Annotated in this window: 56 protein-coding genes and 9 tRNA genes; 58 read left to right on the forward strand and 7 right to left on the reverse strand. The window is 45.0% G+C overall.

Annotation, left to right across the window (positions count from 1 at the left end):
* Positions 1-273: hypothetical protein (locus BMW43_RS14115; RefSeq protein ID WP_091748857.1), on the reverse strand; the 273-nt coding region annotated here is incomplete at its 3' end.
* 117 nt (positions 274-390) lie between these two features.
* A complete protein-coding gene (locus BMW43_RS14120; RefSeq protein WP_091748860.1) occupies positions 391-1,548 on the reverse strand; it encodes an acyltransferase in 1,158 nt (385 codons plus the stop codon).
* A gap of 457 nt (positions 1,549-2,005) precedes the next feature.
* Between BMW43_RS14120 and BMW43_RS14125 the strand changes: the two genes are divergently transcribed.
* The 14 genes from BMW43_RS14125 to bcp all read left to right on the forward strand — a co-directional run bounded on the left by BMW43_RS14125 (position 2,006) and on the right by bcp (position 15,123).
* Positions 2,006-2,209, forward strand: coding sequence for a TOBE domain-containing protein (locus tag BMW43_RS14125; RefSeq protein ID WP_091748863.1), 204 nt, complete (start codon positions 2,006-2,008; stop codon positions 2,207-2,209).
* Positions 2,210-2,418: 209 nt separating this feature from the next.
* Positions 2,419-3,237 carry a nitrogenase iron protein gene (gene nifH / locus BMW43_RS14130; protein ID WP_091748866.1) on the forward strand — a complete coding sequence of 273 codons (819 nt, stop codon included), beginning with the start codon at positions 2,419-2,421 and terminating at the stop codon, positions 3,235-3,237.
* Positions 3,238-3,275: 38 nt separating this feature from the next.
* A complete protein-coding gene (locus tag BMW43_RS14135; RefSeq protein WP_091748869.1) occupies positions 3,276-3,602 on the forward strand; it encodes a P-II family nitrogen regulator in 327 nt (108 codons plus the stop codon).
* A gap of 12 nt (positions 3,603-3,614) precedes the next feature.
* Positions 3,615-4,025, forward strand: coding sequence for a P-II family nitrogen regulator (locus BMW43_RS14140; RefSeq protein ID WP_091748872.1), 411 nt, complete (start codon positions 3,615-3,617; stop codon positions 4,023-4,025).
* A gap of 23 nt (positions 4,026-4,048) precedes the next feature.
* Positions 4,049-5,662 (forward strand): nitrogenase molybdenum-iron protein alpha chain, encoded by a 1,614-nt coding sequence (nifD, locus tag BMW43_RS14145; protein ID WP_091748875.1) that lies wholly within the window; start codon positions 4,049-4,051, stop codon positions 5,660-5,662.
* A gap of 1 nt (position 5,663) precedes the next feature.
* Positions 5,664-7,052: a nitrogenase molybdenum-iron protein subunit beta gene (gene nifK / locus BMW43_RS14150; RefSeq protein ID WP_091748878.1), complete on the forward strand. Its 1,389-nt coding sequence runs from the start codon at positions 5,664-5,666 to the stop codon at positions 7,050-7,052.
* Between the two features lie 85 nt (positions 7,053-7,137).
* On the forward strand, positions 7,138-8,484 hold the full coding sequence (gene nifE / locus BMW43_RS14155) for a nitrogenase iron-molybdenum cofactor biosynthesis protein NifE (protein WP_091748881.1): 1,347 nt from the start codon (positions 7,138-7,140) through the stop codon (positions 8,482-8,484).
* A gap of 15 nt (positions 8,485-8,499) precedes the next feature.
* Positions 8,500-9,894: a nitrogenase component 1 gene (locus BMW43_RS14160; RefSeq protein WP_091748884.1), complete on the forward strand. Its 1,395-nt coding sequence runs from the start codon at positions 8,500-8,502 to the stop codon at positions 9,892-9,894.
* Between the two features lie 10 nt (positions 9,895-9,904).
* Positions 9,905-11,182, forward strand: coding sequence for a nitrogenase cofactor biosynthesis protein NifB (nifB, locus tag BMW43_RS14165; protein ID WP_091748887.1), 1,278 nt, complete (start codon positions 9,905-9,907; stop codon positions 11,180-11,182).
* 20 nt (positions 11,183-11,202) lie between these two features.
* Positions 11,203-11,511 carry a 2Fe-2S ferredoxin gene (locus tag BMW43_RS14170; RefSeq protein ID WP_091748890.1) on the forward strand — a complete coding sequence of 103 codons (309 nt, stop codon included), beginning with the start codon at positions 11,203-11,205 and terminating at the stop codon, positions 11,509-11,511.
* A gap of 27 nt (positions 11,512-11,538) precedes the next feature.
* The gene (locus BMW43_RS14175) at positions 11,539-12,162 is read left to right on the forward strand and encodes a Fe-only nitrogenase accessory AnfO family protein (protein WP_091748896.1); all 624 of its coding nucleotides are present in this window, start codon (positions 11,539-11,541) and stop codon (positions 12,160-12,162) included.
* 472 nt (positions 12,163-12,634) lie between these two features.
* Positions 12,635-13,738 (forward strand): homocitrate synthase/isopropylmalate synthase family protein, encoded by a 1,104-nt coding sequence (locus BMW43_RS14180; RefSeq protein ID WP_143050627.1) that lies wholly within the window; start codon positions 12,635-12,637, stop codon positions 13,736-13,738.
* A 19-nt stretch (positions 13,739-13,757) separates the two neighbouring features.
* Positions 13,758-14,639, forward strand: coding sequence for a hydroxymethylglutaryl-CoA lyase-like TIM-barrel protein (locus BMW43_RS14185; RefSeq protein WP_091748901.1), 882 nt, complete (start codon positions 13,758-13,760; stop codon positions 14,637-14,639).
* 25 nt (positions 14,640-14,664) lie between these two features.
* Positions 14,665-15,123 (forward strand): thioredoxin-dependent thiol peroxidase, encoded by a 459-nt coding sequence (bcp, locus tag BMW43_RS14190; RefSeq protein WP_091748903.1) that lies wholly within the window; start codon positions 14,665-14,667, stop codon positions 15,121-15,123.
* A 42-nt stretch (positions 15,124-15,165) separates the two neighbouring features.
* On the opposite strand, the gene BMW43_RS14195 is transcribed toward bcp, so the two are convergent.
* Positions 15,166-15,510 (reverse strand): hypothetical protein, encoded by a 345-nt coding sequence (locus BMW43_RS14195; RefSeq protein ID WP_091748906.1) that lies wholly within the window; start codon positions 15,508-15,510, stop codon positions 15,166-15,168.
* 162 nt (positions 15,511-15,672) lie between these two features.
* On the opposite strand from BMW43_RS14195, the gene BMW43_RS14200 reads away from it, so the two are divergent.
* Both BMW43_RS14200 and BMW43_RS14205 read left to right on the forward strand, forming a co-directional pair.
* Complete coding sequence (locus tag BMW43_RS14200; RefSeq protein ID WP_091748909.1) at positions 15,673-16,008, forward strand: hypothetical protein; 336 nt, start codon at positions 15,673-15,675, stop codon at positions 16,006-16,008.
* Positions 16,009-16,074: 66 nt separating this feature from the next.
* Positions 16,075-16,587: a hypothetical protein gene (locus BMW43_RS14205; RefSeq protein ID WP_245732487.1), complete on the forward strand. Its 513-nt coding sequence runs from the start codon at positions 16,075-16,077 to the stop codon at positions 16,585-16,587.
* Between the two features lie 18 nt (positions 16,588-16,605).
* On the opposite strand, the gene BMW43_RS14210 is transcribed toward BMW43_RS14205, so the two are convergent.
* Positions 16,606-17,328: a M48 family metallopeptidase gene (locus BMW43_RS14210; RefSeq protein ID WP_091748915.1), complete on the reverse strand. Its 723-nt coding sequence runs from the start codon at positions 17,326-17,328 to the stop codon at positions 16,606-16,608.
* Between the two features lie 187 nt (positions 17,329-17,515).
* Between BMW43_RS14210 and BMW43_RS14215 the strand changes: the two genes are divergently transcribed.
* Both BMW43_RS14215 and BMW43_RS14220 read left to right on the forward strand, forming a co-directional pair.
* Positions 17,516-17,791 (forward strand): hypothetical protein, encoded by a 276-nt coding sequence (locus tag BMW43_RS14215; protein WP_091748918.1) that lies wholly within the window; start codon positions 17,516-17,518, stop codon positions 17,789-17,791.
* A 190-nt stretch (positions 17,792-17,981) separates the two neighbouring features.
* Positions 17,982-19,133, forward strand: a complete 1,152-nt coding sequence (locus tag BMW43_RS14220; protein ID WP_091748921.1) for a DNA polymerase IV — start codon at positions 17,982-17,984, stop codon at positions 19,131-19,133.
* Between the two features lie 523 nt (positions 19,134-19,656).
* On the opposite strand, the gene BMW43_RS14230 is transcribed toward BMW43_RS14220, so the two are convergent.
* Together BMW43_RS14230 and BMW43_RS14235 are read right to left on the reverse strand one after the other, a co-directional pair.
* Positions 19,657-19,733: transfer RNA gene (locus tag BMW43_RS14230), tRNA-Arg, on the reverse strand.
* A 93-nt stretch (positions 19,734-19,826) separates the two neighbouring features.
* A complete protein-coding gene (locus tag BMW43_RS14235) occupies positions 19,827-20,513 on the reverse strand; it encodes a polysaccharide deacetylase family protein (protein ID WP_177173607.1) in 687 nt (228 codons plus the stop codon).
* A gap of 164 nt (positions 20,514-20,677) precedes the next feature.
* On the opposite strand from BMW43_RS14235, the gene BMW43_RS14240 reads away from it, so the two are divergent.
* The 32 genes from BMW43_RS14240 (at position 20,678) to BMW43_RS14395 (ending at position 47,520) form a co-directional block, all read left to right on the forward strand.
* A tRNA-Leu gene (locus BMW43_RS14240) sits at positions 20,678-20,765 on the forward strand.
* Positions 20,766-21,061: 296 nt separating this feature from the next.
* Positions 21,062-21,355: an ATP-dependent Clp protease proteolytic subunit gene (locus BMW43_RS14245; protein WP_218140697.1), complete on the forward strand. Its 294-nt coding sequence runs from the start codon at positions 21,062-21,064 to the stop codon at positions 21,353-21,355.
* Positions 21,356-21,559: 204 nt separating this feature from the next.
* Positions 21,560-21,635: transfer RNA gene (locus tag BMW43_RS14250), tRNA-His, on the forward strand.
* 8 nt (positions 21,636-21,643) lie between these two features.
* A tRNA-Gln gene (locus BMW43_RS14255) sits at positions 21,644-21,719 on the forward strand.
* Between the two features lie 3 nt (positions 21,720-21,722).
* Positions 21,723-21,798: transfer RNA gene (locus BMW43_RS14260), tRNA-Lys, on the forward strand.
* A gap of 17 nt (positions 21,799-21,815) precedes the next feature.
* Positions 21,816-21,898: transfer RNA gene (locus BMW43_RS14265), tRNA-Leu, on the forward strand.
* Between the two features lie 398 nt (positions 21,899-22,296).
* A complete protein-coding gene (locus BMW43_RS14270; RefSeq protein ID WP_091748931.1) occupies positions 22,297-22,929 on the forward strand; it encodes a hypothetical protein in 633 nt (210 codons plus the stop codon).
* A gap of 259 nt (positions 22,930-23,188) precedes the next feature.
* Complete coding sequence (locus BMW43_RS14275; RefSeq protein ID WP_091748935.1) at positions 23,189-23,458, forward strand: DUF2933 domain-containing protein; 270 nt, start codon at positions 23,189-23,191, stop codon at positions 23,456-23,458.
* Positions 23,459-23,509: 51 nt separating this feature from the next.
* On the forward strand, positions 23,510-23,890 hold the full coding sequence (locus BMW43_RS14280) for a hypothetical protein (RefSeq protein ID WP_091748938.1): 381 nt from the start codon (positions 23,510-23,512) through the stop codon (positions 23,888-23,890).
* 126 nt (positions 23,891-24,016) lie between these two features.
* Positions 24,017-24,802: a prolipoprotein diacylglyceryl transferase gene (gene lgt, locus BMW43_RS14285; RefSeq protein ID WP_091748942.1), complete on the forward strand. Its 786-nt coding sequence runs from the start codon at positions 24,017-24,019 to the stop codon at positions 24,800-24,802.
* A 22-nt stretch (positions 24,803-24,824) separates the two neighbouring features.
* Entirely contained in the window at positions 24,825-25,481 is a 657-nt protein-coding gene (locus BMW43_RS14290; protein ID WP_091748944.1) for a methyltransferase family protein, read from the forward strand.
* A gap of 218 nt (positions 25,482-25,699) precedes the next feature.
* Positions 25,700-25,891, forward strand: coding sequence for a hypothetical protein (locus BMW43_RS14295; RefSeq protein WP_091748948.1), 192 nt, complete (start codon positions 25,700-25,702; stop codon positions 25,889-25,891).
* A gap of 293 nt (positions 25,892-26,184) precedes the next feature.
* Entirely contained in the window at positions 26,185-26,880 is a 696-nt protein-coding gene (locus BMW43_RS14300; protein ID WP_091748951.1) for a response regulator transcription factor, read from the forward strand.
* 1 nt (position 26,881) lies between these two features.
* Positions 26,882-28,042 carry a sensor histidine kinase gene (locus tag BMW43_RS14305; protein ID WP_091748954.1) on the forward strand — a complete coding sequence of 387 codons (1,161 nt, stop codon included), beginning with the start codon at positions 26,882-26,884 and terminating at the stop codon, positions 28,040-28,042.
* Positions 28,043-28,683: 641 nt separating this feature from the next.
* Positions 28,684-29,982 (forward strand): TolC family protein, encoded by a 1,299-nt coding sequence (locus tag BMW43_RS14310; protein WP_091748956.1) that lies wholly within the window; start codon positions 28,684-28,686, stop codon positions 29,980-29,982.
* 25 nt (positions 29,983-30,007) lie between these two features.
* The gene (locus BMW43_RS14315) at positions 30,008-31,270 is read left to right on the forward strand and encodes an efflux RND transporter periplasmic adaptor subunit (RefSeq protein ID WP_091748959.1); all 1,263 of its coding nucleotides are present in this window, start codon (positions 30,008-30,010) and stop codon (positions 31,268-31,270) included.
* 11 nt (positions 31,271-31,281) lie between these two features.
* Positions 31,282-34,470, forward strand: a complete 3,189-nt coding sequence (locus BMW43_RS14320) for an efflux RND transporter permease subunit (protein ID WP_091748962.1) — start codon at positions 31,282-31,284, stop codon at positions 34,468-34,470.
* A 123-nt stretch (positions 34,471-34,593) separates the two neighbouring features.
* On the forward strand, positions 34,594-35,052 hold the full coding sequence (locus BMW43_RS14325) for a hypothetical protein (protein ID WP_091748965.1): 459 nt from the start codon (positions 34,594-34,596) through the stop codon (positions 35,050-35,052).
* A 24-nt stretch (positions 35,053-35,076) separates the two neighbouring features.
* A complete protein-coding gene (locus BMW43_RS14330) occupies positions 35,077-35,628 on the forward strand; it encodes a C40 family peptidase (RefSeq protein ID WP_091748968.1) in 552 nt (183 codons plus the stop codon).
* A 558-nt stretch (positions 35,629-36,186) separates the two neighbouring features.
* A complete protein-coding gene (locus BMW43_RS14335; RefSeq protein ID WP_091748970.1) occupies positions 36,187-36,366 on the forward strand; it encodes a hypothetical protein in 180 nt (59 codons plus the stop codon).
* 381 nt (positions 36,367-36,747) lie between these two features.
* A complete protein-coding gene (locus BMW43_RS14340) occupies positions 36,748-36,933 on the forward strand; it encodes a hypothetical protein (RefSeq protein ID WP_091748973.1) in 186 nt (61 codons plus the stop codon).
* 630 nt (positions 36,934-37,563) lie between these two features.
* A complete protein-coding gene (locus BMW43_RS14345; protein WP_439331454.1) occupies positions 37,564-38,526 on the forward strand; it encodes an aspartate carbamoyltransferase catalytic subunit in 963 nt (320 codons plus the stop codon).
* On the forward strand, positions 38,510-39,799 hold the full coding sequence (locus tag BMW43_RS14350; protein ID WP_091748976.1) for a dihydroorotase: 1,290 nt from the start codon (positions 38,510-38,512) through the stop codon (positions 39,797-39,799). Before BMW43_RS14345 ends, BMW43_RS14350 begins: the two co-directional genes overlap by 17 nt.
* Positions 39,796-40,860 (forward strand): glutamine-hydrolyzing carbamoyl-phosphate synthase small subunit, encoded by a 1,065-nt coding sequence (carA, locus tag BMW43_RS14355; RefSeq protein ID WP_091748979.1) that lies wholly within the window; start codon positions 39,796-39,798, stop codon positions 40,858-40,860. Before BMW43_RS14350 ends, carA begins: the two co-directional genes overlap by 4 nt.
* 1 nt (position 40,861) lies before the next feature.
* Entirely contained in the window at positions 40,862-44,083 is a 3,222-nt protein-coding gene (gene carB, locus BMW43_RS14360; protein WP_091748982.1) for a carbamoyl-phosphate synthase large subunit, read from the forward strand.
* Positions 44,076-44,843: a dihydroorotate dehydrogenase electron transfer subunit gene (locus tag BMW43_RS14365; RefSeq protein ID WP_091748985.1), complete on the forward strand. Its 768-nt coding sequence runs from the start codon at positions 44,076-44,078 to the stop codon at positions 44,841-44,843. Before carB ends, BMW43_RS14365 begins: the two co-directional genes overlap by 8 nt.
* A complete protein-coding gene (locus BMW43_RS14370; RefSeq protein WP_091748988.1) occupies positions 44,840-45,763 on the forward strand; it encodes a dihydroorotate dehydrogenase in 924 nt (307 codons plus the stop codon). Before BMW43_RS14365 ends, BMW43_RS14370 begins: the two co-directional genes overlap by 4 nt.
* Before the next feature lie 22 nt (positions 45,764-45,785).
* Complete coding sequence (gene pyrF / locus BMW43_RS14375; protein WP_091748991.1) at positions 45,786-46,502, forward strand: orotidine-5'-phosphate decarboxylase; 717 nt, start codon at positions 45,786-45,788, stop codon at positions 46,500-46,502.
* Position 46,503: 1 nt separating this feature from the next.
* Positions 46,504-47,076, forward strand: coding sequence for an orotate phosphoribosyltransferase (gene pyrE / locus BMW43_RS14380; protein ID WP_091748994.1), 573 nt, complete (start codon positions 46,504-46,506; stop codon positions 47,074-47,076).
* Between the two features lie 119 nt (positions 47,077-47,195).
* Positions 47,196-47,271 (forward strand) — tRNA-Asp (locus BMW43_RS14385).
* Positions 47,272-47,364: 93 nt separating this feature from the next.
* Positions 47,365-47,439: transfer RNA gene (locus BMW43_RS14390), tRNA-Gly, on the forward strand.
* Positions 47,440-47,444: 5 nt separating this feature from the next.
* Positions 47,445-47,520: transfer RNA gene (locus BMW43_RS14395), tRNA-Trp, on the forward strand.
* Between the two features lie 246 nt (positions 47,521-47,766).
* On the opposite strand, the gene BMW43_RS14400 is transcribed toward BMW43_RS14395, so the two are convergent.
* Positions 47,767-48,624 carry a CAP domain-containing protein gene (locus BMW43_RS14400; RefSeq protein ID WP_245732489.1) on the reverse strand — a complete coding sequence of 286 codons (858 nt, stop codon included), beginning with the start codon at positions 48,622-48,624 and terminating at the stop codon, positions 47,767-47,769.
* 478 nt (positions 48,625-49,102) lie between these two features.
* On the opposite strand from BMW43_RS14400, the gene BMW43_RS14410 reads away from it, so the two are divergent.
* From BMW43_RS14410 to BMW43_RS14445, 8 genes are all read left to right on the forward strand, one after another.
* On the forward strand, positions 49,103-49,849 hold the full coding sequence (locus BMW43_RS14410; RefSeq protein WP_177173608.1) for a DeoR/GlpR family DNA-binding transcription regulator: 747 nt from the start codon (positions 49,103-49,105) through the stop codon (positions 49,847-49,849).
* Positions 49,850-50,123: 274 nt separating this feature from the next.
* Positions 50,124-51,212, forward strand: a complete 1,089-nt coding sequence (locus tag BMW43_RS14415; protein ID WP_091749007.1) for a Gfo/Idh/MocA family protein — start codon at positions 50,124-50,126, stop codon at positions 51,210-51,212.
* A gap of 1 nt (position 51,213) precedes the next feature.
* Entirely contained in the window at positions 51,214-52,047 is an 834-nt protein-coding gene (locus tag BMW43_RS14420; protein ID WP_177173609.1) for a sugar phosphate isomerase/epimerase family protein, read from the forward strand.
* Positions 52,040-52,822, forward strand: coding sequence for an alpha/beta fold hydrolase (locus BMW43_RS14425; protein WP_091749013.1), 783 nt, complete (start codon positions 52,040-52,042; stop codon positions 52,820-52,822). Before BMW43_RS14420 ends, BMW43_RS14425 begins: the two co-directional genes overlap by 8 nt.
* A gap of 255 nt (positions 52,823-53,077) precedes the next feature.
* Positions 53,078-55,132 carry a PTS sugar transporter subunit IIABC gene (locus BMW43_RS14430; RefSeq protein ID WP_218140696.1) on the forward strand — a complete coding sequence of 685 codons (2,055 nt, stop codon included), beginning with the start codon at positions 53,078-53,080 and terminating at the stop codon, positions 55,130-55,132.
* Between the two features lie 139 nt (positions 55,133-55,271).
* On the forward strand, positions 55,272-55,829 hold the full coding sequence (gene hxlB / locus BMW43_RS14435) for a 6-phospho-3-hexuloisomerase (protein ID WP_091749019.1): 558 nt from the start codon (positions 55,272-55,274) through the stop codon (positions 55,827-55,829).
* Positions 55,830-55,844: 15 nt separating this feature from the next.
* Positions 55,845-56,669, forward strand: a complete 825-nt coding sequence (locus BMW43_RS14440) for a transketolase (protein WP_091749022.1) — start codon at positions 55,845-55,847, stop codon at positions 56,667-56,669.
* Positions 56,666-57,583, forward strand: coding sequence for a transketolase family protein (locus BMW43_RS14445; RefSeq protein WP_091749025.1), 918 nt, complete (start codon positions 56,666-56,668; stop codon positions 57,581-57,583). Before BMW43_RS14440 ends, BMW43_RS14445 begins: the two co-directional genes overlap by 4 nt.
* The last annotated feature ends 88 nt before the right edge of the window (positions 57,584-57,671 follow it).

A 57,671-nucleotide genomic window follows, 5' to 3' on the forward strand; every position in this document is an offset into this window, starting at 1 on the left:
TGAGAGAAAACTTCGTAGCAGCTCATTTTCCATTTGCAGACGTTTTATGGTTTGTTCCTGCGTTTTCGACTTTTCTGTAGGTCGTCCCTTGGGTAGCGGCGCCGCATGGCGAAGTTCCACCTCCTTGCGCAGACCGCACCAGCTTTGGATGGCATATCGACTGATTCCATATTGTCTGCTTAATTCGCGTATGCTAATCCCTCTACGATACCCCTGGACTACTATCTCTTTCATCTCCTGGCCATACCGTAACATCCCTTTCTTCCCTGACATGACAAAGCCTCCAGTCGTAATTCTATCCTACGACTGGAGGCTTTGTCTTTCAATGTCCGTTTTTCCTGCTCCGGTTCACAGTCGGCCAAGCTTTTTTATTTTAGAATTGACAGCCATTTAGCCGATAGCAGTTGTGGGTGCTTTTTTCACACGGGGGGAAGGGATACTGCCGGTCAGCAAGCGTCCAAGCCAGGGAAGATGAGTACTGAGCCTTTGAGTAAATAGGCTAAGCAAAAGACTAAGCAGCAAGGTAGCCAGATAAAAGAGAATAGTGGCCTTGGCCGTAAACAAATAGCCGGCATGATTCATATAGTAGGAGAGGCAGTACATGACAAAAGGATGGACCAGGTAAATGAAATAGGAATGTTTTCCTAATGAATTCAGCAGGGCGGAAATAGCTGCCGGCCAGTGCTCTTTGCTGAAAATCATGAACCAGAAGAAAGTAGAGGAAACGGTATATAAAACACCAATGGGACCTAATTGATGATTGGTGCAGACCGCTTCTTCCGGAGTGTAGCCTTTGGCGAACAGCAGGTAGTAATAGTATAGCATGATAGCTCCGAGGGTAATAGCAAAGAAAGCGGTTACGTACCGGCGCTGATAGGTCAATATCGTTTTGAATGAGTCAAAGCGGAGTGCACAGACAGCTCCCAGAATGAAAATAAAGAAATAGTGGGCAATCCAATAATTCATCCGATAATCGACCAAATCGTGAAATAGCGTACCGGTGGGAGGCGGGACCAGCAAATAGCTGGAGTAATAATTAAATAGAATTTGCAAGGCCAATGCAATTAGTAAATTGGTAAGGGGATTCTTTAAAATATAACGCAGCAGAATCCGCCATAAAGGCATCAAGGCATAAAACCATAGTAATAAGACCAGAAAGTATAGTTGGTAAGAGGCTAGGCCGAAGAATAAATATTTAAGCAGCACAGGGATTGACCACACGGCAAGGTTGTGGCTGATGACTGAAATATAAACAAGATAAAGCAGTGACCAGATCAGGTAAGGGATACCGACGGTCTTAAGTCTTTTTTTCATGAAAGCCGTATAATTTAAAGGTGCGGTCAGATCTTTTTGGTGTAAAAACAGACCGAAAGCAGAAACAAAAAAGAAAATGGGGACACTAAACCGCGAGGCAATCTCCAATAAACCGAATAGATGGATGTTGACATGAGGATTACTTAAAGAATAGGCTCCCGTGTGGATACCGATCACTCCGAGCATGGAAATGCCGCGAATATATTCAAGTGCGGGAATTCGTTGAGTGGACATATACAATACCTCCTATGCGGGCAGTCCTGTAACGATATATAATTTTAACAGATTTCTCTGTAAAATCAAAGAAGTAAAGAAATGTCTAATTTATAGCAAGAAATGCGCCACTCTTTTTGTATAATGTTACAAAAAACAGGCGATATCTTAATATTGCGAATTTTAATCAAAGTATTGTCAAGGTTTTCGATATATGTTATAGTCTAATTAAATTAAAAATGGTTCAGAAAACTAAGCAAAGTGGCTTATAAACAGAAATGTTTATAAGCCTTTTTTTGTTAGTTTATGTATAGTTCTTGCCTATTTTATAAAATCATATGCTTTATGATGAACAAGCAAAGAGGCTTGTGGATATAGTGTTGTCCACGAGCCTCTTCTGTTTTTCGGCAAGATCGGTGACATGAGCCATAAACATTCTCTTTATTCAGGATTTCAAGCAAAAAAGGAGTGGATGTCTATGAAAATTAGCGGAAGAAACAAATTGCCAGCAACGGTGAAGGAAATTATCAAAGGTTCTGTTATGGCTAAAGTGGTTATGGATTATCAGGGAGTCGAGTTAGTGGCTGCCATCACGGTTGATTCAGTTGAAGATTTGAAGCTGGTTGTTGGCGATAACGTGACCGCTTTGATTAAAGCAACTGAAATGATGGTTATTAAATAGAGCTGATTCTTTTAAGGGGGTGAGTCCTAAAGCTAAGGTGATAAAAAAGAAACCTTCATAAATATTTGCGGTATTTATGAAGGCAGAACAATCCGAGTCCATTGTGCATGGATTCAGTTACTCTTTTAAATATTATAATGCACAACATTTTCTTTTTCAAGTCGAAAGTTGAAGTGAAAAATAATCGATTGATATGGAGGTAAAGATATATGAGACAGGTAGCGATTTACGGTAAAGGCGGTATTGGTAAATCTACGACTACGCAGAATACGGTGGCTGCTTTAGCAGAGGCCGGTAAAAAGGTAATGGTTGTCGGCTGTGACCCGAAGGCTGACTCCACTCGGTTATTGCTTAACGGTTTGTGCCAAAAAACCGTTCTTGATACATTGCGTGATGAAGGCGACGATATTGAATTGGACGATATCTTAAAACCAGGGTTTAGAAGTACCATGTGTGTCGAATCAGGTGGACCCGAACCGGGCGTTGGTTGTGCCGGACGTGGGATTATTACCTCGATTAACCTGTTGGAATCGCTCGGTGCCTATACGCCTGATTTGGACTATGTGTTCTACGATGTTCTGGGGGACGTTGTTTGCGGCGGGTTTGCCATGCCGATCCGGGAAGGCAAAGCCCAGGAAATTTACATTGTTGCCTCCGGTGAACTGATGGCTCTCTATGCAGCCAACAACATTTCTAAAGGTATTCAGAAATATGCGCAAACTGGCGGTGTGCGTTTGGGCGGTATTATCTGCAACAGCCGGAAGGTTGACCGAGAACTGGATTTATTACAGGCTTTTGCTACTGAGCTGGGTTCGCAGCTTATCCATTTTGTACCCCGTGACAATGTTGTGCAAAGAGCTGAGATCAATAAAAAGACGGTTATCGACTATGATCCTAAAGAAGGTCAGGCAGATGAATACAGAAAATTAGCTACGGCCATCAATCAAAATAAAATGTTTGTTGTGCCTAAACCGATGACACAAGACCGTTTGGAAGAGTTGATGATGTCCTACGGGATTCTGGGGTAATGAAAGAAATAGCTTAATAGTAGAGGAGAAGATAATCTATGTTATTAGTTAGAGCTATCGTAAGACCGGAAAAAAAGGACGAAGTCTTGTATGAGCTTTCCACAGCCGGCTTCCATGCCGCTACGGTATTTGATGTTGTAGGTCGCGGCAAGCAAAAGGGAATTAAAGTTGGTGGTATCGTGTATGATGAAATTCCCAAGGTTATGATTATGACTGCCGTACGTGATGAGGATAGAGACGATGTGATCAGTGTCATCCTGCGAGTTGCTAAAACCGGTGAAAATGGAACTTTCGGCGATGGGAAAATATTCATATCTCCGATAGAGGAAGCCTATACGGTATCGACTGGCAAAAAAGGCTTATAGGAGGTATTGGGAATGAAAGAGATCATCGCAATTGTGCGCATGAATAAAACCAATGCGACGAAAAAAGCACTGATTGAAGCCGGTGCGGCAGGTTTCACTGCTACCAAGGTAGTTGGCCGCGGGAAAATGGTTGTGGATACCTCTACGATTGAAGATCGCAAAAGAGAATTGCTATCTATGACGAGTGAGGAAGACCGGGCAAATGCCGAAGTATTAATTGAAAGTTTTTTGAACGGTGCCCGATTGTTCCCGCGACGGATGTTTAATATCATGGCCCATGACCAAGATGTATCTAACATTGTAGAAGCAATTACGGTTGCCAATAGGACCGATAATCATGTTGGTGACGGAAAAATATTTGTCTTACCTTTAGGTGATGTTGTTCGTGTGCGTACCGGAGAAACCGGAGACGAGGCTATTTAAGTAAGGTAAAAGGGGGGAGAAGCATGGCAGTTACCGAGAAAGATTTGCAAGAACTATTTGAAAAGATGCCGAGTAAAGTGCAAAAAAACCGGCGTAAACATATTTTGATTAAAAATGGTGAAATCGAAAATCCGGAAATTGAAGCGAATACCCGTACTATTCCCGGTATTATTACCAACCGCGGCTGTGCTTATGCCGGTTGTAAGGGTGTTGTTCTAGGTCCTATTAAAGATATGGTTCATATTACCCATGGGCCGATTGGCTGTGCCTATTATACCTGGGGCACCCGCCGCAATAAAGCGAAACGGGAGGATCATATTAAAAATTTCGTTAACTACTCTTTTTCTACCGATATGCAGGAAAGTGATATTGTGTTTGGCGGGGAGAAAAAATTGACCGCTATGATTGATGAAGTGGTAGAAATTTTACAGCCTAAGGCCATTACCATTTCCGCTACCTGCCCGGTAGGGTTAATTGGTGACGATATCAATGCCGTAGCCAGAGAGGCGCAGAAACGTCATGGCATACAGGTCCTGGCTTTTAGCTGTGAAGGATATAAAGGGGTCAGTCAGTCGGCGGGACATCATATTGCCAATAACAGCTTTGTGGAGCATGTTATCGGCAAAGGTGAGCAGGAGGAAGCACCGGCAAAGTTTTCGATAAACCTCTTAGGCGAATACAACATTGGCGGCGATGGCTGGGAAGTGGAACGTATCCTTAAGGATATCGGTTATCATGTTGTGTCGGTGATGACTGGCGACGGTTCCTGGGAACAGATGCGCAATGCACATGTAGCAGAACTCAATCTGGTGCAATGCCATCGGTCCATTAACTACATTGCGGAAAAAATCGAGACTAAATATGGAACTCCCTGGCTTAAAGTTAATTTTGTAGGCATTGAGTCAACAATAAAGAGCCTTCGTGATATGGCGCTGTATTTTGATGATGCAGAACTCACTGCCAGGACGGAAGCCGTTATTGCCCGTGAAGTGGCTCGTGTACAGCCGATTATTGATCAATACGCCAAATTGTGTCAGAATAAAACCGCTTTTTGCTTTGTTGGCGGTTCGCGGGGGCATCACTTCCAAGGATTGTTCCGTGAATTAGGCATCGAAACCATCTTGGCCGGTTATGAATTCGCTCACCGTGACGACTATGAAGGCCGCGACGTCATTCCTAGTATTAAACCCGATGCCGACAGCAAGAATATTCCGGATCTTCATGTAGAAGCAGATCCGAAGCGGTTCCGGCTGAAAATGTCGCCGGAAAAGCTGGCCGAGCTTAAGCAACGGATTCCTTTAAGCGATTACCCGGGAATGAATGTCGATATGAGAGAAGGCCATATCATTGTCGATGATTTGAATCATTTTGAAACAGAAGAATTTATCAAATTGCTGAAACCGGATATTTTTTCTTCCGGTATCAAGGATAAGTATGTAGTTCAAAAGATGGGTATACCGGCAAAACAACTGCATTCCTATGACTATAGCGGTCCTTATGCCGGATTTAACGGTGCGGTGAATTTTGCCCGTGACGTTAGCATGGGTTTTGCTTCACCGACCTGGAACTTTATCACTCCACCCTGGAAAAACAGTCCGGCTTTGTCGGGGGAAATGAATGAAGGAGGCGACAAATAAGATGCTTGATTATACACCGAAAGAAATAAAACAACGTCCAAGCGGCGCCGTCATCAATCCCGCCAAGACCTGTCAACCTATTGGCGCTATGTACGCAGCGCTTGGCATAAAGGGCTGTTTGCCTCACAGCCATGGGTCGCAAGGGTGCTGCTCCTTTCACCGGATGCATTTAACCAGGCATTTCCGTGATCCCATCATGGCGTCTACTAGTAGCTTTACCGAAGGGGCTTCTGTTTTTGGCGGCGGTGCCAACTTAAAAACAGCCATAAAAAATGTTTTCACCTTATATAATCCGGATGTCATGGCGGTCCATACTACCTGTCTGTCTGAAACGATTGGCGACGATATTCCTACGATTATCAAACAATCGGAAATTCCGGAGGGGAAAGTGGTATTCCATGCCAATACGCCAAGCTATCAGGGATCTCATATTACCGGCTTTTCCAATATGACGAAAGCCATGGTTATTTACTTTGCACAAGCCTCGGAAGGCCTTAAAAAGGAACAGATAAATATTATTCCCGGCTTTGTTAATCCCGGTGATATGCGTGAGATTAAAAGGATCGTAAAAGCTATGCAGCTTAAATTCATTATGTTTCCTGATACATCAGGTGTAGTAGATTCACCGATGACGGGTAAATTTGAAATGTACCCCAAGGGCGGCGTTACCCTGGAAGAATTAAAAGATGCCGGAAACTCAAAAGCAACCCTGGCGCTAGGCCGGTTTGCTTCTCAGGATGCGGCGGATCAACTGGAGAAGAAATGTAAAGTACCGGCAGTTTCTTTAAAAACTCCAATTGGTGTAAAAGCTACGGATGATTTTCTTATGGCATTACGGTCTGCTTTTGCTGCGGAAATTCCTTATGAGCTGGAAGAAGAACGCGGGCAGCTCGTTGATATCATGACCGATACGCATTTCCATTTCCATGGTAAAAAAGTTGCCGTTTTTGGTGATCCTGATGTTGTTACAGGTCTGACCGAATTCCTGCTGAGTCTGGGTATGCTGCCTGTGCATGTGTTGACCGGTACGCCGGCCGGCGCCTTAGGTTCCGGATTGGCCGGTTTTGAAAATGAAATCCAGGGTATGCTGAAAGCAGCAGGGGTGAAGGCTAATGTGAAAGCACCAGGTGATTTGTTTGAACTCCATCAATGGATTAAGAATGAACCTGTCGATTTGCTCATTGGCAATACCTATGGCAAGTATATTGCCCGCGCTGAAGATATTCCTTTTGTACGCATCGGTTTTCCCATTTTAGACCGCAGTGTTCATTCCTATCTGCCGATTGTCGGCTATCGCGGGGCCATGCGGATTGTGGAAATGATCAGCGGCGCTTTACTGGACCGAGCCGACCGGGATGCGGCTGACGAGGATTTTGAATTGGTTATGTAATAGCTGTAATCTATGGGTACAGGGGAAACTTGCTTTCCTGTACTCATAGACTATCAGGCGAATAGCAACGGAAAGGATGTGACAGATGGTGAGTGAGGCGGCCGTTATACGCGACAGGGAAGATTTTATAACAATTAAAGGAAAACAAAAAAAACAGCTTGCTTGTGATGCCGACAGTATCGCGGGCTGTGTCAGCCAGCGGGCCTGTGTATATTGCGGAGCCAGAGTAGTCCTTAATCCGATTACTGATGCAATCCATCTGGTGCATGGTCCAATCGGCTGTGCCAGTTATACCTGGGATATCCGTGGCAGTCTTAGTAGTGGCGAGGATCTGTATCGCAATAGCTTTTCCACCGATTTAAAAGAACAGGACGTTATCTTTGGCGGTGAAAAAAAGCTGGCAGCCGCGATTGATGAGCTGATTGCTAAGCATAAGTCGGCCAAACTGGTTATAGTATACTCTACTTGTATCGTAGGCGTCATTGGTGACGATTTGGAGGCTGTCTGCAAAGCGGCAGCCCAAAGGCACAATATTGAAGTTATTCCCGTGCAGTCCAGTGGTTTTATCGGCAACAAAGCGGCAGGTTACCGTGCCGCCGGAGAAGCTCTGTTGCGTTTAATTCATCCTGGTGATGTCAAACTGGCAAAACAGGAAAAAACGATTAATTATCTGGGTGACTTTAATTTGGCCGGTGAAGCCTGGATTATTAGAAAATATCTGGAAGAAATTGGTGTCAAATTAAATGTGGTATTTACCGGTGATTCGAACTATGAAGATCTGAAAAAGGCAACCGGTGCTTCTCTAAACATCATTCAATGTGCCGGTTCGATGCATTATCTGGCTGCTAAGATCGAAGAACTCTATCAAATTCCTTATCTGAACGTTTCATTTTTAGGATTGGAGGATACGGCAGATTCACTACGCCGGATTGCCCAAGCCTTTCATGATCCCGCTATGCTGGAGAGGGCCGAACGCCTAATAGCCAGAGAACTGGCAGTGGTTAAGCCTCAGATAGATAGTTATCGAGGCAAACTGGCCGGAAAGAAGGCGGCAGTCTATGTCGGCGGCGGTTTCAAGGCGATTTCATTAATTAAACAGTTTCGTGAAATCGGCATGGAAGTAGTCATGATCGGGACACAGACAGGGCGAAAAGAAGAGTATGAAACAATTGACAAGCTGGTTCAACAAGGTACGGTTATTTTAGATGATGCAAATCCTGCCGAACTGGAACGGTTTATGGTTGAGCAGGAAGCAGACTTACTGGTTGGCGGTGTGAAGGAAAGGCCGTTGGCCTATAAGCTAGGTAAGGCTTTTGTTGATCATAATCATGACCGTAAGCATCCGTTAAGCGGTTTTGTCGGAGCCGTGAATTTTGCTGCGGAAGTTTATTCCACCGTATGTTCGCCGGTCTGGAAATACATTAAAGCATAGCAAGGAGGGAAACAGATGACAATTGCACGAAATGTAAATGAGAATCCATGCAATATGTGTATGCCCATGGGTGGTATTATTCCGTTTAAGGGAATAGAAAACGCCATGGTTATTATACATGGCTCTCAAGGGTGCAGTACCTATATGCGCCGGCATATTGCCGAACATTTTAATGAACCGGTGGATGTAGGCTCTTCCTCGCTAAATGAAAAGGGTACGGTATACGGTGGCGAAAAAAACTTAACACAGGCTTTGGATAATATTATCCGAGTATATCAGCCTAAACTTATCGGTGTGCTTACTACCTGCTTGTCCGAAACGATTGGTGAAGATATTGAGCGAATTACAGCCGAATACCAACTGACAAAAGACCGGGAGGAACTGGCCATTGTTGCCGTACCCACACCGGGTTATGGCGGATCGCATACGGAAGGTTACCTTCTTGCCTTAAAAAAAATCGTAATGAAGCTGGCGAAAAAAACGGCCAGAAAACATAATAAGGTTAATATTATCGTGCCGCATATCAGTAGTGCCGATGTCCGGGAGATAAAAAGGATTTTGCAAATGATGGATATTCAGTATACGCTGTTTCCTGATGTTTCCGATACACTGGACAGACCATTGGCCAAACCGTATACGAAAATACCGGCAGGTGGAACTCCCCTTGCTGAAATAGAAGCAATGCCGGGAGCTATTGCAACCATACAACTTGGTGTTACGATGGATGATGAGCTATCACCGGGAAAATATCTGGAAGAAGAGTTTGGTGTCCCTCTGTATAATGTGCCGATTCCGATTGGTCTGGAGAACACAGACCGGTTTATGACAGCTTTAGGTCAAATCACCAATCACTCCTACTTACCGCCAAACATAGAAGCGGAACGGGGGAGATTGCTGGACGCTATGGTGGATTCACATAAATATAATTTTCAGGGGCGCAGCGTAATTTTTGGTGAACCGGAGTTGGTATACGCTGTGAGTAAAATTTGTTTTGAAAATGGAGTATTTCCTGTTGTGATTGGCACCGGCAGCCGCAATAACAAGTTTGCGGAACTAATAGAAAAGGACAGGGCAGAAGTCGATGCACCGCCAGTTATTGTATTGTCTGCCACTGATTTCGTAACACTCCGCCGTGAGGCTAAGAACGCAGGAGCCAACATTGCCATTGGACACTCAGATGGAAGATACATTGAAGAACATGAAAAAATTCCGTTGGTAAGATTGGGCTTTCCCATTCATGACCGTGTAGGGGGGCAACGACTTTTGTCAGTTGGTTATACGGGAACGGCTATGTTCTTAGACCGGATCACCAATACTCTGCTGGCAGAAAAACGCCGTTCTTATAGAAAGTCCATGTATGAAAACTTTTATCAGGGTTTGGAGCAGCCACTGGCCTGCGATATGAATTGAGGTGAGAAAGATGTCTTGCAAATGTTCAGACGAAAATAGTAATTCCGAAATCTTACAGCAAAAAACACAACAACATCCCTGCTATTCTGCCGGTGCACATCGTAGATACGCCCGTATGCATATACCGGTAGCTCCGGCCTGTAATATCAGCTGTAATTACTGTAACCGGAAGTTTGATTGTGTTAATGAGAGCCGGCCGGGAGTGACAAGCGAGATTCTTTCTCCGGAAGCCGCAAAAGAGAAATTCTTAATGGTAAAAGAAAAAATTGAAAACGTAACGGTTGTCGGGATTGCCGGACCGGGGGATGCTCTGGCCAACTGGCCGGCAGTAAGGAAGAGCATTGCACTGATCAAAGCGGTTTCGCCGGAAACTACCTTTTGCTTGTCGACCAATGGCTTGATGCTGCCCGAGTACGCTGAAGAAATAGTAAGCAGTGGTGTTCGTCATGTAACGGTAACGGTTAACTGTTTGGAGCCTGAAATTGGAGCTAAGATTTATAAATCGGTAACTTATCAAGGTGAAACGTACAGCGGAGAAACCGGTGCAAGGTTATTAATCGGCAACCAATTGGCAGGCGTGGAATACTTGGCGAAGCAAGGTGTGCTGGTCAAGATCAATATTGTCATGATCAAAGGGATAAACGATCAGCATATTCCCCTGATAGTGAAAAAAGTAAAAGAATTAGGCGCCTTTATTACCAATATTATGCCCTTGATTCCAGCGCCAGGTAGTGTTTTTGAAACCTACTCGCAAACAAGCATGAAAGACATTAATGAAATGCGTAATCTATGTCAGTTGGATATTCAGCAGATGAGACACTGTCAGCAATGTCGGGCTGACGCGATTGGCCTTCTCAAAGAAGACCGGTCTACGGAATTCCGCACCTGTCAATCGGAAGTCGGTTCCGAGGTAAATGAGCTTGTTCCTGAAACTAAACTGTTCAAAATTGCCGTGACCTCCAAGCACGGCAAACTAGTCGATCTTCACTTTGGCCATGCCACGGAGTTTTTAATTTTTGAAGGTGACGGTTCTGTTTTTAAACAGACTGAGGTTAGAAAGTCAGCTAAATATTGTTTAGGCATGGAAGAATGTGACGAAGAAATGGCAAGACGGAAAATGATTATTCAAGCCATTGCCGACTGTGATGCGGTACTGACTATGCGTATTGGCTATAATGCGCAAGCGATGTTGAAAGAGCATGGAATTGACAGTATTGAATATTGCTATACAGTGGAAAGCGGTTTGAAATTTGCGGTTGAACAACTTACCTTAAAAAAAGTGATATAAATCAATGATGGAGGATGAACATGAACAAACCTAAACGCCATATATTTGTCTGTACCAGCTCGCGGATGACCGGACCGGCAAAAGGGTTTTGCCTGACAAAGGATGCGGTTGGTGTAGTAGAAGCCTTTATGGAAGAAATCAGGGACCGGGATCTTAGTGGTGAAGTGTTTATTTCCAATACAGGTTGTTTTGGTATCTGCGAACAGGGAACGATTGTCGTTGTCTATCCTGACAATGTATGGTATGGTTCGGTTACGCCTGACGATGTAGAGGAAATTATGGATGAGCATATTGAGGGCGACTCGATTGTGCAGCGTTTGGCGCTATAAGGAAGTTAGTTTAAGGAGGCGAATTTGATGGCTAAGGAAATTGCCGTACTGGTCAACGAGCGGCAGGTAACGGCAGGAATTAATGAACCGGGAATTTTAGTAGTTTATGCCAAAGAAAATACAGTATGGACTCCCGTCCGTCAAATGTCGGTCTCTTTTGATTACGGGCAAGGGTTAGTCGGGTTGCGAAAAAAAATGACAGAACTGATTGCCTTTTTGCAGCAATGTAAAACTTTTATTGCCTTAGCCGTACAGGGTGTTCCTTACTTTGAACTGGAAAAGGCTCAGGTTAATGTGTGGGAGATTGAGGGAAAACCGGAAAGCTTTCTGGATGAAGTCTGGGAGCGGGAACGGGAGTTGGCCACGCAAAAAATTACGGTAGTTAAGCCCAGTGTGGAGTCCTTCATTGAAGAACCTTCCTGCGGACATTATTTTGTAAACTTAACAAAAGTCCAGCAGAATAATGCCGGCGTTACCTCCAAACAAGTACTATTGCCGCTGCTGCGTAAAGGAAAGTTTGAGACTATTGGTATACAGTGTAAACATATTCCCCCCTGGCTGGAAGCCGAACTGATGGAAAAAAAGCTGAATTATACGGTGGAACGTATTAATGCCAATGAGGTGAAAGTAAATATTAGCAGCAGAGGCTGATTTTGAATTTTATCAGGGTATTGTCAAGAGTTTCGATATATGTTATAGTCTAATTAAATTGAAAATTATTTGGGGAAACTAAGCAAAGTGGCTTATAAACATCAACGTTTGTAAGTCTTTTTCTGTTAATTTATGTATAATGCCTGTATGGTTATAAAGTCATATGCTTTATATAAGCAAGCAAAGAGGCTTGTGGATAATGTATTATCCATGAGTCTCTTTTGCTTTTTGGTAGCCATCGTTACAAACAGATGCTGCCCCTGGTGCTCCCACCAATCTTGAAACTAGAAATTGCTGACGATCAACATTCCGCATCCTTCGTTGTCGTCAGTCGGCATACTGGCGATATGTCTTTTGCCTCCGTACCGGCTGACCAAATTCTGCCTCGCTATCGGCTTCTTATTTCAAAGTTGGTAAAGTACTAGCTTATAAGCCAGGGCTGAAATTCTGATCCAATTAAGTGAAATTTTAATTGTCAGGATTTTCGGTAATTGGAGTGATAGTTGTGAATAAACCTGTCATTTACATGGACCAAACAGTTAATGAGGGGCTGAGAAGAAATATACGATCTGCTAACTTGCAATTGATGCTTAAAGCGATAAAAGAGTTGCAGGTTGGTTATATTGATGTTGTCGTTTCCGATTGGGAGAAAAGCGGGCTTCGCTCTTGCAACATGGCAAACTATTTTTTTCGTGGCAATATAAGACCTAATATGCATGAATTATATAAAGCCTATCACTTGGGGTTTGATAAAATTAGTATTTTTTGCCCCCATGTGTCACGAAAAAGCAACAGTAAAAAATTGTATCCCTTATTAGAGGCCGCCACACGGCTTAATCTGGATATTTTTCTGCACATTGAAAATGCGGCGCAGATTTCTGCGGTTGATATAGATTTTTATCTTAAATTATTGGTTAAATTCAATATAAAGTCGTTCATTTATGGTGATAAAGAAGGCCGGCTTGACTCTTTTCAGGTTTATGAGGCTTTGAACTATATGGCAAAAGTTATTCCCTGCTCTTTGGAGTTTCATGGGCATAATATGTATGGCATGGCTACCTCGAATGCTTTAGCAGCAATCAGAGCCGGTGTTGGAAGGATTGCTACAGCGATTGGTGGGGTGGGGGAACGTGGGCACGCTGCAATGGAAGAAGTCCTTCTGGGCAGCAAGCATTTACTTAAAAAAACTGTCGATATTGATGCGTCCTTGGCAAGCAATTGTGCTCATATTCTGGCTTGCATGGGGCTTAAAGTCCCGGTTAATAAAGCAATTATCGGCACCGGCATCTTTACCCATGAATCCGGTTTGCATGTCGATGGTGTTGTGAAAGATCCTTCCTTATATGAAGCTTTTTCGCCGGAGGAAGTTGGCTTGATACGAAAACTGGTTATTGGCAAACACTCAGGTTCCGTATCTTTACGAGTCAAACTCCAACAGATGAATATTCAGGCAACCGACGAAGAAATCAGGGCATTGCTGCCTAAAATACGAAAACTTGCCGTGTTGCAAAAAGGAAATTTGGGGGAAGAGCAAATCAGAAAAATCTACGATACGGAACTCGCGCGAGATCAATGAAGGGAGAGGTGAGGAACTAATGACGCAGACAGTGGAATTTGTGGACACAACACTTAGAGATGGAGAGCAGGCAGCAGGCGTTGCATTTTCCATAAAGGAGAAAGTTCTGATTGCGCGGGCACTGGATCAGGCCGGCATTAGCTGGATTGAAGCCGGAACTCCGGCCATGGGAGAAGAAGAGCAAGAGGCAATGCGGGCCATTTTATCTGCTCGTTTGAAAGCAACAGTGTTTTCTTGGAACAGGGCAAGAAGAGAAGATATATTAGCATCGGTTCAATGCGGCTTTTCTTTTGTCCATATTTCAGTACCTGTATCGGATTTTCATATTTACAACAAATTGAAAAAAAACCGGGATTGGATTATACTGCAATTAAAAGATATGATTCGTTTTGCCAGGAGCTTTGGCTGTACGGTATTTGTCGGAGCCGAAGATGCTTCCAGGGCTGACCGGGAATTTTTTCTACAAGTTGCTCATACAGCGGCAAAATGGGGAGCTAAGCGGATTCGGTTTGCCGATACAGTCGGATGTCTGGAACCGTTTACTACTTTTTCTGTGCTAAAGGAATTGAATGCTTCCTGTCCATTGCCGATAGAATTTCATGCCCACAATGATTTTGGGCTGGCAACGGCAAATACGGTAGCAGCCTGCAAAGCAGGAGTGCAATATGTGAGCACTACTATTGCCGGCATTGGTGAGCGGGCAGGTAATGCTGCACTGGAAGAAATAGTTGCCGCTTTGGCCGTATTTGGAAACACGGCTCCTTTCATCAGGACTAAAGCCAGTAATCGCCTGGCAATGATGGTTTCACCTTATAGTTTTCCCTATAAACCGGTCATTGGCAGTCAAATGAAGGGTTTGAAATATGAGAAATACGTAAGTAAAAAAAGAGACGCCGGATAATAAGGCAGAAGAGGCGGGAAGAGTGATGGAGTTATTAGCACCAGGAAGCGTTGCGCCGGACTTTTCTTTATTGGCTTCAAATGGTCAGCAGGTAAGTTTACGGCAATGGCTGGGAAAAAGTGTTGTTTTGTACTTTTATCCCAAAGATAATACGCCGGGATGTACGCAGGAAGCTTGTGAGTTTCGGGATGCACAGAGTCAACTTGAAGCAAAACAGGCGATTATTTTAGGTGTTAGCCGTGATCCTATAACAGCTCATACTAAGTTTATCGGTAAATTCAATTTGCCTTTTTTGCTATTGAGCGATCCGGATGGCGTTGTTGCAGGGCAGTACGGCGTGTGGAAGGAAAAAAACATGTATGGCAAAAAGGTTATGGGCATAGAGCGCTCAACGTTCATTATTGACCCGCAAGGCGTTATTTCTCATGTTTTTCGCAAAGTTAAGGTAGCTGGACATATTGAACAGGTGTTAAAGTTGCTTTGAGTGTAAAATAAAAAGTAGGGGCGCGATGTGCACCCCTACTTTTTACAGTTTAATTCCGATAAAATCGCCCGAAGCGAAAGGATTGTTTTCTATTAATTGCTCAGGCAAAATATCAAAATGCTTAAAAAACTTCTTTGCACCGACATAAGCGCCTTTGGTTGCATAACGGATAGGAAAGGAATTGACGTTTTGTTCGCCTAGGGGGAGCAAGCCCACCGTACGAGTTTCCTGATCATAGCCTATCATGCAGAATGGACTGTTGTTTAACAGTTCCGTTGCAAGTTTATTAAAAACAATGCGGCCATTGGGCCTTAATTCAATTCTGGGCTCGATTAATTTTGATGATCGTTCTTTATGCGGTTCAAACAGGGTAAATGAATATTCCATAATGACACTCCTTACTTTTATTAATATGTATTTAATAAAAGTATGCTCAAAATATTAATTTTATAAACAATCTTTTAAATTAATTTTATGTTTTTTTATAAGTAGGCTATAATACAAATATAGAAAATAGAAAAATATTAACTGGTCACAGGAGGTTATAAAATGAATCAGCAGCTCTGGTTATATTTTCTGGTAGTTATCCTGGGTGGAGCGATTGCCAAAGAATTGTTTGTAAATCCGTTTATGCTTGTTGTAATTGATTTGGCAATTTTATTGATCCTTTATTTGATATTATCCCGCTATCCCTTTGTGGATATAAAAAAGAGCATGTATTTCTTATCTTTTTTGACGTTTATCACCATATTGATGGATCTTAATATTGTACCGGGGATTCTTGGCTATATCATTATTTTGGGATTGCTGCTATGGATGATTTTCAGGCGAGACAGTGGAAATGGACCGAAACGGCCGCCGCTGCGCCATAAATGGCATAAATAATCATGGCTGCACTCATCGTGCAGCCATGATTATTTATGCAAAACTGAAGGGAAAGGAGCTGGGATTTTGAAAAATCACCGATTAACCCGAGCGGCCTTATTGTTGGCTTTAACGTTGCTATTTCAATCTTTGCGGCTATTGATTCCCATTCCTGCAGTTGCCACCACGTTTATTATCGGCAGCCTGGTCAATGCCTGTCTTTTACTTGCCGCATATTTTTCAGGCTTCGGTCCTGCGTTCGCGATTGCGGTCCTGGCCCCTGTTGTCGCTTATTTTCAGCAAATGCTGTTTGTGCCGATCTTCATTATTCCTGTTGCTTTAGGAAATATAATCTATATCAGTCTGTCTTTGTTTTTAATCAAGAGGAAAAACGGCGGAATAGGTATTGTGGTTGCCGCGTCTACTAAAGCCGTTTTTATGTTTGGTTCATGTACCTGGCTGGCTGCGTGGCTGATCTTACCGGAGAAAGTTGCCGCAGGGCTGCTTTTTGTAATGAGCTGGCCGCAAGCGGTCACCGGGATTGCCGGTGGGTGGATCGCATATAGTGCGGGGAAACGCCTAGGGGCATTTAGGCGTTAGGAAATATAAATCAGTTCCTTAGAGGATTCTGCTTAATAGTGGGCCGTTTTTCTTCAGCCAATTTCGCTCTTGACGGTAAGTTGGCGAGAACTTTTCCACCAGGGACCAGAACTTATGAGAATGATTAGGCTCGAGGAAATGACATAGCTCATGAATGACCAAGTAATCCATTACACTGGGAGGTGCCATTATAATCCGCCAGTTATAACTGACCGTGCCGGAGGAAGAGCAACTGCCCCAGCGGGTTTTTTGATCTTTGATGGAAATGCGTTTGGGGCAGACTTTAAGTTTGGCGGACCAACAAGATGTTCTATGGGCCAGCTGCCGGGCAGCTGCATGTCCATACCATTTCCTTAGTTGAGTGGCTATGTATTCTGGTGAGACTGACTGATCCGGTAATGCAATTACTATCTCCTGGCCGCTAATATAAACCGGTAGAATCGTATTGTTATAAGAAAAACGGAGCTGAAAGATTTCGCCTTGATAGAGGAGAGCAGCACCGTTCTGGATATGCTGATTAACCGGAATAGCGGATAATGCGGTCAATTGTGCGATGCGGGATAAAATCCATTTGCTTTTTTGCACTACTATTTTTTCGATAGTAGCCAGTTGGCAGCCTAAAGGAGCTACTATATCTAAAGAGTTGCTATTTGTCAGTTTAAGCTGTACCGTTTTGCGTTTTTTTTGATAGGTGATATGGCAAAGGAATGTCCTGTCTTCGAGCGTGATTGTTTTATCCATAATATCTCCTGTGATTTTATCGTAGGGTACCGAGTCTGAGGAGCTTTTATAATAGAGTTTTGCGTTAATGCGTTAAATCCTGCTGACGATGATTAATAAGTTGGACGCTGGTGAAGGGGATTTTTTTGATAAGTTGAATATATACACCATGATCCTAGATAATAAGCTGTAAATGGGGAAGGTTTTAATGAAACAAGAAAAACATATCTTAGCCGAAAATGATGATCTTTTCTTGGTAAAACGGGTTATTCAATATGAGACAGGTTTTGAACCGGGACTTGAACTGGTTGGGGTACGATATGAATTTTGGAATGCCCAATATAAAGATAAGTATGAGCGGGATATCATTGAAGAGCCGGTAGCTGGAAAGATTGTGCGCTATTGCCAGCTATATGCGCAATGCACTGATGAGGAGATGCTGGAGCTTTTTTCTAAAAAATCTGCAGCTATAAAGCGTGAATAAACATTCTTGGGATTATAGCAATTAAGAAACTTATCGTTCTTTTATTTGCCTGGTGTGGACTGACGTTGCTCTCGCAGCCGGCGTCAGTTTTGTTATTTGGTAGCTAAATAAAACAGAAGTTCTTTGACAGACTGCCAGGATTGTCTTATAATAAAATGCGAACGTATGTTCTTGGGAGGAGTGATGGAACATGACGCAGCAACGCTGGATTATTCATGCTGATATGGACGCTTTTTATGCTTCGGTTGAACAGCGGGATCATCCTGAATATCAGGGAAAACCGGTTATTGTGGGCGGAAAAAGCAATCGTGGTGTTGTGGCGGCTGCCTCCTATGAAGCAAGGCAATATGGCGTACACTCAGCTATGCCTATCATGGAGGCCAAACGACGTTGTCCGCAGGGAATTTATGTCGTTCCCCAAATTAGTAAATACGCTGAAATTTCGGCCCGGATTGTTCATATTTTCGCGGATTTTTCACCGCGGATTGAAACACTGGCCTTGGATGAAGCTTTTTTAGATGTTACCGGTATGGAATTACTATATGGGGATGTCATGCACATTGCCCGGCAAATCAAAAGCAGGGTGTATGCCGAGTTGGGGCTGATCGTATCGGTCGGTGTCGCTGTCAACAAATTTTTGGCCAAGTTGGCATCAGCTCACCGGAAGCCTGATGGGCTGGTGATCATTCGCCCGGGAGAAGAACTGGATTTTCTTGCACCGTTGCCGGTAAGCCGGTTATGGGGCGTAGGGGAGGTTACTGAAAAAAAGCTGAAGCTTCTTCAAGTCGACTCGGTGGGTAAATTAAGACAAATTGATCCCTATACGCTGGAACGCACTCTGGGTAAAGCTGCGATAGAGCTATACAATTTAGCATGGGGCCGGGATGAACGGCCGGTTATACCTGACCGTGAGGCAAAGTCGATAGGAAATGAAGATACTTTTGAAACGGATATTGAACAACCTGACGAAATTAGGACAAAGCTGCTCGATTTGGCGGAACGAGTCGGTTGGCGGGTTAGAAAAGAGGGCTTAGCCGGTAAAACGATTACCTTAAAGGTTCGATTTTCTTCTTTTCGTACCATTACCCGTAGTGTAACGTTACAAGACCCGGTAGCTTTGGATGAAGTTATCTATGAGATTGCATTACAATTAATGGACAAAATTATTGTTAAGGAAGGGATTCGCCTTCTGGGCGTGTCTGTGTCCAATTTCAGCCAGCGGTCAACCCAACTATGCCTGTTTAATGAAGTTACGGAAAAACGTGAAAAAATAGCTTCTACCATGGATGAATTGAAAGAGCGGTTCGGGACGGAGATTGTAAAACGTGGCCGGCTGTTTTAGGCATTTTGAGGCTTAGCCTGGGTTTAGTATAAGAAACGATGAAGCTATTATAGCTAATAATAGGATAATATAAACAAAGGAAGCAAGCAGCATTTTCCAGGGAGTCTGCGTACGAAATCCTGGCAATTTGCGCCAGTTGGGTAAAGGTTGTTCCGGGTCAAGTGCAAAGCTATGACCACAGCACGGGCAAACAGAAAATTCGAAGTAACTGACTGTACCACAAACAGGGCACTTCATACACAAAGCCTCCTTTTAGTACCTTGTATCACCTAAATACACGGATAATCTTTTTCCGTCCCCTTTGTTGCCGAAGCCTTACATATGTCCGATATGTAAGGCTCCACTTTGTGAATGAAAAAATCTTTACAATCTTATCCTAACTTTAAGTGATGCGAGATACTAGTGATAAATAGTTGTTGATTATAAAAGTTTTCCCGCCAGCCATTTTTCTAATCTTGCAAGAATATGTATGAATAACAAAAAAAGAGCTTTACGGCATTTCGTAAAGCTCTTAATAATCCTATGGCGACCCCGGCAGGATTCGAACCTGCGACCTTTTGATTCGTAGTCAAACGCTCTATCCAGCTGAGCTACGGAGTCAGTGATCAGCTACTTATATAGTATAATCTTTTTAAGTAAACTTGTCAATATAAATAATTGCAAATTGCCTAACCCCTAGCATAACCGTAAACATTAAGAGCTCTTTTCCTTAGCAAAGGAGAATAAATGAGAAACAGTCACAATTTGAAAGCCTTGATTTTTTAATTCTTTCGTCAGCCGTTTTATTGCTGCCAGTGATTGATCCGTAGTTATTGTAACGTTAATGATGTCGCCTGAAACAATGTGGCGCATGATTCCTGAAGGAGAATCCTTTCCCTTTTCCGGCCAGCCTGCTTCGTTGATCCCACGGATTATTCTCAGTTCAGGATTATACGCGTTTACTGCTTCTAAAACCGTATTTCCATAATAATGACAGGGTGGTTTCATGAGCAATGATTTTCCGGCCACTTGGCGTAACGTGGTATCGGCAATTACTATTTCTTTACGTATATCTTCTTCCCGCAATTCACCCCAGTATTGCCGCTTTACTCCGTAAATACCAAATTCATGCCCTTGTTTGACAGCCTTTTTGATCAATATTTTATTCTGAGCAATAATCTGTGACGGGTAAAAGAAGCTAAGCCGGACATTTTCCTGTTGGCAAAAATCGAGAATTTGATTCAGCTTTTCGGCATTATCTGCCCCTTCTATTGTTAGAGCAACTATGCTTTTAGATACTCGCATATGATCAATAGGAATGACTGCTGCGATACAAACATTAGAATGTAAGGCAATTAGAAAGAAAAATATAATACTGCCAATATATAAGTGTTTTTTCACGAGTTTAACCTCCGTAAACAGTGTCTCAATTTTAGTATTTCCAAGTCTGGCCCCGGACATACATTGATTAACATAAAAGAAAAAAATACATTGTTAAGGAGCTTGACAATCTTTTAGCTCAATGATAATATATTTACTGTACTAAGGAAGTGAATATTGCTTATGCCGAAGTGGCGGAATTGGCAGACGCACTTGACTCAAAATCAAGCGTAGTAGCCCTACGTGCCGGTTCGAGTCCGGCCTTCGGCACCAGAAAATCAAACCTTTCAAGGGTTAATCTTGAAAGGTTTTTTTATTTTTCATTTGCCAGCCAATCGTTTAAGCCTCTGACGGCAGAGAACAATGGACTACGGGGATTTTGAAAGAATGAATGCGAATAATACAGACCAACATTGCTTGGGAAGTAACGTTAGTTTTTATAAGAGAATTGCTTCTGATCGGAATAAATTGGAAATCGTCTTATTTGAGCAAGAACTATTAAGACTGAATGCCTAAGATAAATTGGGAGAGAGGTGGAAGGGGTATGCATTATTGCTCCAAGGTGAAAGATTCGCTTAACTTTACTCTTAGCGGCCGGGGCAAAAGGTAAACGATTTGCTTTACCAAATAGTGAGATACTGATCCATCAGCCGTCCATTTGGGGAGGGCTTCAAGGACAAGCTACGGATATAAAAATACATAGTGATTGGCTGGAGAAGACAAAAGAAAAATTAAATGAAATATATAGCCGGCTTACAGGTCAAACTATTGATAAAGTGAGAGCAGACATGGAGCGGGATTATTACATGACGGCCGAAGAAGCTAAAAATTACGGGCTTGTTGATAAAATCTTACTCTGTTAGCAGTGAAAACCTGTATGTGCATGCTGTGAAGCCGTCGAATAGAAGGCATAAGTTGATCTTTAGTCATCGTTGACGGGTGTCGTTTAAACTGTATTGAATAGCCTGTTGTTTGATGCAGAGCAAGACAAAAAGATTGACGAAATATGTTTCGGGTGATATAATTAACTTCGTTGTTAGAGGAGTAAGCCTCTACAAGGTAATATGGTGGCTGTGGTGAAGCGGTTAACACGCCGGATTGTGGCTCCGGTATTCGAGGGTTCGAGACCCTCCAGTCACCCCATAAAATTTTGGGGCGTAGCCAAGTTGGTAAGGCACGGGACTTTGACTCCCGCATGCGTTGGTTCGAGTCCAGCCGCCCCAGCCATGTGATCCACTAGCTCAGTCGGTAGAGCACCTGACTTTTAATCAGGGTGTCCCGCGTTCGAGTCGCGGGTGGATCACCATTTATTTAATTTAATATGCGGGAGTGGCGGAATTGGCAGACGCACCAGACTTAGGATCTGGCGGGTGACCGTGGGGGTTCAAGTCCCTTCTCCCGCACCAATAATATCATAAAATGGATTTTAATTGCATTGTAGGTAACGTACGGAGATTTCCGTGCGTTTTTTTATTTTTCATGACTAACGGTAGTTGTTAATCTTGGTAGGTTTTAAACGGCGATAGGATAAGTCTAGCTTGGAGTTTCAATTCCGTATTGGCGCTTCTTATTCAAAATAAAAAGGATTCACAGAAAAAGCAGAGGTTATTCATGAGTCGTTCATAGGCAATTCATAATACTTGATTATACTAGCAGTAAGGAAGCAGGCGCGGAAATGCTAGAGTGTTGTATAAATGGTTATTTTTCGCTTGGATGCTATAAAGCGGCTTCTTCCTTATAGGGACTGTATGAAAGAATGCATAGGATAGGCCCTGCTAATAACAAAATAAGGAGCGGAAAAACAATGAAAAAAAAGGTAGTAATGGGAGCTACATTACTTATCAGTCTGGCATTGGCGGGTGTGGTTTCAGCGAATCCGGCATCTTTGCCAGATTTAGACCAAATTAGGCCGGACAAGGTCAGTGTGATTAATGCTGATTTGGAGAAAACTGTGGTTCGACCAGGCTATATCAAGGTAATCGATCATAATTCTACGAGTTATAGCAAACGGGAGTTGAGTGGTCATACGGTGGAAAGCTGGATAAAAAACGGAGTCGCTTATACGGCGGTGGATGGAGTGACCACCAAAGAGAGTGCGATTAATGCCGATTTGGAGAGAGTTGTTGCTCGACCAGGCTATATCAAGGTAATCGATCATAATCCTACGAGTTATAGCAAACGGGAGTTGAGTGGTCATACGGTGGAAAGCTGGATAAAAAATGGAGTCGCTTATACGGCGGTGGATGGAGTGACCACCAAAGAGAGTGCGATTAATGCCGATTTGGAGAGAGTTGTTGCTCGACCAGGCTATATCAAGGTAATCGATCATAATCCTACGAGTTATAGCAAACGGGAGTTGAGTGGTCATACGGTGGAAAGTTGGATAAAAGATGGGGTCGCTTATACGGTGTTGGATCGAAGTACGGTGAAGGAGTAAATTAAATCATATGGTAGCCGGATTTGTTCAAAAGAACCTGGAATTTTACTTCCAGGTTCTTTTTTGCTTTATAACATTGCCGCGAATTCAATATACCAGAGTTTATAAAAAATAGAGGTTTTTCAAGAGTTCTTCATAGCTTCTTCACAATAGACTGGTATGATGAGAACAGAGTTGATCCAGAGAATGAGCCTGGATAAGGGACGAAGCGGCTTTACGGTCAGGTCCATATGCAGGACTGATAAGGAGGTGAGCTGCGATGAAGTGCTGCAAACCGGAAAAAAGAAAAGACGATAAAAAGATAGAGCAAGCGCATAGCTATGGTGGGAAAATAAAGCATATGCTGTTGATGCTGGCCTATTGTCTGGCGCCGCTGGCCATGTTATTGTTTTTACAACAAAACGGTAATACTGGAGCCGCTGGATATTTGGTGCTGTTGCTTTGTCCGATCATGCATCTGTTTATGATGGGTGGTATGGGGCATAAACAGCATGTGGTATCTGATAAAAAAGAGGTAGGTAAATTGTAATAAAAAAGATCAGAGATGAGACAGAACAACAATATTATGAGGAGGATACTAATGTTTAAAAATATAAATGGTTGGATGATTGGCGCTTTGGTGGTCGTGACAACACTAGGACTGGCTTTTGGGGCTACTTCGTTAGGCAAGGCGTCTGCGCAAGGTGTGGGGACGGTGCAAAAGGAGCAGTTGGACAATAAGAAGTCAGACATGATGGCGAATTCACCGGACATGCAAAAACAGTGTAAAGCCAAGATGAAGGATGTAGATCTTGATCATACCGGAGCGGCTGCACAGTCCGGAGAGGCAAAAAAAAGTCCGGATATGATGAAGTCGCCGGCCATGCAGCAGCACCGCCAGTCCATGATGAAAGAATCAGGAGACACTAATAAGGAAAAAACAACGGCTAACGATATTGCAGCAGGGGGAGATCGAACATAACGCACATTATTCTCTGGAGCGGGGATGCCTAGTATCCATACGGTGCTAGGCATCTATGCTTATTAAGTAAGTCATGTCGGTTTACTTAATAAGCTGCAATGAAATTATACGGAGGGCGGTGAAGTTATGCATCCCATTTTATTTAGTATTGGTGATTTTCAGATTCACATCTGGGGCCTGCTGGTCGCGTCGGGGATTTTTGCCGGTTTATGGCTGGCTGACAAACTAGCGCATGGGTCGGAGTTTGCAACCTGTATATTGCAGGAATACGTCTTATATGGCATTTTTACCGGACTATTGGGAGCGAGAATCTGGGAGGTTGTATTTTCCTGGAGTGATTATGCTGCCACCCCGCTACGTGCCCTTTTATTTTGGCAAGGTGGCCTGTCCATTCAGGGAGCGGTGGCTGCTAATGTGGTGCTGGCCTGGTGGTATTTCCGGCGGAAAGGTTTGTCGTTTCGCCGTTTTGCCGATATTGCAGCGCCGGGATTGATCTTAGGTCAGGCGATTGGCCGTTTTGGTTGTTTTTTCAATGGTGATGCCTACGGAAAACCAACGGATGCCTGGTATGGGGTGGTTTATCAGCCGGGTACACCGGCTTTCCAGGCTTGGGGTACTACACCTCTTGTACCGGCTGAGCTAATGGAAGCCGGTTTGGATCTGGTTATATTAGCCATACTATTGCGCGTATTTCACCGGAAAGAATTTGAAGGTCAGGTTGTGCTGGCTTACTTTATTCTCTATTCGCTGGCTCGGTTCGGACTGGAGTTTTTCCGCACCGACAGTTTGATGATTGGTGGGTTTAAGGCGGCCCAAGTGACCGCGCTCGTTACTGCTCTGGTAACGGCGCTTCTTTGGCTGTGGCAGCGGCGGCCGGTGCGGAAAGAACGTTTGGTGGGCGGGCGAATCTAAAAGTAATAGGGAGGAAATAAAGATGGAACATAACTGGGGTTATGGCTTATGGTCTTTGGTGTTGATTAATTCGCTGGTGTTTATTATCTTTGCCTTTAGCTTTACTCGGCCACGGTCCTGGACCGACTGGCGGACCTTTGGCACTTTCGCGGCATTTATCGTGGCCTTGTTTACGGAGATGTATGGATTTCCGCTGACGATTTATCTATTATCAGGCTGGCTTGGCAATTACTTGCCCGGCAATGCGCTGTTCGGACATAATGCCGGGCATTTGTGGTATACAGTCCTGGGAATGAGCGGCGACCCTCATCAAAACCCGATTCATACGATTAGTGAATGGCTCATCTGGGGAGGTTTAATCTTTTTGGCTGTGACCTGGCGCTATCTGTATCGCGCTCAGCAGGAGCATGTTTTAGCGACTACCGGTCCGTATGCTGTGATACGTCATCCTCAATATGCAGCATTTATTGTCATTATGAGCGGTTTTCTGCTCCAGTGGCCAACGCTCCTTACTTTGCTTATGTTTCCTATTCTGGTTCGTATGTATATTCATCTGGCCCGGTTGGAGGAAAGGGAAGCCCGAGCAAGCTTTGGCGGGGATTACGAACGGTATGCGACGGCTACACCCGGCTTTCTCCCGCGGTTAAACCGGAAGAAAACCGCGACACATGAAAAGTAAACCGGATATATATGCCATTCTATCAAATCCTAAAGTTGATGTAAGAGATCTTGTATTAGTAGGAGTAGCCGGATACCGATTTGGCAGCCGGTTACTCCTAAATCTCATAAGTTCTTCAAAACTTCTTCATAGCTTTTTCACATTAGTTTAGTATACTAAGCAACAAGATCATGATATTCAGGAAATATATATGGTAATTACATAAGGAGAGAACGAGAATGAATAAAAGATTGCCCCGGATTTTTTTGTCCGGTATATTGGCTGCCTTCATAATTGGTACAGCTATCAATCCTGCAGCTACCCCTGTATTTGCCACAGAACAGACGTCAGGACAGGATCAGCAAAATTCGCCGGTGGATGCTCCCCAGAGTGAGCAAAATATTCATGCCGGTCATCATGCAACGAGCTAAGATTGTAACCAGAAAAGGCAGCCCTTCAGGTAAGGGTTGTTTTTTCTTCTGCTTATACATATAACTTAATTCTGGCAAATTAGACAAGTTCGGTTGTATTTTCTGAAGAATAGTAAGGTTATGCTTTGATCGTAAAAACGACCGATGTTTTAAATTACATATATTATTCATAGTTTCTTCAATACTTCTTCATAATGGCCTTGTATACTGATGGAGAGTGTAATGCAGAGAACGAACTAGGATGATCCCGGGGAACTAAAAAAGATGACTGCTGTTTTGAAAGGAGGGCTTTTATGGCTCCCGATTTTGTATTGATTGTCGATGATGATGCAAAGCTTGCCAAGCTGCTAACAACGTATTTTGAAAAAGCAGGATTTCTAACTGAGGTGGCTACCGACGGCTTGAATGCATTGCAAATCGTACGGCAGCGCAAGCCGGATATTATTGTACTGGATTTAATGCTGCCCGGCCTGGATGGCTGGGAAGTATGTCGGAAAATCCGGCGAGACAACGACACTCCTATTATCATGCTTACCGCCCGGGATGATGAAAGCGATCGGCTGGTAGGATTAGAAATCGGCGCTGATGATTATGTGACTAAACCTTTCAGCCCGAAGGAAGTAGTAGCCCGGGCCAGGGTAATTCTTAGGCGGACCCGTAAGGAAGTCGTGCAACATGAACCCGTTCAAATTAGTAATTTAACGATTGATTTCGAACGTTACCGGGTGGAGCGTAACGGTAAAACCATTGAATTAACGCCAACAGAATTTAAAATATTAGGTATTTTGGCCACTAATGTCGATAAGGTATTTAGTCGGCTGCAAATTGTGGAACAAACTCAAGGGTATACCTTTGACGGTTATGAGCGGACTATTGATGCACACATTAAGAACTTACGACGCAAACTGGAAGAGAATCCCAAAGAGCCGCAATATATTCAAACTGTTTATGGAATAGGTTATAAATTCGCCGGTGATGTTGGTGATTAAAATGAACAGTATTATTACGCGAATTACGGGATTGATGTTTTTGACAGTGGTATTGACGGTATTTTTGCTCATCTATCTGACCAACCAGCAAATGACACAACTTTTTCAGGAATACCTGGTGGTACAACATATGGAGGCGGTTCGGGGAACTATGCTGCTTCTAAATGAGCCGGATGAAAGTATTATCATGGGACCATTGGAGCATACCTTTTTGGCCTCTGTTCATACATCGCTCATTTGGGTGGGGATGAGTATTTTAGCAGCAGGGCTCCTGGCGAGTTATATCCTGGCCCGCAGCATTACTGTTCCACTGCGTAATCTTAGCCGGGCCGCTGAACAAATTGCCCAAGGTAATTATGAGCAAAATGTACCGATAGAGACCCGGGATGAGGTTGGCTATTTGGCTGGCATTTTCAACCGTATGTCTGAGGCATTAAGAGTCAATACAAAATTACGCCAACAGTTGCTAGCCAATATTGCCCATGAGCTTAAGACGCCGTTGGCGGTTATCCAGGGACATTTGGAAGGTATGGTTGATGGGGTGATTGAACCGAGTAAGGAACAGCTCGGTTCACTGCATGAAGAGGCTATTCATTTGAATCGACTGATAAAAGATCTCAGGGATTTATCGTTGGCCGAAGTTCGTCAATTGGCACTTGAAAAGTACCCGACCAATATTAACCCTATTGTCACCCGGGCGGTTATCCTACTCAAGCCTCTGGCCGATGTCAAACATATCCGGATTACCTCTATATTAGCCGATTGTCTGCCGGAAGTGGTGGTGGATAGCGACCGGATGAGTCAGGTGTTTTACAATCTTCTGGTGAATGCTATCCGTTATTCACCGGAACAAGGAGAGATTCAGGTTACTACCAGGCTCGTGATGAAGGAAAAAGATCGTTGGTTGCAGGTGGCGGTTGCCGACCATGGCTCCGGGATTGCCTCGGAGGATATGCCGTATCTTTTTGATCATTTTTACCGGGGTGATAAGTCAAGGGATCGTAAAAGCGGCGGGTCCGGATTGGGACTCGCCATTGTAAAACAGTTGGTGGAAAACCATGGCGGCAAAGTGACGGTGAAAAGTGAATTAGGAGAAGGTAGTGTTTTTCAAGTACTGATACCTATAGAAACAGATTTGACACATTCAGCGGAAACGCAGTGATGATTCTTGAAACATCTAGTACCTTGTCAGTCAGTAGGGGAATGGCGAGGCTGTTTTTCGCAACGTGAGGTGAAGGAAGGCGGCAGACCATTAGTATGCTAACTGACGACAACGAAGCGGTGCGGAAAATAGACCGCCCGTATTCACTGGACTAAGCCTGACAAGGGACTAGTGAGGGGACGCAGATAAGCTGCGTCTCATTTTTTTTTATTTGCGTTATCCGCCTTGGTGTCCAATTTTAAGAAAACTGCCAGACCAACTAAAAAAGCATTACTTCTTCATGACATGTTCATTACATCTTCACACCATGCGGGTATGATTACGGCATGTATTAGAAGGGGGAAGAGAATCATGTGGCTGTTATTTTTTGTGCAATTGTTTGCATTAGGAATCATTATTCGTTATATTGTCATTCTTCGGGAGGAGGAACGTTCTTGAACTCCTCTATCAATGAACTGTCTTATGTAAAGAAGCCTTCCGATAGTTTTAGAACGAAGCAAAATTCATAAGTTCTTCAATATCCCTTCATAACTTATTCATACGAAACTTGTATAGTTGAGTAGTAAGTCATTTAGGGACGATAGCTTCTAACCGAGCAATTATGTTGAACTAATTTTAGATCGCAGAAAAAAGGAGGCACTATGGACAAACGAAAATGGGCAACCGGGAAGAGGTTGGTGCTGATAACCCTCATGACCGTATTGGCAAATACCCCGGTTTTGGCAGCAGAACAGCAGGAAATATTGACCCTACAGCAGATAGTGGATACGGCGGTCAAAAATAATCCGGCTGTTATGGAAAGCCAGAAGCGCTGGGAAGAAAAACAGGCACGTATTGCACTGGCTAAAGCCTGGCCTAACCCTCAGCTTGGCATTATGAAAGATGATATTCCCAAAAACAGCCTCAATCCCTTTGACGCTATGATGACCGAATATACGTTTACTCAGGACATCATGAATCCGGCAAAATTAAAAGCGATGGGGAAAATGGCCAGCAGTGATGCAGGGATGGCCGAAGCCAATTATCGAGACAAGCAAATGGAGGTTTACTCCACAGCGAAATCCGCCTATTATGACCTGCTTTATGCCGATAAGGCACTGGAAATCGGCAAAGAAAATCAGCAATTGATGGGCCAATTGGTACAAATTGCCCAGGTGAATTATTCAACCGGGATGGTACCTTTACAAGATACGCTCCGGGCTCAGACTGAGTTTTCCACAATGACTACGGATTTATTAAATATGGCATCTATGGCGGCGGTAGCTAAAGCCAAGGTGAATACTATTCTTGGCCGTTCAGCCGATACGCTGTTTGCGGTACAGGAAGAGTTTAGTGCACCGCCACCCAATTTTGATTTAGCTGCATTGCAAAAAGAGGCGCAAACCAATAAACCGGCGGTTGTGAGCATGGAACGGCAACTGGCTATGGCAAAGAACGGTGTGGAGCTGGCTAATAAACAAAGCTTGCCCGATTACCAGTTGAGTATTGGCTATAAAGACAGAAAACAGACAATGATGGATACGCAACCCGACACCTGGAAGATGGAATTTATGGTCATGCTGCCGTTGTGGCAGAGTAAAAACAAGGCAGAAGTCAGATCGGCCGAGGCAAGTCTGGATACTGCCCAGGCATCCTTGGCTACCATGAAAAATATGACTGACCTGGATTTACAAATGGCCTTGACCGAAGCTCAATCGGCTTGGCGTCAAATTGATCTGTATAAAAACACGGTGATTCCGCAGGCTGAACAAACCTATCAGGCCGGAGTGGTAAGCTATACCAATGGCAAGGTCGATTTTATGGCAGTTTTGGATAGCCTGAACGCCCTGCGCAACGCGAAATTAGATTACTATAAAGCCCGCGTGGATTATGAAAAAGCAGTGGCTAATTTGGAGAAAGCAGTAGGGAAACCCTTGTTTACCAGTGAGGCACAGCCATAAAGGTAATAGGAAATGGAGGGACAGCATGATAGAAAAATTTCGATCCAAAAAGAAAATCATCATGGGCGTAACTGCCGGTGTGTTGGTTGTCGGTGGAGTTGGCTATTATTATACCGCGCAGCATAATCAACCGGCAGCAGCAGGGCATGCGGGACATCAAATGTCCGGGCCGGTCATGGCTATGGGTGATACGGTGACATTAGACGCAAAAGCCCGTCAACTGGTCGGGCTGCAGACAGCACAAGCTGTTACTAAGCCGCTAAACAAGGAGATAAAGACTACCGGCAAGATTGCTATGAACGAGGATGGAAAAACCTATATTACGTCCCGGGTTGAGGGCCGGGTCGACGAGCTGTATGTAACTGCGGAAGGGGAGACAATCGCTCCCGGCCAGGCTATTGCCGCCGTATACAGTCCAACTTATATTGCCGCTCAGGAAGAGTATTTGCTGACCCTGGAGAGTGTACAGAAACTGCAAAATGCCGGCAAGGATGTTGTCCAGATTAACAACCGTCTGCGGGAAGCGGCCCGGCGTAAACTACAACTATTAAATGTTGCAGATGAAGATATTGCTCACCTTGAACATACTCGCCAGACCAAGGACCATATGACAATCTATGCCCAGTTCGGCGGGACGGTATTGGAAAAACAATTACTGCCGGGTGCGTACATTATGCCTGGTGATAAACTATACAGTTTATCGGATTTATCCACTGTATGGCTATATGCTGACATTTACGAAAAGGACATCGCCAGCATTACTCCCGGCCAACAGGTGGTGGTAACGAGTGGAGCCTATCCGGGAGAAACATTTACCGGTCAAGTGACCTTTATTAATCCGGTGCTTGATGATGCGACCCGGACTGTTAAGGTACGGATCGCAATGGCCAATCCTTCAGGAAAATTAAAACCCAATATGTTTGTGAATGCCACTTTGCAAATCCCATTAGGAGATAGTCTGGTCATTCCGGAATCGGCTATTTTGGATACCGGCAGCCGCAAAATTGTCTTTGTAGCCCAAAGTGAAGACACTTTTGTTAAACGGGATGTAGTTACCGGGCAGTCGGCGGATGGCTATGTTCAAATCCTGTCCGGACTGCAACCGGGAGAAACCGTAGTTACCGCAGCTACCTTCCTTATTGATTCTCAAACCAAACTGGGCAGTTTTGGCAGTCATGCCGGCCACGGTGGCGGAGGGGCCGCAAGCGCACCTGCGGCAACAGGCGATCAGGGCAGTGGTGAATCACCGGCTGCCGGGGGCGAACACAGCGGCCATAGCGGTCATTAAGGAGGATCAGCATGCTCAATCAATTAATCGAGTTTTCCTTGAAAAACCGCGTGATTGTTTTAGTATTAACCGCGTTGGTTATTGTCTGGGGAGTTTTTACCGTACGGGATACTCCTATCGATGCCTTTCCTGATCTGAGCGAAAATCAGGTTCTTGTTTCGGCCGACTGGATGGGACGGGGACCGCAGGAAATTCAGGACCAGGTTACCTATCCCTTGGAGACAGCCTTGCGTGGTCTGCCTAACGTAAAAGAAGTACGTTCGGCTTCTTCTTTCGGGATGTCGCTGATTACTGTTATTTTTGAGGATGGAGTGGAACCTTATTTTGCCCGCCAGGTGGTAAATGAGAAGGTACAGCAGGCTATTCCTCAACTGCCGCGCGGTGTTCAGCCAACACTGGGCCCGGTCAGTACGCCAATGGGCCAGGTATTTATGTATACAGTGGAAAGCGACCGCCACAACTTAGCCGATTTACGAACGGTAGAGGATTTTACCATCAAGCAGCAGCTCAGCGCCGTACCCGGTGTAGCCGAAGTGGCCAGCATTGGCGGCTATGTCATGCAGTATCAGGTCAACCTTGACCCGCAGCTTATGCAAAGCTACCGGGTGACGTTTAATCAGGTATTCGGGGCACTGGGGGCTAATAACGCCAATATTGGCGCCAAGGTTGTAGAGCAAAACGGCCAGGAATTCATTATTCGTGGTCTGGGTTTAATTGAATCGATTGATGATATTAAAAACATTGTGATCACCCAAAACAATAATGTACCTATTTATATCAAAGATGTGGCCAGTGTGGCGGCCGGTCCGGATTTTCGCCGCGGGGTACTGACAAAGTCCGGCTATGAGGCGGCCGGCGGCATTGTCATTCAGCGTATGGGCGAAAATACTCTTAATGTTATCGATCAAGTGAAAGCTAAAATCGCCGAGATTCAGCCAACTTTACCAGAAGGAATGAGGATCGTTCCTTTTTATGACCAAACCGATTTGGTGAAAAAAGCGGTCAATACGCTAACCCGGGCACTTATTGAAGAGTTTATTCTGGTTTCTATCATTGTAGTTCTTTTTTTAGGCAATGTCCGGTCCAGCTTGATTGTTACCAGCGCCATCCCGATTGGTATTTTAATTGCATTGATTGCTATGAAGCAAATTCATTTGTCAGCCAATTTGATGTCTCTTGGCGGGATTGCTATCGGCATTGGAGTTATGACGGATGCGGCTATCGTTATGGTAGAAAATATCTTCCGGCATTTGGCCGAGGATCGCGGACGGCGCAATATCATTGAAGTAACGCTGGAAGCCGCGAAAGAAGTAGCCGCACCCATTTTCTTTTCCATAACAATTATTATTGTCACCTTCCTGCCGGTCTTTACCATGACCGGTACCGAGGGTAAAATGTACACGCCGATGGCCTGGGCAAAGTCCTTTGCTATGAGCGGATCGCTGCTGCTGGCCTTTACGCTGGTACCGGTATTGTGCACCTTGCTGCTTAAGGGTAAGATCCAGGAAAAGGATACCTGGATTGTTGCCAAAATGCATCAGTGGTATGAGCCGGTTTTAAAAGCTGTGATGAAGTATTATAAAACTACCATTACGGCCGCTATTGCTGTTATGATTGCCGGATTTTCCTTGCTGCCGCTTTTAGGAACAACCTTTATGCCGGCCTTGGATGAAGGAACATTTCTGGTGATGCCGACCATGCTGCCCAGTGTATCTTTGTCCGAAGCCCTGGAAGCAGCCAAAACCATGGATAAAGTCATCATGGACATTCCTGAAGTCGATATGTCGGTGGGAAAAGTCGGCCGGGCGGAATCGGCTATGGATCCGGCTCCCATCAGCATGATTGAGACCATCGTGACCTTAAAGCCCAAGGCAGAGTGGCGGCCTGGTGTAACCAAAGACACCATCGAACAGGAAATGATGGCCAGACTTGCCAACATTCCCGGTCTTAATTTAGCCTTTACTCAGCCGATTGCCGGCCGGTTATCAATGTTGACTACCGGGGTACGTACCGAATTAGGCATTAAACTGTATGGGGAAGACCTAGCCGTATTGCAGCAAAAAGCGTTTGATATTGAAAAAGCCTTGGCAACGGTACCGGGCGTCAGCGACCTTCTGGCGGAACGGGTTTTTGGTGCCTCTTATCTGGAGATTCAGGTTAACCGGGAAAAAGCGGCCCGTTATGGTTTGAACATTGCTGATGTCGAAGATGCCGTGGAACTGGCAGTCGGAGGTAAAAGTGCCACCACTACCATCGAAGGGCGTAAGCGTTTCAACGTGCTGGTGCGCTATAACCGGGAAAACCGCGAAAGCATTGACGCTATGCAAAATATTCTGATCCCGGTAACCGGCAGTGGGGCGGGTGTAACGGCAAATGCCGGCGTTGGGATGGGCGGCATGGGCGGTGGTGGTGCGACCGCGGCGGCGAAGCCGGTCAGCGGAGCCTATATACCGCTAGGGGAAGTTGCCCAATTTCAAGTGGTTGACGGACCATCAATGATCAGCAGCGAAAACGGAGTCTACCGGATGATTGTACAGATGAATACCCGGGGACGGGACGTGGTTAGCTTTGTGAATGAAGCCAATAAGGTTATTAAAGAAAAGGTGGATTTGCCTCCCGGTTATTCTATGAAATGGACCGGACAGTATGAAAATCAGCAACGGGCTAAAGACCGCCTGGCTATTGTAGTTCCGGCAGTTGTGGTACTCACCTTCTTTTTGCTTTACATGAGCTTTAAGTCGGTCAGCGATGCTTTCCTTATCTTAATGAATATTCCTTTCTCTTTGGTCGGTGGTATTGTGGCGATGTATCTGACCAATACCTATCTGACGGTAGCGGCGGCAGTCGGGTTTATTGCCCTCTTTGGAATTGCCGTGCAAAACGGGGTAATTATGGTGACGTATATAAAACACCTGAGAGATCAACGGTCTTTGGAAGAAGCAATTATGGAAGGAGCGTTTACCCGTTTGCGGCCGGTCATGATTACTGCGCTTGTCGCCAGCTTAGGCTTGTTTCCACTTATCTTTGCAACTGGTACGGGCGCCGAGGTGCAACGGCCGATGGCTACGGTTGTTGTCGGCGGACTGGTTACCTCCACAATTTTGACACTGATTGTACTGCCTTGTATATATCTGGTCTGGCATCGGTGGCTTGAGCGGAAAAAACCAACTGTAACCGGAGACTTTCATACGGTAGAGTAAACTGACCGATAATCAAATCGGTTACCTGAAAAAACGGTGGTGGGGCATCCTGCCCTACCACAAAAGCAGTAATAAGCTAAAAATGAAATATAAATCTATTAAGCTATTGGAGGGTATTTAATTATGAAAAAAACTAAAGTATTATTTGGCATTGTGGCTATTGTCGCAGGGATGGCTCTAATCGCAGGCTGCGGTTCTAGTGAAAAACCGGCGGCTCAGACTCCTGCGGCGCAGGAACAGGCGACCGGCCATCAGGGACATAGCGCGACAATGCCTAAGGAAGATCCCATGCCTATCATGAAGGATATGGACAAAGCGTTGCAAGACGTAGTAAAGCAAGTGAAGGGCGGCCAAATGATGGATGCCCAAAAGAGCGCGGCACAGCTCGTGAGTACAGTGGACAAAGTTCTTCCCCATATGATGGATGACGGTCTGGAAGATCATTTGCGTAAAACAGCAAAAGACATTAAAGACAGCGTAAATTCGGGAAAAACGGATCCGAGTGCTCTTGAAGGTAAAGTCAAAGACATGCAGGCTATTATGAAAGAGACTACAACGCATCTGCAAAGCATGAATCACTAGAAAAGCCTATAGGAGGAGCGGCTGATGAAAAAATGCCTGACAATCCTATTTGCCGGATTGCTGTTTAGTAGTGTCACCGGAGTTCAAGCCGCTCCGGTTTCCGGGTATAATCAGTTTGTAGCGTCTCTGGATTCTATCTTGGAGGTGTCGATGCCGGTAGCTGACGAACAGCTTATCGCAGCCCGGTTGCCGGTCCAACCTAATGGACAGGCGGCCAGGGTCCTGGTGATCGCTGGCAATATGCTGGGGCAACCGGTAGTATGGGGTGGAGCTTCGCCATCCCAGGGCTTTGACTGCTCCGGTTTAGTCCAGTATGTATACCGGCAGGCTGGTATTAATCTGCCTCGCACTGCCGACCTACAGTTTTTAGTTGGGCGGACGGTCTTGCCGGCAGCTCTGCAGCCAGGTGACCTCATCTACTTTACTACCTATGAGCCGGGGGCATCTCATGTAGGGATCTATATCGGTGACAGTAAGTTTATTCACACATCTTTTTCTAAAGGCGTAGTGGCCATTGGAGACATGCGGGACAATTATTTCGTCCAACGGTATTACGGAGCCAAACGGGTTTTGTGACCTTACAAGAAAAGCTTCCAGGCTATCCTGGAAGCTTTTTGCATGAATATTCATTGTATACGGCTAGGCGTGTCTTCAAGCTAACAGAATGACCCATGGCACAAAAAGTGCAGTCAGGAAGCGTTTTAGCTAGTGGTCTGTAGACCCCGATTCTATAGTCCGCCCTGCTTGTCGTCGGCTTACATATTCCTGATATGCGCGCCTTTTTCGTCTCGCAGGACAAAAATCTCTCGCAATTCATCCTTTAACCTTAGAGTTTACAGACTACTAGTGTCTTGACTAAGTTAAATCTTAGGTTAGACAGCATATCTTTTTTCGCACTGCTGCGTTGTCGTCGCCTTACATAATCCCGATATGCGCGCCTCCTCCGCATTGCATTGCAAAAAAATCTATACTGCCTAATCCTAATTCACAACTTTGGCAAGACACTAGTTTGAAGACATGCCCTGGTGATAATATCTAAAAGTAAGTGAGTAAGCAGATGGAAAGATGAATTTCATACACATTACTAATGGACAAAGCATATAATATTACATAACGTGGATAGGAGGGAAGGCTATGGAATGGGGCGGAAGTTGGAATTGGATTTGGATTATTCTGGGTATGGTAATTTTGGCGATATTGCTGGGATTGCCCATATTGTTGCTTATCGGTTTTGCGTTAGGAATGGCTTTTGACTCCTACTGGAAAAAATTATTAGCGGAATTTGACTTTAACTTTGGTGATACTCCTGCTTGATATACGGAAATTTTATAGGCATCAATAAAGCTTTTTGGCATAGAATAATAGAGTGGTAGATTTTTTATTAAAGGAGTGTGGCTTGAGGTGTTAATCCATATGCCCTGTAATTGTGTTGTTGTCTTCAACCAATTTGGCGTAGGAAAGTGCGCGGGTTGCGGTAAAGAGATTAATGTAAAAATATCCAATAAATAAAAAGTCATTTACCTTTGGTAAATGACTTTTTATTTATTGAGATATTTAATGATGGAATTTATTTCCTGGAAATAAATTGAAATAAGATAAACGAAGAGTATAATTTGTTTTTGGCCGGCCAAAATAAAAAGCAGTGTCAGTAGAATACGCTGTTAATGATAAAGATAACAAAGTGGGGTAACGGTTATGTCTTATACCAGCAAAGTATATCATTTCTGGCAGGAAAGAAACATTGACAGTAAGGTCTATGTGAAACTTCCTACGATGATAAAAAAAGCAACGCAAATTAGTGGCGATACAATGATAAAGCAACAAATCGGAGTAGACGGTTCTTTGGACAACGACAGGCAGGAAGGTATGGAATATGACTAGGGAACCGGTGATTTAATGAGCCAGCCAGCCTGACGAGAGATTTTTTCGGCTGGCAAGGAAGTAAAACCGCAGGAATAGTGGTTCCTATTTCAAGGTTTTGCTGACGCAGCCAGATGGGAAAAGATCCGCCAGGATGCGCAATATGAATAAGTCAGTGGTTCCCTAGATCCTTTGGCACGTGCAGGAAGATTGCTGTTGACCGAGCTATGATTAAGGAGTATAATAAATAAAACAATACCTTTAAGCTGGTTCTGTGAGACCGGTAAGGATACATGAGAACGTTGATGCCTTTCTGTGTGCTCACATGCAGAAAGGCTTTTGTTTTGCTTGACAGTCTTTGAGAAAATTTGCTAGTATATATATAAGTTAATATTGCATAAATAAACAATGACTTTAAACTGGTTCTGTGAAACCGGAAAGGCTGTTGCGGAGTTAGTTTAACAGTGTATTGCTAGCAAAGAAGGCTTATTTAACCGAAAAATACAAATACTATCCTTTAAGTTAATCCAGAGAGGTTGGCAAGGATGTTAAGTGTTTAACTGGTATTTTAGTCATTGCCGGAACTTGTCTTAACATAACTCCTTGCCGCCTGGGCAGGGAGTTTTTACATTCAAGAGGAGGATTGGCGTTATGAGCGTGGCTAGAAGTCAGGTGTCACTGCGGGGAAAAGATATTTTGGGATTGCAGCATATGACGGTCCCTGAGATTCAATTGGTGCTAAACACGGCGCAAGAGATGAAGGGGATTATCCGGCGCGATATTAAAAAGGTACCTACTTTGCGAGGAAAATCGATCATAAATCTGTTTTTTGAACCAAGTACCAGAACGAGGACATCCTTTGAACTGGCCGGAAAATACCTGGGGGCTGATGTAGTGAATATTACTACCAGTGCGAGCAGTGTAGTGAAAGGAGAAAGCCTGCGCGACACCTTAATGACGGTGGAGGCTATGGGCGTCGATATCATTGTCATGCGTCACGAAGCGGAAGGCGCGGCGCAGTATGCGTCAAAAGCAGTGAGTCCGGTCATCATCAATGCCGGGGATGGAGCCCACGAGCATCCTACCCAGGGGCTTTTGGATATGTTTACTATCTTGCAAAAAAAGAGCGGGTTTGCCAGTCTGAAAGTGGCGATTGTTGGTGACATTTTGCATAGCCGCGTGGCGCGCTCTAATATCTGGGGCCTGCAAAAAATGGGCGCTGAAATTCACCTGGCAGGGCCACAGACACTCATGCCGCGGGATATCGAAAAAACCGGAGTCTATGTACATAATCGAGTGGAAGATGCTTTGGAAGGTGCCGATGTTGTTAATATCCTGCGAATTCAGCGGGAACGGCAGCAAAAGGGGCTTTTCCCGTCGGCAAGGGAATATGCCCGGATTTTTGGGATCAACAAAGACCGGCTGGCTTTAGCCAAACCGGATGCCCTCGTTATGCATCCGGGACCGATGAACAGGGGACTGGAAATTGCGCCTGATGTGGCGTACAGTGAGCAGTCGGCAATTCAGGAGCAGGTTCAAAATGGACTGGCTGTGAGAATGGCGCTGTTGTTTCTGGTATTGATGGGAGGGAAAGAGATTGAAGCTATTAATTAAAGGTGGCAGAATTATCAACCCGGCCAAAGATTTTGATGCCATAGGCGATATATTGATCGAAAATGAGAAGATCATTCAAATCGGCAGCGATATCAACGTGACGGATGCTGAGGTTTTTCCGGCTGTGGGTTTGGTTGTTGCTCCGGGATTTGTTGATATGCATGTACATTTGCGGGAACCGGGACTGGAGGCGAAGGAGGACATTGCTTCCGGAACACGGGCAGCCGCTGCCGGGGGGATTACTACGATAGCCTGTATGCCGAACACGAAGCCGGTTATCGATAATGCCATTCTGGTGGCCGGAATCGCGCAACGGGCCCAACTCGAAGGGGTCGTGCATGTGAAGGTGATCGGAGCCTTGAGTAAAGGGCAGGAAGGCAAGGAACTGGCTGAAATAGGCGATATGCTGCTAAGCGGTGCGGTTGCTATTTCGGACGACGGTCATTGTGTGGAAAGTGCCAAATTGTTGAAAACAGGTCTGGAATATACGGGCATGTTTGATAAAGCAATCATCTCTCATGCCGAGGATGAAACGCTGGTGAATGAGGGGCACATGCACGAAGGGGCAGTATCGGCTATGCTGGGAATTAAGGGACGCCCTTCAGTAGCTGAGGATATTGCTGTGGCCAGGGATATTATGCTGGCTGAATACACCGGTTCACGAATTCATATCGCCCATATCAGTTCCCAAGGCGCAGTGGAACTGGTTAGACAGGCTAAATCGCGCGGTATTAAGGTCACTGCCGAGGTGACACCGCAGCATCTGGCCTTGACCGATGAGGTGGTTGCGGATTTTGATTCCGCAGCAAAGGTGAATCCCCCCCTGCGATCAAATGAGCATAGGGAAGCGCTGATTGCCGGGCTTAAAGACGGTACCATTGATGCCATTGCCACAGACCATGCGCCGCATGCCTTTGAGGAAAAGGATCGTGAGTTCCGGTTTGCGCCCAGCGGATTTGCCGGTTTGGAAACATCCATAGGCGTTGTGCTTTCGACCTTGTATCATGGCGGACTGTTCACCCTGCCGGAGATTGTTGCACGAATGTCAGCCAATCCTGCCCGAATACTGGGGATTGAAGCCGGTGTATTGGGGGAAGGAAAACTGGCCGATATTACCATTATCAATCCAGATTTAGAATGGACCGTTGACAGCCGGAAGTTTTATACCAGAGGAAAATTGACTCCTTTTGAGGGAAGACAGCTAAAAGGGAAAGCGGTGGCTACTATCGTTAAAGGCAAGATGATTATGCAGAATGGTGAGGTGTTGGAATGAACGGGAAGTTGATCCTGGAAGACGGCAGTATTTTTTATGGGCACTTATTACATGATATGGTGACTACCGGTGAAGTAGTCTTTAATACAGGCATGACGGGGTATCAGGAAATTTTAACAGACCCTTCTTATTGTGGGCAGATTGTGACGCTGACCTATCCGTTGGTTGGCAATTACGGTGTGGCTGATATTTTTGAACAGGCCAGGCAGTCCTATGTACGCGGGTTTGTTATTAGTGAACTCTGTGAGGTTCCCAGCAATTGCTTGATGGAGAAAACGTTGGGAGATTACTTGGTTTCACGGAAAATCCCCTGTATTTATGGCGTAGATACACGGGCGATTACAAAACGTATCCGTTCTCACGGGACCATGAAAGGAGTTATTGCGCCGCTGACGGCGACGGAGGATGAAGTGGCGGAACTGCTGGCGCAGCCGTTAACCCGTGACGTTGTCCAAGAGGTGACTACCCGGGAAGTTTATACGATTGCCGGCAGTGGGCCGAAAGTCGTTGTCATGGACTTTGGGATTAAACGCAATATCTTAAATTCGTTGCATCATATTGGCTGCGATCTGGTGGTCGTGCCGGCGGATACACCGGTAGAAGCGATCATGGAGCTGCAGCCGGAGGGTGTGTTTCTGTCCAACGGCCCGGGCGACCCGAAGGATGTGCCTGAGGCGATCGAAACAGTAAAAGCGTTACTGGACAAAAAGCCGATGTTTGGTATTTGTCTGGGACACCAGTTGCTGGCGCTTGCCCTTGGCGCCGATACGTATAAGCTGAAATTCGGCCACCGGGGCTCCAACCAGCCGGTTAAAAATCTGGCAATGAACCGGGTGCATATTACCTCGCAAAATCATGGGTATGCAGTAGATGAAGCATCTTTATCGGATAAGGACGTAATCATTACGCATCGTGCAGTAAATGATGGTACGGTAGAGGGGATGAGGCATAGGAGTCTGCCGGTATTCTCGGTACAATATCATCCAGAGGCAGCTCCTGGACCGGATGATAACACATACCTGTTTGATGAATTTTTGACGCTGCTGAACGGAGGAAAATAATATGCCGAAGAAAACAAACTTACGTAAAGTATTGGTGATTGGGTCCGGACCAATCATTATCGGCCAGGCGGCTGAATTCGATTATGCCGGCACACAGGCTTGCCGGGCTTTGAAAGAGGAAGGCCTGGAGGTTGTACTGGTCAATAGCAATCCGGCTACGATCATGACTGATGCCAATATTGCCGACCGCGTGTATATTGAACCGCTTACGCCTGAATTTGTGGAAGAAGTCATTGCCAAGGAACGCCCCGACGGTGTACTGGCAACGCTGGGCGGTCAGGCCGGCTTGAATCTGGCGGTAAAACTGGCCGAACGGGGTGTGCTGGAAAAATATAAAGCCGAGCTGTTGGGGACATCACTGGAAGCGATCAAAAAGGCGGAAGACCGGGAATTGTTTAAATTGACGATGCAAAAGATCGGCGAGCCCATCCCGGAAAGTACGATTGTGGAAGACATAGAGAGCGCCCAAGCCTTTGCCGATCAAATCGGTTTTCCGATTATTGTGCGTCCCGCTTATACTCTGGGGGGAACCGGTGGCGGGATTGTAAACAACACGGAAGAACTGGTTGATGTAGTAAACCGTGGTTTGAAGTACAGTATGATTGGTCAAGTGTTGATTGAACGCAGTGTGGCCGGCTGGAAGGAAATTGAGTACGAAGTCATGCGGGATGCTGCCAACAACTGCATTACCGTTTGTAATATGGAAAACTTTGATCCGGTGGGCATTCATACCGGTGACAGTATCGTTGTTGCACCTACGCAAACCTTAACCGACCATGAATATCAAATGCTGCGCAGTGCATCACTCCGGATTATCCGTGAACTGGGTATCGAAGGCGGCTGCAATGCACAGTACGCCCTGGACCCTAACAGCAGCCGCTATTATGTCATTGAGGTCAATCCCCGGGTCAGTCGGTCCAGCGCCCTGGCTTCTAAGGCTACGGGATATCCGATTGCCAAAGTGGCTACTAAGATTGCGATAGGCTATCATTTGGATGAAATTCAAAATGCGGTAACCCAGAAGACGATGGCCTGCTTTGAGCCTACCCTGGATTACCTGGTGGTTAAATTCCCGAGATGGCCCTTTGACAAGTTTATTTTCGCCGACCGAATTCTGGGGACCCAGATGAAAGCCACCGGTGAGGTTATGTCCATCGACCGGACCTTTGAGGCGGCTTTACTGAAAGCGATCCGTTCGCTGGAAATCGGACTGCATCATGTCGGCATTCCCGAACTGGCAAAGTTGTCAACCGAAGAGATACATGCTAATTTGAGCAAAGCCAATGATGAACGGTTGTTTGTGGTGGCGGAAGCGCTGCGGCGTGGGATCGGCGTGGATGAGATTCATCGGATTACCGGGATTGACGAGTTTTTCCTGCAAAAAATACTGAATATCGTCCAAATGGAAACACGTCTGAAAGAAGAGGTCTTGGCGCCGGAACTAATACTGAAAGCCAAAAAGATGGGCTTTGCTGATAAAACGATTGGCGGGATTAGACAGCAGCCAATTGATGAAATCAGAAAGCTGCGCAAAAGTCAGCAGATTGTTCCCTGCTACAAAATGGTGGATACCTGCGCGGCGGAATTTGAAGCGGTGACTCCCTATTACTATTCCACCTACGCCCAGGAGGATGAGGTCAGCATCACCGACCGGCGCAAAATCATTGTGCTGGGGTCCGGTCCGATCCGCATCGGACAGGGCGTAGAGTTTGATTATTGCTCGGTTCACTCTGTGTGGGCTTTACGGGAAATGGGCATTGAATCCATTATCATTAATAACAACCCGGAAACGGTAAGCACCGACTTTGATACGTCGGACAGACTGTATTTCGAACCGCTTACCCCGGAGGATGTATTAAATATTATCGATAAAGAGGAACCGGAAGGCGTTATTGTGCAGTTTGGTGGTCAAACCGCCATTAATCTGGCCGAACCGCTGGCCAAGGCCGGCGTTAAAATCATGGGCACCAGCGTGGAAGACATCGACCGGGCCGAAGACCGGGAAAAATTTGACGAGGTACTTGAGCAAAGCGGCATACCGCGTCCGAAAGGAACTACCGTTACCAATACGGAAGATGCCATAACCGCTGCGGCAGAGATTGAGTATCCTGTAGTCGTTCGTCCGTCCTATGTACTGGGAGGACGCGCGATGGAAATTGTCTATAACGAAACCGAGCTTAGAGATTATATGGGCCGGGCGGTTAAAGCTTCGCCGGAGCATCCGGTGCTGGTAGACCGTTATATGCAGGGGACGGAAGTGGAAGTAGATGCGATTTCCGACGGAACCGATGTCTTTATCCCGGGCATCATGGAGCATGTGGAGCGGGCAGGTGTTCACTCCGGCGATAGCATTGCCGTATATCCGACCCAAACCTTGTCGAAAAAGGTGCTGGCTACGGTTGTTAACTATACGCAGCGTCTGGCCAGAAGCCTGCGGGTTAAGGGACTTATCAATATTCAGTATGTAGTGGTTGATGAAGAGGTTTATGTGATTGAGGTAAACCCGCGCTCCAGCCGCACCATTCCTTTTCTAAGCAAGGTAACGGATATACCGATGGTTAACGTGGCTACAAGAGTGGCGATGGGGGCGACCTTGGCTTCCCTTGGCTATCAATCGGGCTTACTGCCGGCTAAACCCTATACGGCCGTGAAGGCTCCCGTATTCTCCTTTGCCAAGATGCAGCAGGTAGATATCTCGCTGGGGCCGGAAATGAAGTCCACCGGTGAAGTTATGGGTACTGATTATCACTATGCCAGAGCGCTGTATAAGGCAATTGTGGCTGCCGGTATGAATATTCCTGAGTATGGGACCATTCTGTTCACAGTGGCTGACAAGGACAAACAGGAAGCCGGCGAACTGGCTAGAGGCTTTGCCGAATTGGGCTACAAACTGGTTTCTACGGCCGGAACGGCGAAGTATCTACAATCACTGGGGCTAGCGGTGGACACGGTGCAAAAAGTGCATGAACATTCAGCCGATATCATTCAGATGATCAAAACAGGAAAAATCAACATGGTGGTCAACACGATCACTCATGGCAAACAGCAGCAAAGCGACGGTTTTAAAATTCGCCGGGCAACAGTAGAGCATGCGATTCCTTGTCTGACTTCGATCGATACAGCACAGGAAGTACTGGAGGTGCTGGGCTTTATGCGGGAACGCCGGCTGATCTACGCGTTAGCTTTACAGGATTATGTGGGCGGAGGCGATGATCTTGCCTAAACTGATAGTGAAGGCGACGGTTGTCAGGCATACTAACCTAACCAGTCAGGTAAAACAGTTAGTTCTCCAGGCACCGGACATTGCCGAACAAACCGTACCGGGGCAGTTTGTGCATATACGGGTGGCGGATTGCTACGAACCGCTGCTCAGACGTCCGATCAGTATTTCCAATGTGGACCGGGCTAATGGAACGATCTATCTGATCTATCGTGTTGTCGGGAGAGGCACGCAGCTCCTGGCCCGTTTGAAACCCGGTGATCTGCTCAATTGCATGGGGCCATTGGGCAACGGCTTTACTTTACAAGGGGAACGGCCGTTGCTGGTTGGTGGAGGCATGGGGCTGGCGCCATTGGTTTATCTGGCGGCTACCCTGTGTCCTAATCCGGTAACGGTGCTTATGGGCGGCCGGACAGAACAGGAGATGTTTTGGACCGGTATCTTCAAAAGCTTGTGCGAAAACCTTCATATTACCACCGACGACGGCAGTCTGGGACAGCGCGGCATAACACTGGATTTATTGCCGGAACTGCTGAAAAGTAAGTCCTTCGATATGATCTATACCTGTGGGCCAAGCCGGATGATGGCCGGTGTGGTAAACTATGCCGCGACCTACGAAATTCCCTGCCAGGTCTCGCTGGAGGAATATATGGCCTGCGGTGTCGGGGCCTGCCTGTCCTGCACCTGTGAAGCCACGAACGGTCCCAGAAAGAAGACCTGTACGGAAGGTCCTGTTTTCTGGTCGGGGGAGGTTGTTCTATGAGCAAGCCTGAGCATATGTTACAAACTGAAGTGGCCGGAATAAGGATGAAGAATCCGGTAATGGCTGCATCAGGCACCTTTGGTTTTGGGGTAGAGTACCGGGAATTTCTTGATTTAAACCAAATCGGTGCCATTGTGGTCAAAGGTACAACTTTGAAGCCACGGGCCGGCAATTGCGGCCGGCGGATTGCGGAGACGCCGGCAGGGATGCTTAACGCAATCGGGTTGGAGAATCCCGGGGTGGAAGCATTAATTGATAATATTTTACCAACGCTGCGAGAGTATGATGTTCCGGTGCTTGTCAATATTTCCGGCAATACGGTGGAAGAATACGGCGAGTTGGCTAAACGCCTGGATAAAACAGGCATTGCCGGTATTGAGATTAATATATCCTGTCCCAATGTAAAAGAGGGGGGGATTGCGTTCGGAACAAACTGTGACAGTGCAGCGTCTGTAGTAAAAACTGTGAAGGCGAATACGGCTTTGCCGGTTATAACCAAGTTGTCACCCAATGTCACCGATATTGTGGCTATGGCGTTGGCTGTAGAGGCCGCCGGTTCCGATGCTATCTCGCTAATCAATACTCTGGTGGGGATGGCGGTGGATATTCATAGCTGGCGTCCTGTACTGGGCAATGTAGTGGGCGGCCTTTCCGGGCCGGCAGTCAAACCGGTGGCACTTCGGATGGTCTGGCAAGTTTGTCAGGCGGTAAAGATTCCGGTCATTGGCATGGGCGGTATCATGACGGCGGAGGACGCCATTGAGTTTATGCTTGCCGGGGCTAGTGCCGTCATGGTGGGAACGGCAAATTTTGTTGATCCGCAGACGATAGAAAAAGTGGTAACCGGACTGGAAGAATATGTAGTGAAACGTGATTTGAGCTGCATACAGGATGTTGTGGGAAAACTGAAGGTAAACTAACCGGTAGGGGAGTGACGCGCCATTGGCGGGAGATAAGCGATTAATCGTGGCACTGGATGTGCCGGATATGGGCCAGGCCAGAAATTTGGTAGAAAAACTGGGTGATTCCGTAAGCTATTATAAAGTGGGAATGGAGCTTTACTACAGTACCGGCAGAGAGGTTATTGCCTATTTGCGCAGTCTGAATAAAGACGTATTCCTGGACTTAAAGCTGCACGACATACCAAACACGGTGGCGCAGAGCCTGAGGGTACTAACCGAACTTGGCGCTTCCATGCTGAATATTCACGCTTCCGGCGGCTTGGCTATGATGAAGGCAGCCAGCCAGGCAGTGGCGAATAAGGCGGATCAGTTGGGAATTTCCCGGCCTGCGTTAATTGCCGTTACCGTATTGACCAGTATCGATGCTGCAGACTGGGCTAATTTGCGGCATGATATGAGTATTAAAGAGCATGTTGTACATTTGGCAAAACTGGCACAGTCTGCCGGAATTGACGGTGTGGTCGCTTCACCACAGGAAGCGGAAGCCATCCGTGCAGCTTGTGGCGAGAAGTTCATCATCGTAACTCCGGGGGTTAGACCGCAGGGCGCGGCTATCAACGATCAGAGCCGGATTGCTACACCGCTGGAGGCCTTGAAAAAAGGCGCCCACCATCTGGTTATAGGGCGTCCCATTACGGCAGCTGCTGATCCACGGACTGCTGCTCTGGAAATTCGAAAAGAGATGGAGGCTGTCTAAGATGAATGAAGCAGAGGTAAGACAGTTATTTGTTGATTCAGGGGCTATTATGGAAGGGCACTTTTTACTGACCTCCGGCTTACATAGCCCTTTGTATGTAGAAAAATTTCAAGTCTTGCAATATCCGGAATATACGGCGAAACTGTGCGCCGCGCTGGCGGCAAGATTTGTGAATGATCATATCGGACTGGTTGTCGGACCGGTAACGGGCGGCATTTTATTGGCCCATGAGGTCGGGAAAAACTTGGGGACCCGGGCTATTTTTACGGAAAGAGAAAATGGGAATATGACACTTCGCCGGGGGTTTACCATCAAACCAGGTGAACGTGTGCTTATTGTGGAAGATATCGTAACCACCGGCGGTTCGGTGGATGAAGTTATTTCTGTAGTTCGTCAGCAGGGCGGCATACCGGCAGCAGTCGGTATGCTGGTTGACAGAAGCGGTGGCAAGGTGGATTTTGGGATACCGTCGCAGGCCCTGCTGCATCTGACAGTGGACACCTATACGACGGAACAATGTCCTCTTTGTGCGGCGGGAAAACCCTTTACCAAAAGGGGAAGCCGCAAATTGTAAGGATAAATTGTCCTCCCTGGTATAGTTGAAATAGCAGAGAGGACAATTTAGTTTAAAGAGGATTGAGTTTTTTTCCAGCATATGATATGATGAGTATTGCAGTTGTTACAACTGTGCTTGGCCCGGTGGTGTAGTGGTTAACATGCCGCCCTGTCACGGCGGAGATCGAGGGTTCAAGTCCCTTCCGGGTCGCCACGCTATCATTTCTAATAATTTAAACAAAAAAACATGCTTGACATAATTAAAACAATATAGTAAAATTATATGCGTGGTAAGGAAATAAAACCTGCGGAAGTAGCTCAGTGGTAGAGCATCGCCTTGCCAAGGCGAGGGTCGCGAGTTCGAATCTCGTTTTCCGCTCCATATCTAGGGGTATAGCTCAATTGGTAGAGTAGCGGTCTCCAAAACCGTTGGTTGAGGGTTCAAGTCCTTCTGCCCCTGCCAGAAAACACAAGGCTCTCAGCGATTTGCTGAGAGCTATTTAATTTCATGGGGCAAATAATGGGGTAATCTTTCGTTATTAGTTCCAAGTTGTGGATTGCGAGTTCGAATCTCGTTGTCCGTTCCAGTAACACTAAAGCCTTCTAGCAAATCGCTAGAAGGCTTTAGTGTTACTGGGGGAGTATCTATGCAGCAATATCGGGGTTTGTATCCTCTGTTATACGAGCATTTTATGGTTATATCATTAAATTATTTAATGAAGTCTTGGGTCACATACACTTTGCCCTGACTGTCATAAGCCACACCAATACCGACTGTAGTGTAATTGGAGTTTAATATATTTGCCCGATGGCCTGAACTATTCATGAAAGCAGTTTCAGCAGCCTCAACACTAGTATTCTCTGCAATATTTTCACCTGCCGCGGTATAAGAGATGCCGGCTGCTTTTAAACGGTCAGTAACTGTTTTTCCATCGGGATTGGTATGTGAAAAGAAGCTGCGGGTGACCATATCTTGTGAGTGGCTCCGTGCTACTGCGGTTAATGCGGAACTTACTTTTAAATCCGCCAAACCGTTTGCTTTTCGATCGGCATTCATAAGCTGGACAGCCTGCTGTTCAGCAGCGCTGACAGAGGTCGTTGCTGTTGACGTTCCTGTCGTTCCGGACGAACTTCCGCTATTGGTTTTAGGACTAACAGCACTTGGAGAATTGTTTTTCGAGTCGTTTACTTTGGTAACGGAGCTAATGTTCCATTGCGTTTTATTGTTATTCAATTGCAAAACAACATTATAAATACTATGTTGGTGATTAACTGAAACAATTGCCTGTGTAGCCGATTTCTTGACCAAGGAGAATGTATCTGTTTTGGCATTGAAACCCAGCTTATTGGCCGAAGCTTTCACTACCTGCAGCGGATCCTGCGCGACGCTGCTCGCGGTTTGGTTTTGGCTGCTTTGTATTACGGAATTACTTGTTTTTGCCGTATTATAAAAAATTTGCTGTTGTGAATTGGCTGCATAGACCGGTAATGTTGATGCCGTCATCATGTATAATCCCAAAGTTGTACTCAATAATCCAAGGGTTACATTGTGGTGCAAGTTCTTCAATATAGTCGCCTCCATATTAAATATTATAAGAAATACGTGGACAGCATTTCTTATGTTCCTACAATACAGGTTAATTCTTAAAAACTTCTTAATAAGCATGGTGAAATATTTGGTAGTTGCTTTTTTGCGGAAAACCTTACAGAATTCTGCAGAGGTTTTCGATATGGCTAGATACAAAATTTCTATATTATAATTTTAGTCTTCCAAATGCTGCTTTTCCAGACTACAGTATGGCAAGACCGTGAAACCATTCATTTCAAACAGTTAGCAATTCTCTACACCTTGGCTTTGATTTGGGTTGGTTTGCCGGGACGATCGATTTATTGGGTGTGTTCCTTTCTTACCTGTTTCAGGCAGGAAATTTACGTTGAACGAGGAATAACTCTGTGTATTTTCAAATCGTACTAGCCTTGTTTAGCATATTGAGCATGGTGTGCTGGTGAATTTATAAATAATGAAAAAGGGCGGTAGAAAGTTTATGCTGAAGGAAGAACGACAGAAGCAGCTATTGAATGTGCTGTACGCTGAAGGCAAAGTCATGGTAGATGATTTGTCTGCAAAATTTAGCACATCGCGCGATACGATTCGGCGGGATTTGAATGAGCTGGAGGAGCAGGGGATTCTAAAACGTGTCTATGGTGGCGCTATCCCGCAAAAGATGATTGCGCCGAGTTTTGATGGCAAGAAGAATGTGGAAACGGATGAAAAATATCTAATTGCCCAAAGAGCGTTAAGTCTACTCAAGCCGGATTCGCTTATTGCAATTGACGGCGGTACAACAAATGTCCTTTTTGCTTCACTTATGCCGCTTTCTACCTCCTTGCGCGTGGTAACGAACAGTTTTCCGGTTGTGGAAGAGCTTAGAAAACGACCGCGGATTGAAGTCATTTTTTTGGGTGGACGTTATAATAAAGATTCTTATACGACGGTAGGCGAAACGGCCTTGCGGCAATTGGAAGATTATCATTTTGACCAGTGCTTTTTAGGGGTTTATGCCTTAGATAGCAAGGTTGGTGCCTCTGTGCCACATCCGTACGAAGATGAGGCGGCAGTTAAGCAACTAATGGTGGCGAACAGCGCAGAAGTTAATCTCATGTGTGCTGCTTCGAAGCTTAGACGCATTTCTAACTATGTTATTTGTCCGTTAGAGTCAATAGACCGTATTATCTGTGGACATTCTGTGGAACAAAAAATAAGGCAGGAATTTCAAAATAAGATTTATTAAGCAAAACGATGTATTTTTAAAATTAAGCAGTACTTTATGCATGATGCAAGCCTCGCAGTTTATGTGAGGTTTTCTTTTTTTTTTGAGGGATGTGGAGAGGCATAAGCTGGTCAGATCTTCTGATTCAGTCGTATATTTTGTCATCCATAGTAAAAAATGATGTACACCTTTACAAACATGCATAAACAAGCATAACTTGTGCTTGATATGCAATATTCAGAAAACTATAATACAAATATGGACTTGATAAAGAAGTTGTGAAGGGAGAGATCTTATGAAAGTGAATATAAAAAAAGACGAATGTTGTTTGCGCGTTGGCATTTTAGGGTGTGGTATTATTTGCCAGGCAGCGCATTTAATTGGCAGTAGTAAAGCGCGGAATATCCATCTTCAGGCTATCTGTGATGTGGCTGAAGATTTACGAAATAAAATAGCTGGGATATATGAGCCTGACAGCGTTTATGCTGACTATGCGGACATGCTAAAAGATCCGGATATTGATGCTGTTATTATCGGTATTGGCGATCAGTTCCATGTACCTTGTGCAAAGCAGGCTATCCAAGCCGGTAAGCATACATTTATCGAAAAGCCAATGGGAGTATCAATCGAGGAATGTGAGGAACTCTGCAAGATGGCCGAAGAAAAAGGTTTGCTGCTGCAAATCGGTCATATGAAGCGTTATGATGAAGGGCTACAGTTTGCCAAAAAATTCAAAGAAGAAAAATTGGGGAAAATTACGACTTACAAAGGCTGGTACTGCGACAGTGTAGGGCGATATACACTCACTGATAATGTTATGCCGATTCTTTATACCAGCGAAGCGATGAAGAAGCCGAAAGGAAATCCGAAGGCCAAGCTCGATCACTATTATTTACTTGGTCATGGCAGCCATTTGTTTGATACGGCGCTATATATCATGGGCGATATTGACAAGGTTGCTGCCCGTTATGCACATCATGAAAACCAGCATTCCTGGCTTATTGACTGCGATTTCGCCGACGGATCGATTGGTAATTTAAATCTTATTGTAGCCATTGCTCAACAATGGCATGAAGGTTCGGAGATTTACGGTACGGGAGGTACGATTTTCACCAAAACCTACAATCCATGGGAATTCCGGTCTTCACGCGTGGAGTGTTATGACCGTGCGACTGATACCAGCGTGATTCCGGCGGCTTATGACGGTCAATTCTATCGTCGTGAACTGGAAGGTTTTGCGGATAGTATTTTGAACGGTAAGCCGTGTACAGGCGCAACGGCTTATGAAGGCATGCAGGTTATGCGTGCGCTTATTGCAACCTATCAATCTATCCAGGAAAATGGCAAGTGGATTGTTTTAAAAGATGCCAAGGGAGGTTTGTAAGATGGAACTTGGTATTTTCTCCCGCACCTATGAGGTGCAGAATATAAAGGAAATTTATAATCGTATGAAAACACACGCATTGCGTATCACTCAATTTAACTTATCCTCGGCTGGTTTACCGACTTTGCCAGAGAAGCTGGATGAACAGAAAATAATGGAGATCAAAGAGCTTTCCAGGCAGTATGGTATTCAGCTTGTGGCTTTATCAGGGACTTTTAATATGATTTCGCCGGACGAATCCATCCGTCAACAAAGCTGTAAGCAATTTGAAACACAATGTAAAATAGCTAAATTGCTGGATATTCCGATTGTCACTCTGTGTACCGGGTCAAGAAATCCAGACAGTCAGTGGCATTGGCATGATGATAACCGTAAACCGGAAGCTTGGGACGACCTCAGACGCTCTACCGAAACAATTCTGCGCTATGCGGAGGATAACGGTATTATACTTGGCGTGGAACCGGAAGTCAGTAATGTAGTATGTACGCCGAAGCTTGCACGTAAATATCTTGACGAAACAGGCAGCGAACATTTGAAAATTGTTATGGATGGGGCAAATCTGTTCCGGCTTAGCCAGGTTAGTGAAATGGAACACGTGCTGCGTGAAGCTTTTATATTATTAGGCAAGGATATTGTCCTTGCACATGCCAAAGATTTTTCCGTAGATAAAAATCTATCTTTCGTACCTGCTGGCAAAGGAATACTGGATTTTAAACTATACCTGCAGCTCTTGAAACAGACTGGCTATGACGGACCCATCGTTATGCACGGTTTATCTGAAGATCAGGTGCCGGACAGTCGAGATTTTTTGAAAGGAGTTTTGGCCTATGTCTGAGTTTAGGCATAATGGATTGCGGTTTCATTATGAGGTATCTGGCGAGGGCAACCCGTTGGTATTTTTGCACGGCCTGGGAGGCAGCATGGTACAGATAAAAAAAATCTATGAACCTATCAGTGGTGTGCAGCTTATCAATATGGACCAACAGGGGCACGGCGAGAGCGATATAGATTTAGAAACCTTGTCATTTGACAGTATGGGCGATGATGTGATTGCGCTCTTAGAGCATCTAGGATTGCAGCAGGTTTATTTAGCCGGCATTTCCATGGGGGCGGCAGTGAGCTTGAATATTGCCACCCGCTATCCTCAGCGTGTGAAAAAGCTCTTATTGATTCGTAATGCCTGGACCAATGAGGCGCAACCGGACGAGGTACAGCAGATTTTTAAGGATTGTGCGATGGCTCTAAAGGACAATGACATCGAAAAATTCTATGCAACCGATAGTTACAAGAAAATTTTTCGGTTATCAGCCTATACAACCAATGCATTTACCAATTATTTCAAGGATCCAGTGTCGGTAAGAAACTATAAAAAGTATCTGATATTGCCTAATAAGGTGCCTATCCCTTCGCTTGCTGTATTAAAAAAACTCAGAATGCCGGTCATGATTATTGCCAATGACAATGATCTGGCGCATCCTATCGCTTATAGCCGGTATCTGCACGAACACATTTCGGGAGCAGTTTACTATGAGATTGTAGATAAGGATAAAGATGCCGTTGGGCATCGGGAGGCTGTGAATTTCTATTTGCAGAAGCTTCTGTCTGAATAAGTGTTTTTCGGAGATCATTAGTTTAAGTGGTGGAAGACTATATGAAGGTAGCGGACAATAGGGTGATTTTTATAATTTGACGAAAAAAATTTCGTTACTATTTTAATAGAGAAAAATATTACAATGTACTGCGCAAAGAAAATTTTCTTTTTAAAATATTAAGAAACAAAACTTGTGATCACAAGGTGAATTGGGTATGTCCTTATCCTGGATTTTTAAAAAATTGAATTGTTCCCTAAAGAAAGGATGAGAAAATTGTTTAAATCATTTTTCATGAAATTCGTAAATAAGATTACGAATATTGGCGGGTCACTACAGACACCCATTGCCATTCTACCGGCAGCAGGTCTTTTATTAGCATTAGGTGTGGTTTTTACTAATAAGAGCTTCCTGGAAATGATGCCAATGGTAGATACTCCGACAGTCCATCATATATTTTCTGTTGCCCTGCAATGCGGTGCCATTATTTTCGGAAATTTACCATTAATTTTTGCAGCAGGTGTCGCTATTGGTCTTTGCAATAATGATGGTGTTGCAGCATTATCCGCTATTGTAGCCTATTTAATTATGAATGTAACGATTGGCGGACTATTAGGGATTACTCCGGAAATTGTTACAACCTCCCGGGCCTACGTGAATATGCTCGGTATTCCAACCTTACAGACCGGCGTATTAGGTGGTATTATCATCGGAGTACTCGTATCCAGTATTTATAATCGCTTTTTTGATATCAGATTACCTAAAGCTTTGGAATTTTTCGCCGGGAAAAGAAGCGTGCCAATTATTTCAGCATTTAGTGCTTTCTTTGTTGGTGTTATCATGTGCGTTATTTGGCCTCCTATCCAGGAACAAATTGATGCATTATCCCTTTTTCTGCAGAACAGCAATGGCGCTGTGGCTGGTTTTATGTTCGGCTTTGTCGAGCGCCTTACGATTCCGTTTGGCATGAATCACGTATGGTGGCCGACTTTCTGGTTGCAAGCCGGTGAATATGTAACTCAGTCCGGTAAGATTGTACATGGCGATCAATTGATTTTCTTTGCCCAACTAGCGGATAATGTGCCCATTACTTCGGGGCGCTTTATGAACGGTCTGTTTCTCTTAAAAATGTTCTCCATGCCGGCGGTAGCGCTTGCGATGTATCATTGCGCCAAACCAGAAAATAAAGCTAAAGTTGCAGGGATATTGATGTCAGGTGCGATAACCTCCTTCGTTTGCGGTATTACTGAGCCGTTGGAATTTTGCTTCATCTTTACGGCGCCGCTTCTCTTTTTCGTCTATGCAATTGTTACCGGTATGGGCTTTGCCGTTATGAATATGATTGGTGTGCATTTGGGGCTGTCATTCTCAGGCGGTTTGCTGGACTATGTATTTTTCAATGTTCTGCCCAACCGTACGTCTTGGTGGTTGCTTTTGCCCGTCGGTGTAATCGCTTTTGCCGTTTACTATCTAATGTTTATCTTTGCAATTCGAAAATTTGACTATAAGACACCGGGCCGTGAGGATGTCGTTGAGGATGAACAGGAAAATGAGCTCGGTGATATTGAGCTCATCAATGGGATAATCAAGGCACTTGGCGGTGCAGAGAATATCAAACATGTTAATGCCTGCTATTCGCGGTTACGGGTAGATGTTAAGGATACGGCTTGTGTTAGAAAGGATGAGTTTCAACAGCATTTAAAAGCCTCGGGAGTAAGTATTCTTGGCCAGAACGTCCAGGTTATTTATGGTATGAAGGCTGTAGCGATAAAAGAAGGGGTGCTCGCGATGTTGCGCGGCCAGACTATTGTTGGCGATAAAATTTCTCGTGTTGAAGGGGATATCAATATCAGTACTGCCCCACGAAAACTGCAGGATATGGTTTCACCCTATGCCGGAAATATTATGCCGCTTGATCGAGTTCCCGATGAGGTTTTTAGTAAAAAAATGGTTGGTGACGGCTTTGCTATTGAGCTTACGGACAGCAGGGTCGATGCACCTGTCAATGCCACAGTTATCAGTATCTTTCCCACAAAGCATGCGATTTCTTTGCTTGATGAAAACCAGAATGAAATCTTACTCCATTTGGGACTGAATACAGTCAACCTTAGTGGAGAAGGGTTTGAAATTTTTGTAACGCCCGGTGAAAAGGTAATGGCAGGGCAATTGTTAGCTAAAGTAGATCTTGAAGTACTGCGTAAAAATAACCTTTCGGCAGTTTCACCGATTATTTTTACTAATATGGATGCGCAGAAACTGCAGGTCTGCAACGTAAAGCAAGGCAAGGTCCTGCGCGGGGATAAAAAGTTATTTGCGATTGAAGCTATATAGTCAAGACTTTATTCCAGGATGTATAGAGACATCGGATTATGAAAAGAGGAATAGGGCTATTCCTCTTTTTATATAAAACTTTACGAAATAAATTTCTTGTAAAAAATAAAGCGAAAAAAATTACAGAAGAGGTTAAGTCATGGGAATTCGAAAATATGAGAATATTGTTTTAGATGAATTGAATACGACGCTAAATCGAATTGATGAAAATGCGGTGGAAGAGGCTATTCGTATCTTGAAACAAGCGAATAAGGTTTTTGTTTTGGGATTAGGACGTACTGGTCTTATGGGAAAATCTTTTGCGATGCGTCTCATGCATATGGGTAAAGACGCCTATGTTGTTGGTGAAACAATCACACCGAATTTAGAAGATGGCGATGTGCTGATCGTAGGCTCGGGCTCAGGTGAAACCAAAGGGCTTGTGCAGATGGCGGAAAAAGCGAAATCCTATCAGGGCAGAGTAATTGCCCTGACAGCTACACCAAATTCGACTATTACAAGGATTGCCGATGTGAGCATCGTTATCCAAGCGCCGACTAAAAATAAAGATGAAAGTGATTTTGTATCGGTGCAGCCAATGGCATCTTTGTATGAGCAAAGTATTTTACTGCTCTGTGATTCCATGATTTTAGAACTTATGGACATGGCGGAAGAAAATAATGATGAGATGTTTAAGCGGCACTCAAATTTAGAATAAGAGAGGAAACACTGCATGGAACAGTTTGATTTAAAAGAAATAGCCAAGAAAATTAGAATTAATATTATTGAATCACTCGTTGAAGCAAAGTCAGGGCATCCAGGCGGTTCGCTATCCTTAGCGGACATCATGGCCGTACTGTATTTCAAAAAAATGAATATAAATCCAGCCAGCCCCAAGGATGTGAATCGGGACAGACTGGTGCTATCCAAAGGCCATGCCGCGCCGGTATTATATGCGGCCCTAGCTGAAAGGGGTTATTTTCCGAAAGAAAATCTAAAATTCTTACGCAAATTTGGCGCCATGCTGCAAGGCCATCCCGATATGAAATTAACACCGGGTGTAGATATCTCCACAGGCTCGTTAGGGCAAGGACTTTCAGCGGCCAATGGTATGGCACTGGCAGCTAAACTGGATAAAAAAGACTATAAAGTGTATGTAATTCTTGGTGATGGAGAATGTCAGGAAGGGCAGATTTGGGAAGCTGCCATGAGTGCGGCGCATTATAAATTGAATAATGTGATTGCATTTTTGGATCATAATGGTCTCCAGATTGACGGTACAAATGATGAAGTCATGAGCCTTGGTTCCGTGACTGATAAATTTAAGGCTTTTGGTTGGAATGTCATTATGATTGATGGACATAACCTTGCTGAAATTGAAGCGGCCATTGAAGCGGCCTGCCGGAGCCAGGAAAAGCCGACGATGATTGTGGCGAAAACCGTTAAGGGTAAAGGCGTGTCGTTTATGGAAAATCAAGCCGGTTGGCATGGCACTGCACCGAACGCGGAAGAAGGCGAAAAGGCCATAAAAGAATTGACAGGAGGAATGGGGCCATGAATAAGGCTACTAGAGATGCCTACGGCAGCGCGTTAAAAAAATTGAAGGATAATGAGCAGGTTGTTGTATTGGAAGCTGATTTAGGTCACGCCACACGGTCATTGAGCTTTAAAGAGGTTTGTCCGGAGCGGTTTTTCAATATGGGAATTGCTGAGGCAAATATGATTGGCACCGCAGCAGGTCTGGCGACTTGTGGTAAAATTCCCTTTGCAAGTACTTTTGCGATGTTCGTGACTGGCCGTGCCTATGATCAAGTGCGCAATTCGGTTGCCTATCCGAAGCTGAATGTCAAGATTGTGGGAACCCATGCGGGAATTTCGGTAGGGCCTGATGGCGGAACCCATCAATGTATCGAAGATATTTCGCTTATGCGGGGAATTCCGGGCATGACAGTCATCCAGCCAGCGGATGACGTGGAGGCAGAAGCGGCAATACTGGCCGCTGCCGGGCATGATGGGCCGGTTTATCTGCGGCTGGGACGAAGCCCGTCGCCAACCATCCACCCAGTGGATTATCAATTTAAAATTGGTAAGGGAGAAGTTTTGAAAGAGGGCAAAGACGTTACGATTATTGCAACTGGCCTTATGGTTGTGAAAGCTTTGGAAGCTGCTAAAATCTTAGAACAAGAAAATATTCATGCAACAGTTATTAACATGAGTACAATTAAGCCGTTAGATAGCGAACTCATTACTCAGGCTGCAGAAGATACTCAAAGAATAGTTACCGTTGAGGAACATAGCGTGATTGGAGGCTTGGGAAATGCTGTGAGCGAAGTTCTGGTAAAAAATCATTCAGTACGGGTTCAGGTGATTGGCGTGGAAGATTGTTTTGGTCAGTCCGGAACTGACAAGGAACTTTTTGAGAATTACGGCTTAACGGTTGAAAATATCGTAAAAAGTTGTAAAGCTTTTTGATGATTTTTTCCCCGCCACTACGTTGCTGAGTGGTGGGGAATTGTATATGCAGGCTGGTGAGTCCTATTTTGTGGTCAAGGCGTTAAGA

It is taken from the genome of Propionispora vibrioides, from assembly GCF_900110485.1.
In the GTDB taxonomy this organism is placed as follows: Bacteria; Bacillota; Negativicutes; order Propionisporales; family Propionisporaceae; genus Propionispora; species Propionispora vibrioides.

What these genes read in the sequence shown, in the direction of transcription:
- BMW43_RS14345 (WP_439331454.1), top strand. Translation starts at nt 37,564, where the DNA reads ATGAGCGTGGCTAGAAGTCAGGTGTCACTGCGGGGAAAAGATATTTTG.
- BMW43_RS14335 (WP_091748970.1), top strand. Translation starts at nt 36,187, where the DNA reads ATGGAATGGGGCGGAAGTTGGAATTGGATTTGGATTATTCTGGGTATG.
- BMW43_RS14170 (WP_091748890.1), top strand. Translation starts at nt 11,203, where the DNA reads ATGAACAAACCTAAACGCCATATATTTGTCTGTACCAGCTCGCGGATG.
- BMW43_RS14210 (WP_091748915.1), bottom strand. Translation starts at nt 17,328, where the DNA reads ATGGATAAAACAATCACGCTCGAAGACAGGACATTCCTTTGCCATATC.
- nifD (WP_091748875.1), top strand. Translation starts at nt 4,049, where the DNA reads ATGGCAGTTACCGAGAAAGATTTGCAAGAACTATTTGAAAAGATGCCG.
- BMW43_RS14160 (WP_091748884.1), top strand. Translation starts at nt 8,500, where the DNA reads ATGACAATTGCACGAAATGTAAATGAGAATCCATGCAATATGTGTATG.
- BMW43_RS14275 (WP_091748935.1), top strand. Translation starts at nt 23,189, where the DNA reads ATGAAGTGCTGCAAACCGGAAAAAAGAAAAGACGATAAAAAGATAGAG.
- BMW43_RS14415 (WP_091749007.1), top strand. Translation starts at nt 50,124, where the DNA reads ATGAAAGTGAATATAAAAAAAGACGAATGTTGTTTGCGCGTTGGCATT.
- BMW43_RS14440 (WP_091749022.1), top strand. Translation starts at nt 55,845, where the DNA reads ATGGAACAGTTTGATTTAAAAGAAATAGCCAAGAAAATTAGAATTAAT.
- BMW43_RS14370 (WP_091748988.1), top strand. Translation starts at nt 44,840, where the DNA reads ATGAGCAAGCCTGAGCATATGTTACAAACTGAAGTGGCCGGAATAAGG.
- BMW43_RS14340 (WP_091748973.1), top strand. Translation starts at nt 36,748, where the DNA reads ATGTCTTATACCAGCAAAGTATATCATTTCTGGCAGGAAAGAAACATT.
- nifH (WP_091748866.1), top strand. Translation starts at nt 2,419, where the DNA reads ATGAGACAGGTAGCGATTTACGGTAAAGGCGGTATTGGTAAATCTACG.
- BMW43_RS14215 (WP_091748918.1), top strand. Translation starts at nt 17,516, where the DNA reads ATGAAACAAGAAAAACATATCTTAGCCGAAAATGATGATCTTTTCTTG.
- BMW43_RS14445 (WP_091749025.1), top strand. Translation starts at nt 56,666, where the DNA reads ATGAATAAGGCTACTAGAGATGCCTACGGCAGCGCGTTAAAAAAATTG.
- BMW43_RS14310 (WP_091748956.1), top strand. Translation starts at nt 28,684, where the DNA reads ATGGACAAACGAAAATGGGCAACCGGGAAGAGGTTGGTGCTGATAACC.
- BMW43_RS14305 (WP_091748954.1), top strand. Translation starts at nt 26,882, where the DNA reads ATGAACAGTATTATTACGCGAATTACGGGATTGATGTTTTTGACAGTG.
- BMW43_RS14320 (WP_091748962.1), top strand. Translation starts at nt 31,282, where the DNA reads ATGCTCAATCAATTAATCGAGTTTTCCTTGAAAAACCGCGTGATTGTT.
- pyrE (WP_091748994.1), top strand. Translation starts at nt 46,504, where the DNA reads ATGAATGAAGCAGAGGTAAGACAGTTATTTGTTGATTCAGGGGCTATT.
- BMW43_RS14185 (WP_091748901.1), top strand. Translation starts at nt 13,758, where the DNA reads ATGACGCAGACAGTGGAATTTGTGGACACAACACTTAGAGATGGAGAG.
- BMW43_RS14120 (WP_091748860.1), bottom strand. Translation starts at nt 1,548, where the DNA reads ATGTCCACTCAACGAATTCCCGCACTTGAATATATTCGCGGCATTTCC.
- BMW43_RS14195 (WP_091748906.1), bottom strand. Translation starts at nt 15,510, where the DNA reads ATGGAATATTCATTTACCCTGTTTGAACCGCATAAAGAACGATCATCA.
- BMW43_RS14295 (WP_091748948.1), top strand. Translation starts at nt 25,700, where the DNA reads ATGAATAAAAGATTGCCCCGGATTTTTTTGTCCGGTATATTGGCTGCC.
- bcp (WP_091748903.1), top strand. Translation starts at nt 14,665, where the DNA reads ATGGAGTTATTAGCACCAGGAAGCGTTGCGCCGGACTTTTCTTTATTG.
- lgt (WP_091748942.1), top strand. Translation starts at nt 24,017, where the DNA reads ATGCATCCCATTTTATTTAGTATTGGTGATTTTCAGATTCACATCTGG.
- BMW43_RS14220 (WP_091748921.1), top strand. Translation starts at nt 17,982, where the DNA reads ATGACGCAGCAACGCTGGATTATTCATGCTGATATGGACGCTTTTTAT.
- carB (WP_091748982.1), top strand. Translation starts at nt 40,862, where the DNA reads ATGCCGAAGAAAACAAACTTACGTAAAGTATTGGTGATTGGGTCCGGA.
- BMW43_RS14410 (WP_177173608.1), top strand. Translation starts at nt 49,103, where the DNA reads ATGCTGAAGGAAGAACGACAGAAGCAGCTATTGAATGTGCTGTACGCT.
- BMW43_RS14175 (WP_091748896.1), top strand. Translation starts at nt 11,539, where the DNA reads ATGGCTAAGGAAATTGCCGTACTGGTCAACGAGCGGCAGGTAACGGCA.
- hxlB (WP_091749019.1), top strand. Translation starts at nt 55,272, where the DNA reads ATGGGAATTCGAAAATATGAGAATATTGTTTTAGATGAATTGAATACG.
- BMW43_RS14280 (WP_091748938.1), top strand. Translation starts at nt 23,510, where the DNA reads ATGTTTAAAAATATAAATGGTTGGATGATTGGCGCTTTGGTGGTCGTG.
- BMW43_RS14290 (WP_091748944.1), top strand. Translation starts at nt 24,825, where the DNA reads ATGGAACATAACTGGGGTTATGGCTTATGGTCTTTGGTGTTGATTAAT.
- BMW43_RS14140 (WP_091748872.1), top strand. Translation starts at nt 3,615, where the DNA reads ATGAAAGAGATCATCGCAATTGTGCGCATGAATAAAACCAATGCGACG.
- BMW43_RS14135 (WP_091748869.1), top strand. Translation starts at nt 3,276, where the DNA reads ATGTTATTAGTTAGAGCTATCGTAAGACCGGAAAAAAAGGACGAAGTC.
- nifE (WP_091748881.1), top strand. Translation starts at nt 7,138, where the DNA reads ATGGTGAGTGAGGCGGCCGTTATACGCGACAGGGAAGATTTTATAACA.
- BMW43_RS14270 (WP_091748931.1), top strand. Translation starts at nt 22,297, where the DNA reads ATGAAAAAAAAGGTAGTAATGGGAGCTACATTACTTATCAGTCTGGCA.
- BMW43_RS14325 (WP_091748965.1), top strand. Translation starts at nt 34,594, where the DNA reads ATGAAAAAAACTAAAGTATTATTTGGCATTGTGGCTATTGTCGCAGGG.
- BMW43_RS14315 (WP_091748959.1), top strand. Translation starts at nt 30,008, where the DNA reads ATGATAGAAAAATTTCGATCCAAAAAGAAAATCATCATGGGCGTAACT.
- BMW43_RS14330 (WP_091748968.1), top strand. Translation starts at nt 35,077, where the DNA reads ATGAAAAAATGCCTGACAATCCTATTTGCCGGATTGCTGTTTAGTAGT.
- BMW43_RS14300 (WP_091748951.1), top strand. Translation starts at nt 26,185, where the DNA reads ATGGCTCCCGATTTTGTATTGATTGTCGATGATGATGCAAAGCTTGCC.
- carA (WP_091748979.1), top strand. Translation starts at nt 39,796, where the DNA reads ATGAACGGGAAGTTGATCCTGGAAGACGGCAGTATTTTTTATGGGCAC.
- nifK (WP_091748878.1), top strand. Translation starts at nt 5,664, where the DNA reads ATGCTTGATTATACACCGAAAGAAATAAAACAACGTCCAAGCGGCGCC.
- BMW43_RS14125 (WP_091748863.1), top strand. Translation starts at nt 2,006, where the DNA reads ATGAAAATTAGCGGAAGAAACAAATTGCCAGCAACGGTGAAGGAAATT.
- nifB (WP_091748887.1), top strand. Translation starts at nt 9,905, where the DNA reads ATGTCTTGCAAATGTTCAGACGAAAATAGTAATTCCGAAATCTTACAG.
- BMW43_RS14425 (WP_091749013.1), top strand. Translation starts at nt 52,040, where the DNA reads ATGTCTGAGTTTAGGCATAATGGATTGCGGTTTCATTATGAGGTATCT.
- BMW43_RS14420 (WP_177173609.1), top strand. Translation starts at nt 51,214, where the DNA reads ATGGAACTTGGTATTTTCTCCCGCACCTATGAGGTGCAGAATATAAAG.
- BMW43_RS14200 (WP_091748909.1), top strand. Translation starts at nt 15,673, where the DNA reads ATGAATCAGCAGCTCTGGTTATATTTTCTGGTAGTTATCCTGGGTGGA.